At 66.0% G+C, this 57340-nt stretch carries 49 protein-coding genes, 1 tRNA gene, 1 pseudogene and 1 riboswitch (1 of these 52 cut by a window edge); of the genes and pseudogenes, 29 read left to right on the top strand and 22 right to left on the bottom strand.

Annotated features, from left to right (window positions below; all coding sequences use genetic code 11):
- On the bottom strand, positions 1-1131 hold the 5' portion of the coding sequence (locus ACE3T8_RS06480; protein WP_374607802.1) for an efflux RND transporter periplasmic adaptor subunit. The gene continues 159 nt to the left of window position 1, outside the view; only the first 1131 of its 1290 coding nucleotides appear in the window; it begins with the start codon at positions 1129-1131; its stop codon lies off the left edge, out of view.
- A 174-nt stretch (positions 1132-1305) separates the two neighbouring features.
- Between ACE3T8_RS06480 and glmS the strand changes: the two genes are divergently transcribed.
- On the top strand, positions 1306-3138 hold the full coding sequence (gene glmS, locus ACE3T8_RS06475) for a glutamine--fructose-6-phosphate transaminase (isomerizing) (RefSeq protein ID WP_374607800.1): 1833 nt from the start codon (positions 1306-1308) through the stop codon (positions 3136-3138).
- 95 nt (positions 3139-3233) lie between these two features.
- Here glmS and ACE3T8_RS06470 read toward each other — a convergent pair whose 3' ends face one another.
- From ACE3T8_RS06470 to ACE3T8_RS06440, 7 genes are all read right to left on the bottom strand, one after another.
- The gene (locus ACE3T8_RS06470) at positions 3234-4424 is read right to left on the bottom strand and encodes a Wadjet anti-phage system protein JetD domain-containing protein (RefSeq protein ID WP_374607798.1); all 1191 of its coding nucleotides are present in this window, start codon (positions 4422-4424) and stop codon (positions 3234-3236) included.
- The gene (locus tag ACE3T8_RS06465) at positions 4411-7833 is read right to left on the bottom strand and encodes an SbcC/MukB-like Walker B domain-containing protein (RefSeq protein WP_374607796.1); all 3423 of its coding nucleotides are present in this window, start codon (positions 7831-7833) and stop codon (positions 4411-4413) included. Before ACE3T8_RS06465 ends, ACE3T8_RS06470 begins: the two co-directional genes overlap by 14 nt.
- Complete coding sequence (locus ACE3T8_RS06460; protein WP_374607794.1) at positions 7820-8419, bottom strand: DUF4194 domain-containing protein; 600 nt, start codon at positions 8417-8419, stop codon at positions 7820-7822. Before ACE3T8_RS06460 ends, ACE3T8_RS06465 begins: the two co-directional genes overlap by 14 nt.
- Positions 8416-10014 (bottom strand): Wadjet anti-phage system protein JetA family protein, encoded by a 1599-nt coding sequence (locus ACE3T8_RS06455; protein WP_374607997.1) that lies wholly within the window; start codon positions 10012-10014, stop codon positions 8416-8418. Before ACE3T8_RS06455 ends, ACE3T8_RS06460 begins: the two co-directional genes overlap by 4 nt.
- A gap of 154 nt (positions 10015-10168) precedes the next feature.
- The gene (gene btuB, locus ACE3T8_RS06450) at positions 10169-12025 is read right to left on the bottom strand and encodes a TonB-dependent vitamin B12 receptor (protein WP_374607793.1); all 1857 of its coding nucleotides are present in this window, start codon (positions 12023-12025) and stop codon (positions 10169-10171) included.
- 147 nt (positions 12026-12172) lie between these two features.
- A riboswitch (cobalamin riboswitch) is annotated at positions 12173-12424 on the bottom strand.
- 95 nt (positions 12425-12519) lie between these two features.
- Entirely contained in the window at positions 12520-12903 is a 384-nt protein-coding gene (locus ACE3T8_RS06445) for a TfoX/Sxy family protein (protein ID WP_374607791.1), read from the bottom strand.
- Positions 12900-13388: a GAF domain-containing protein gene (locus tag ACE3T8_RS06440; protein ID WP_374607789.1), complete on the bottom strand. Its 489-nt coding sequence runs from the start codon at positions 13386-13388 to the stop codon at positions 12900-12902. Before ACE3T8_RS06440 ends, ACE3T8_RS06445 begins: the two co-directional genes overlap by 4 nt.
- A gap of 66 nt (positions 13389-13454) precedes the next feature.
- On the opposite strand from ACE3T8_RS06440, the gene ACE3T8_RS06435 reads away from it, so the two are divergent.
- A complete protein-coding gene (locus tag ACE3T8_RS06435) occupies positions 13455-14189 on the top strand; it encodes a TMEM175 family protein (RefSeq protein ID WP_374607787.1) in 735 nt (244 codons plus the stop codon).
- Positions 14189-14866, top strand: coding sequence for a dethiobiotin synthase (bioD, locus tag ACE3T8_RS06430; RefSeq protein WP_374607785.1), 678 nt, complete (start codon positions 14189-14191; stop codon positions 14864-14866). Before ACE3T8_RS06435 ends, bioD begins: the two co-directional genes overlap by 1 nt.
- A 165-nt stretch (positions 14867-15031) precedes the next feature.
- Here bioD and ACE3T8_RS06425 read toward each other — a convergent pair whose 3' ends face one another.
- Entirely contained in the window at positions 15032-18205 is a 3174-nt protein-coding gene (locus ACE3T8_RS06425; RefSeq protein ID WP_374607783.1) for an efflux RND transporter permease subunit, read from the bottom strand.
- A gap of 102 nt (positions 18206-18307) precedes the next feature.
- Positions 18308-19498 (bottom strand): efflux RND transporter periplasmic adaptor subunit, encoded by a 1191-nt coding sequence (locus ACE3T8_RS06420; protein ID WP_374607782.1) that lies wholly within the window; start codon positions 19496-19498, stop codon positions 18308-18310.
- 240 nt (positions 19499-19738) lie between these two features.
- Between ACE3T8_RS06420 and ACE3T8_RS06415 the strand changes: the two genes are divergently transcribed.
- A complete protein-coding gene (locus tag ACE3T8_RS06415; protein WP_374607780.1) occupies positions 19739-21949 on the top strand; it encodes a patatin-like phospholipase family protein in 2211 nt (736 codons plus the stop codon).
- A 115-nt stretch (positions 21950-22064) separates the two neighbouring features.
- On the opposite strand, the gene ACE3T8_RS06410 is transcribed toward ACE3T8_RS06415, so the two are convergent.
- Together ACE3T8_RS06410 and ACE3T8_RS06405 are read right to left on the bottom strand one after the other, a co-directional pair.
- Complete coding sequence (locus tag ACE3T8_RS06410; RefSeq protein WP_374607778.1) at positions 22065-22475, bottom strand: phasin family protein; 411 nt, start codon at positions 22473-22475, stop codon at positions 22065-22067.
- A 123-nt stretch (positions 22476-22598) separates the two neighbouring features.
- Positions 22599-23171: an RNA pyrophosphohydrolase gene (locus ACE3T8_RS06405; protein WP_374607776.1), complete on the bottom strand. Its 573-nt coding sequence runs from the start codon at positions 23169-23171 to the stop codon at positions 22599-22601.
- 130 nt (positions 23172-23301) lie between these two features.
- Here ACE3T8_RS06405 and ACE3T8_RS06400 point away from each other — a divergent pair.
- The 4 genes from ACE3T8_RS06400 (at position 23302) to bfr (ending at position 24716) form a co-directional block, all read left to right on the top strand.
- Positions 23302-23378 (top strand) — tRNA-Met (locus ACE3T8_RS06400).
- Between the two features lie 62 nt (positions 23379-23440).
- The gene (queD, locus tag ACE3T8_RS06395) at positions 23441-23800 is read left to right on the top strand and encodes a 6-carboxytetrahydropterin synthase QueD (RefSeq protein ID WP_374607774.1); all 360 of its coding nucleotides are present in this window, start codon (positions 23441-23443) and stop codon (positions 23798-23800) included.
- A 75-nt stretch (positions 23801-23875) separates the two neighbouring features.
- Complete coding sequence (locus ACE3T8_RS06390) at positions 23876-24079, top strand: bacterioferritin-associated ferredoxin (RefSeq protein WP_374607772.1); 204 nt, start codon at positions 23876-23878, stop codon at positions 24077-24079.
- A 163-nt stretch (positions 24080-24242) separates the two neighbouring features.
- Positions 24243-24716 (top strand): bacterioferritin, encoded by a 474-nt coding sequence (gene bfr / locus ACE3T8_RS06385; RefSeq protein WP_374607771.1) that lies wholly within the window; start codon positions 24243-24245, stop codon positions 24714-24716.
- Positions 24717-24728: 12 nt separating this feature from the next.
- Here bfr and ACE3T8_RS06380 read toward each other — a convergent pair whose 3' ends face one another.
- The 3 genes from ACE3T8_RS06380 to ACE3T8_RS06370 all read right to left on the bottom strand — a co-directional run bounded on the left by ACE3T8_RS06380 (position 24729) and on the right by ACE3T8_RS06370 (position 29363).
- Entirely contained in the window at positions 24729-26942 is a 2214-nt protein-coding gene (locus tag ACE3T8_RS06380; protein WP_374607996.1) for an ATP-binding protein, read from the bottom strand.
- 50 nt (positions 26943-26992) lie between these two features.
- Entirely contained in the window at positions 26993-28693 is a 1701-nt protein-coding gene (locus ACE3T8_RS06375) for an EAL domain-containing protein (RefSeq protein ID WP_374607769.1), read from the bottom strand.
- 88 nt (positions 28694-28781) lie between these two features.
- Complete coding sequence (locus ACE3T8_RS06370; RefSeq protein WP_374607995.1) at positions 28782-29363, bottom strand: DUF4126 domain-containing protein; 582 nt, start codon at positions 29361-29363, stop codon at positions 28782-28784.
- Between the two features lie 101 nt (positions 29364-29464).
- Here ACE3T8_RS06370 and ACE3T8_RS06365 point away from each other — a divergent pair, with 101 nt between their 5' ends.
- The 5 genes from ACE3T8_RS06365 (at position 29465) to ACE3T8_RS06345 (ending at position 33284) form a co-directional block, all read left to right on the top strand.
- Positions 29465-30181: a DUF6776 family protein gene (locus tag ACE3T8_RS06365; RefSeq protein ID WP_374607768.1), complete on the top strand. Its 717-nt coding sequence runs from the start codon at positions 29465-29467 to the stop codon at positions 30179-30181.
- Between the two features lie 42 nt (positions 30182-30223).
- Positions 30224-30601: an iron-sulfur cluster insertion protein ErpA gene (erpA, locus tag ACE3T8_RS06360; protein ID WP_374607766.1), complete on the top strand. Its 378-nt coding sequence runs from the start codon at positions 30224-30226 to the stop codon at positions 30599-30601.
- 52 nt (positions 30602-30653) lie between these two features.
- Positions 30654-31568, top strand: a complete 915-nt coding sequence (gene nudC / locus ACE3T8_RS06355) for an NAD(+) diphosphatase (protein WP_374607764.1) — start codon at positions 30654-30656, stop codon at positions 31566-31568.
- A 20-nt stretch (positions 31569-31588) separates the two neighbouring features.
- Entirely contained in the window at positions 31589-32491 is a 903-nt protein-coding gene (locus tag ACE3T8_RS06350; protein WP_374607763.1) for a hypothetical protein, read from the top strand.
- Positions 32492-32723: 232 nt separating this feature from the next.
- Positions 32724-33284, top strand: coding sequence for a transposase (locus ACE3T8_RS06345; RefSeq protein ID WP_374607761.1), 561 nt, complete (start codon positions 32724-32726; stop codon positions 33282-33284).
- A 63-nt stretch (positions 33285-33347) separates the two neighbouring features.
- Here the strand turns inward: ACE3T8_RS06345 and ACE3T8_RS06340 are convergent, their stop codons facing one another.
- Positions 33348-35258: an MFS transporter gene (locus ACE3T8_RS06340; protein ID WP_374607760.1), complete on the bottom strand. Its 1911-nt coding sequence runs from the start codon at positions 35256-35258 to the stop codon at positions 33348-33350.
- 281 nt (positions 35259-35539) lie between these two features.
- On the opposite strand from ACE3T8_RS06340, the gene ACE3T8_RS06335 reads away from it, so the two are divergent.
- The 14 genes and pseudogenes from ACE3T8_RS06335 to ygiD all read left to right on the top strand — a co-directional run bounded on the left by ACE3T8_RS06335 (position 35540) and on the right by ygiD (position 49608).
- Positions 35540-37384 (top strand): N-6 DNA methylase, encoded by a 1845-nt coding sequence (locus tag ACE3T8_RS06335; RefSeq protein WP_374607758.1) that lies wholly within the window; start codon positions 35540-35542, stop codon positions 37382-37384.
- Positions 37381-38646, top strand: coding sequence for a restriction endonuclease subunit S (locus ACE3T8_RS06330; RefSeq protein WP_374607756.1), 1266 nt, complete (start codon positions 37381-37383; stop codon positions 38644-38646). The genes ACE3T8_RS06335 and ACE3T8_RS06330 overlap by 4 nt, the downstream gene beginning before the upstream one ends.
- Positions 38643-39734, top strand: coding sequence for a hypothetical protein (locus ACE3T8_RS06325; RefSeq protein WP_374607755.1), 1092 nt, complete (start codon positions 38643-38645; stop codon positions 39732-39734). Before ACE3T8_RS06330 ends, ACE3T8_RS06325 begins: the two co-directional genes overlap by 4 nt.
- A complete protein-coding gene (locus ACE3T8_RS06320; protein WP_374607753.1) occupies positions 39731-40651 on the top strand; it encodes a DUF5655 domain-containing protein in 921 nt (306 codons plus the stop codon). Before ACE3T8_RS06325 ends, ACE3T8_RS06320 begins: the two co-directional genes overlap by 4 nt.
- A gap of 85 nt (positions 40652-40736) precedes the next feature.
- Entirely contained in the window at positions 40737-41267 is a 531-nt protein-coding gene (locus ACE3T8_RS06315) for a MarR family transcriptional regulator (RefSeq protein ID WP_374607751.1), read from the top strand.
- A complete protein-coding gene (locus ACE3T8_RS06310; RefSeq protein WP_374607749.1) occupies positions 41257-41940 on the top strand; it encodes a hypothetical protein in 684 nt (227 codons plus the stop codon). The genes ACE3T8_RS06315 and ACE3T8_RS06310 overlap by 11 nt, the downstream gene beginning before the upstream one ends.
- Positions 41937-45047 (top strand): type I restriction endonuclease subunit R, encoded by a 3111-nt coding sequence (locus tag ACE3T8_RS06305; protein WP_374607748.1) that lies wholly within the window; start codon positions 41937-41939, stop codon positions 45045-45047. Before ACE3T8_RS06310 ends, ACE3T8_RS06305 begins: the two co-directional genes overlap by 4 nt.
- A 9-nt stretch (positions 45048-45056) precedes the next feature.
- Positions 45057-45971: a restriction endonuclease gene (locus tag ACE3T8_RS06300; protein WP_374607746.1), complete on the top strand. Its 915-nt coding sequence runs from the start codon at positions 45057-45059 to the stop codon at positions 45969-45971.
- A gap of 94 nt (positions 45972-46065) precedes the next feature.
- Positions 46066-46164 (top strand): annotated as a pseudogene (locus ACE3T8_RS06295) (DUF6053 domain-containing protein); the annotation flags it as partial.
- Positions 46165-46189: 25 nt separating this feature from the next.
- A complete protein-coding gene (locus ACE3T8_RS06290) occupies positions 46190-47029 on the top strand; it encodes an NYN domain-containing protein (RefSeq protein WP_374607744.1) in 840 nt (279 codons plus the stop codon).
- Positions 47030-47109: 80 nt separating this feature from the next.
- Positions 47110-47460 (top strand): DUF2200 domain-containing protein, encoded by a 351-nt coding sequence (locus ACE3T8_RS06285; RefSeq protein WP_374607742.1) that lies wholly within the window; start codon positions 47110-47112, stop codon positions 47458-47460.
- Between the two features lie 116 nt (positions 47461-47576).
- Positions 47577-48020 (top strand): response regulator transcription factor, encoded by a 444-nt coding sequence (locus tag ACE3T8_RS06280; protein WP_374607740.1) that lies wholly within the window; start codon positions 47577-47579, stop codon positions 48018-48020.
- Positions 48021-48125: 105 nt separating this feature from the next.
- Positions 48126-48662, top strand: coding sequence for a DUF4199 domain-containing protein (locus tag ACE3T8_RS06275; protein ID WP_374607738.1), 537 nt, complete (start codon positions 48126-48128; stop codon positions 48660-48662).
- Between the two features lie 82 nt (positions 48663-48744).
- Positions 48745-49608, top strand: coding sequence for a 4,5-DOPA dioxygenase extradiol (gene ygiD / locus ACE3T8_RS06270; RefSeq protein ID WP_374607736.1), 864 nt, complete (start codon positions 48745-48747; stop codon positions 49606-49608).
- A gap of 10 nt (positions 49609-49618) precedes the next feature.
- Here ygiD and ACE3T8_RS06265 read toward each other — a convergent pair whose 3' ends face one another.
- The 4 genes from ACE3T8_RS06265 to ACE3T8_RS06250 form a co-directional block, all read right to left on the bottom strand.
- Positions 49619-50044 (bottom strand): type II toxin-antitoxin system death-on-curing family toxin, encoded by a 426-nt coding sequence (locus tag ACE3T8_RS06265; RefSeq protein ID WP_374607735.1) that lies wholly within the window; start codon positions 50042-50044, stop codon positions 49619-49621.
- A gap of 6 nt (positions 50045-50050) precedes the next feature.
- Positions 50051-50272 carry an AbrB/MazE/SpoVT family DNA-binding domain-containing protein gene (locus ACE3T8_RS06260; RefSeq protein ID WP_374607734.1) on the bottom strand — a complete coding sequence of 74 codons (222 nt, stop codon included), beginning with the start codon at positions 50270-50272 and terminating at the stop codon, positions 50051-50053.
- A 76-nt stretch (positions 50273-50348) separates the two neighbouring features.
- On the bottom strand, positions 50349-52841 hold the full coding sequence (locus ACE3T8_RS06255) for an ABC transporter permease (RefSeq protein WP_374607732.1): 2493 nt from the start codon (positions 52839-52841) through the stop codon (positions 50349-50351).
- Positions 52838-53590: an ABC transporter ATP-binding protein gene (locus ACE3T8_RS06250; protein WP_374607731.1), complete on the bottom strand. Its 753-nt coding sequence runs from the start codon at positions 53588-53590 to the stop codon at positions 52838-52840. The genes ACE3T8_RS06255 and ACE3T8_RS06250 overlap by 4 nt, the downstream gene beginning before the upstream one ends.
- Here ACE3T8_RS06250 and ACE3T8_RS06245 point away from each other — a divergent pair.
- Both ACE3T8_RS06245 and ACE3T8_RS06240 read left to right on the top strand, forming a co-directional pair.
- The gene (locus ACE3T8_RS06245; RefSeq protein ID WP_374607729.1) at positions 53589-54170 is read left to right on the top strand and encodes an arylesterase; all 582 of its coding nucleotides are present in this window, start codon (positions 53589-53591) and stop codon (positions 54168-54170) included. The genes ACE3T8_RS06250 and ACE3T8_RS06245 overlap by 2 nt on opposite strands.
- 220 nt (positions 54171-54390) lie before the next feature.
- A complete protein-coding gene (locus tag ACE3T8_RS06240) occupies positions 54391-55509 on the top strand; it encodes an NADH:flavin oxidoreductase/NADH oxidase (RefSeq protein ID WP_374607727.1) in 1119 nt (372 codons plus the stop codon).
- A 3-nt stretch (positions 55510-55512) separates the two neighbouring features.
- Here the strand turns inward: ACE3T8_RS06240 and ACE3T8_RS06235 are convergent, their stop codons facing one another.
- Both ACE3T8_RS06235 and ACE3T8_RS06230 read right to left on the bottom strand, forming a co-directional pair.
- Complete coding sequence (locus ACE3T8_RS06235; protein ID WP_374607725.1) at positions 55513-56652, bottom strand: pyridoxal phosphate-dependent aminotransferase; 1140 nt, start codon at positions 56650-56652, stop codon at positions 55513-55515.
- A 4-nt stretch (positions 56653-56656) separates the two neighbouring features.
- A partial coding sequence (locus ACE3T8_RS06230; RefSeq protein WP_374607723.1) for a phosphoribosylamine--glycine ligase occupies positions 56657-57340 on the bottom strand: 684 nt, incomplete at its 5' end.

The raw sequence follows: 57340 nt of genomic DNA, 5'->3' as shown, positions 1-57340 counted from the left end.
CACGTACGCGGTGCTGCCGCCTTCCTGTTCCAGGAAGGGACCGCGCTCGACCATCAGCACGTCGCGACGGGTGTCCATCACGATGCGCACCGACAGCCGCTGGTTCTGCCGCAGGCCCGGCGGCTGCTTGCCTTCGGCGAAGCGCACGCGCGCGGTCACTTCGCCATTCACCACTTCCGGCGAGACTGCGGCGATCTCGCCCGCGAACGCCGTGCCGTTGCTGGTGATCTGCGCCGGCATGCCGATCGCCAGGTCGCGGGCGAAGCTTTCCGGCACCTTCATTTCCACCTCGAATCGGCTCAGGTCGACCACGCTCAGCACCGGGCCGTTGGCGATCACGTTGGTACCCTGCGGCACCTGCACCTGGCCGACCTGGCCATCGAACGGCGCGCGCAGGGTCAATGCGTCGACCTGCCGACGCTGTTCGACCACCACTGCGCGCTGGCGCTCGACCAGCAATTGCTTGTTACGCGCATCCAGGCCGGCACCGGCGCTCTGCAATTCGAAATCCTTGCCTGCTGCGGCCAGTCCGATCTCGGCCTTCTTCATGTCGTCCTGCGCGCGCGCCAGGTCGTTCTGCGGCACCGCGCCGCCATCAAAGGCGCGCTGGTAGCGCTCGAGGTCGCGCATCGCCGCGGTGCGTTCCACCGTGGCCTGGTCCAGCGCCTTGCGCGCGTTGGCGCGCATGATCTGCGCATCAAGCAGGGCGCGGCTGGCCTCGGCTTCCATGCCGGCCAGGGTGGATTCCTCCTGCACCAGCTTGCTGCGCAGCTCCGGGCTGTCGATCACCGCCAGCGCCTGGCCCTTGGCGACCTTGTCGCCGGCGACGACCTGCAGGGTCACGGTGCCGGCGGCGATCGCGTACAGCGTGGGGCTGTTGGCGGCGATGACGCGACCGTCGGCGCTGAGGTCGCGAACCAGGTCGCCGCGCTTCACTTCGGCGATACGCAGGCGTGCGGCATCGAACGAACGACCGCCACCCAGCCAGCCCGACGCCACCCAGCCCACCAGTGCAAGCAGGGCGACGCCGGCGATGCTGCCGATCAGCCATTGGCGGCGCTTCGGATTGGCGGGCGTGGCGCGGACCTGGTCCTGGCCGGCGGTATCGCGGATGCGGTTGCGGGTGTCCATGCGGTCGTTCGGCTGTTGGCTGTCCATGCCGTGTACAGCGCAACAAGCGTGCCAACCGCAACTCATTGATTTCAAACGAGTGCGCGCATGTTCACGGTGTCCGTCCGGACGCCGGCCGCGTCCGCGCGGACACCGGCCGCGTTACACTTCCGCATCGAAACGGGAGTTGCCTGCATGTGCGGAATCGTCGGTGCCATCGCCAATCGTGACGTGGTCCCGCTGCTGGTCGATGGGCTCAAGCGGCTGGAATACCGCGGCTACGATTCCGCCGGCATCGCGGTGGTCGATGGCGAATCCGTCCGCCGCGTGCGCCGCACCGGCCGCGTCGCCGAGATGGAAGCCGCGGCAGTCGCCGAAGGCTTCGATGCCACGCTGGGCATCGGCCACACGCGCTGGGCCACCCACGGCGGCGTCACCGAACTCAACGCACACCCGCACATCAGCCACGGCGACCTGGCGCTGGTGCACAACGGCATCATCGAGAACCACGAAGCCCAGCGCGAGCGCCTGCGCGCGCTGGGTTACGAGTTCACCTCGCAGACCGACACCGAAGTCGTCGCCCACCTGATCCACCACTACCGTGCGCAGGGCGACAGCCTGCTCGCCGCGTTGCAGAAGGCGGTCAAGGAACTGGAAGGCGCGTATGCGCTGGCGGTGATCGACCGCCGCGATCCGTCGACGATGGTGGCCGCGCGCATGGGTTGCCCGCTGCTGGTGGGCCTGGGCGAGGGCGAGAACTTCATCGCCTCCGACGTCTCCGCGATCCTCTCCGCCACCCGCCGGGTGATCTTCCTCGAGGAAGGCGACACCGCCGAGCTGACCCGCGCGGGCGTGCGCGTGTTCGATGCGAATGACGCGCTCATCGAGCGCGACGTGCATGTGTCCGACGTATCGCTGGCCTCGTTGGAGCTGGGCCCGTACCGCCACTTCATGCAGAAGGAAATCCACGAGCAGCCGCGCGCGATCGGCGACACCCTGGAGGGCATCGTCGATGCCGGCGGCTTCGACCCGGCCCTGTTCGGCGCGAACGCGGCCGAGGTGCTGGCCGACGTGGACGCCGTGCAGATCCTCGCCTGCGGCACCAGCTATTACGCGGGCCTCACCGCGCGGTACTGGCTGGAGGACATCGCCGGCATCCCGTGCGCGGTCGACATCGCCAGCGAGTATCGCTATCGCAAGGTGGTGGCCAATCCGAAGCAGCTGATCGTCACCATCTCGCAGTCCGGCGAAACCCTGGACACGATGGAAGCGCTGAAATACGCGAAGTCGCTGGGCCAGGAACGCACGCTGTCGATCTGCAACGTGCCGGAAAGCGCGATCCCGCGCGCCAGCAAGCTGGTGTTCTACACCCGCGCCGGCGCCGAGATCGGCGTGGCCTCGACCAAGGCGTTCACCACCCAGCTGGTGGCGCTGTTCGCGCTGACCGGCGTGCTGGCGAAGCTGCGCGGACGCATCGACGAGGCGCAGGAAGCCGCGTTCCTCGACGAACTGCGCCACCTGCCGGGCAGCGTTCAGCACGCGCTGAACCTGGAGCCGCAGGTGGCCATCTGGGCCGAGAAGTTCGCGCCGAAGCAGCATGCGCTGTTCCTCGGCCGCGGCATGCATTACCCGATCGCGCTGGAAGGCGCGCTCAAGCTCAAGGAAATCTCCTACATCCACGCCGAGGCCTACCCGGCCGGCGAACTCAAGCACGGGCCCCTGGCGCTGGTGGACGAAGACATGCCGGTGGGGGTGATCGCGCCCAACGACGCGCTGCTGGAGAAGGTGAAATCCAACATCCAGGAAGTGCGCGCGCGCGGGGGCGAGATGTTCGTGTTCGCCGATGCCGACAGCCACTTCGGCGAATCCGAGCAGGTGCACGTGATCCGCACCCCGCGCCACGTCGGCGTGCTGTCGCCGATCGTGCACACCATCCCGGTGCAACTGCTGGCGTATCACACCGCCTTGGCGCGCGGCACCGACGTCGACAAGCCGCGCAACCTGGCGAAGTCGGTCACGGTGGAATGATCTTCAACGGGGCTTGCCAATGACCTCCGCTCGAAAGTTATCCTCTCGGTCGAATAACGCACTGGTGTCCCTGCAGATGTAGCCTCTCGCCGACGTTACGGATGAGGGGGTGGGATTCCCGCAGCAGGCAAGGACACGATGAATCCTTCCTGCTCCGCCGTGCGTGACCGCATGCGGCTGGATAGTGCCTCCCAGCCAGCGTCGTATGCGTGCCGTGCCATTTTGCCCCGAACGGATTCCGTGGTTTCGGCGAATATGGCGCCGTCCAATTCTTCAGCATCCATCAGCCAGGGATGGAAAGTGTGCCGGGCGATGCATTTCCTGCGGATGTGTGCCGCGATCCGGAAGCCGCCCTGATCGATGTCGCCCCAGTGATAGATGCGCGTTTGCTGCGGAATCGCCTTGAGGATGCTCGTATAGGCGCGGCACCAACTGGGAGAAGGCATGCCGCCCGTGTAGAGGATCAGGCCGGTGCCCGCATCCGGATGGCGGCTGGCCTGGTGGAAGGTGGTCAGGTTCTCGATACTCAACACCCAGGCCGGCGCTCCCGAATACCCGATGACATGGCGGTTGGAGACGCCCACGAAGGGCTTGGCAATGGGGCAGCCCAGCGACGCCTCCAGCATCAGGTGGCCACTGCCGGCGACCAGGAAAGGCTGGGGTTCCTTGACTAGCCCCAATGAGCCGAAGACTTCTTCCTGCGGCCGGGCTGGGGATCGAAGCTGCTCGGCGGTGAGCAAGTCGATATGGCGCGCCAGTGCTTCAATCCGTTTCGAATCACGGAACAGATGGCGGCTGAAGACGCGGACGATCTGGTCCTCGCCCAGTTCATGTCGCAATGCGTCCAGAACTCGCAAAGCATCCGCAAAATCGGACGCGCTTTCCGTGCCGAGTCCTCGCGGCGATCTCAGGTGCTCCCAAGCATCCAGCAGTTCGCTGATGCGGGGGTTTGTCAGCCAGGCATCCAAGACGATGCGCGCCTGCCACACGGTTTCTGACCGCATGGCCATGCCGAGAAACGCCGCAAGTTTGTCGGCATCCAGCAGTCGGACACGCTCCAGTGGGCGGTCGTCACCGCCTTGTCCGGCCCAACGTAGCTGTACGGCGCCGGCGCGCTCGGCTGCGGCGAAGCGGGCATGCGCATGCTGCCGCTGCTCGTAATCCTGCCGCCAATAAGGTGAATCGGCATCGATGAAGAGGGTCTGGATAGCGCGATCGGAACCGCGCAGCCGGGCGCGTTCGCCTCGCTGCAGCAGATCGGCCAGCACTTCGTCAGCCAGCGGCATGCTCGGTTTCCGCGATCTTGCCCATCGCCTGATCCAGCAGCAATGGATTCAGCAGGTAGTTGTCGCTTTCCAAGAGTTTGCGGGCTTCGTCCAGCACGGTGTTCTTGGTCAGCTGCACGGTACGCGAACCATAACGGGCCATGTCGTAATAGATGTCGAGGAACGACGACATCTTGGCCTGATCCGCTTCCGGCCCGGCCATGACCAGTTGCAGTCCGAGCTTGTTGAGGTAGTCGGCGGTGGCGCGTACGTTCTGGGCGTCCATTTTCTCGAAGGCTTCGTCCAGCAGCATGACCCCGCCGCTGGTTAGCGCATTGCGCGACTTGCCATAGGCCGCCGCCAGTGCGGCACCGAAGATCACGTACAACGGTGTGCGGTGTTCGCCGCCGGAACCCGGCCCCAGGCGTTTGCTCAACAGGCCGATGGGTCCATCGCTGCCGAGGATCTCCACGTCGTAGCTGAAGAAGCGGCGATGGTCGTTGAGCGGGCTGGTCTCGTGCAGCAGGTCGGAATCGGCGTTGCCTTCCACCAGGGCCTTGAATTCCTCGGGCACCTTGCCCGCGCCGCCGAAGATGTCTTCCTCGGCATCGCCATACTCGCGCACGCGCTTGAGGAAGTCGTACAAAGCGCGATGCTGTTCGATGGGCGTGGACTTGAAGCGGTAACGCTCGCCGTTGCTAAACTCCGGCGCGTGCTTCAACACATCGTTCAAGCCCTTGATCTGCTCTTCGATGGCTTCGAAGCCTTCCAGCAGGGTTTGCGCCACGTCTGTGCGGAACACCTTGACCGCCGCTTCATAGGCTTCCTGCGACTTGGCTTCCTGGTCGGCCAGTTCCAGGTCTTCCAGCCGCTGCTTGTCGTCGAGGATGAATTTGTAGGCGCGTTCCCACTGATTGCTGGCGATGTCGATGTTCTGCAACTGGAAATCGCGGAGGTAGAGGGTGAACCTGCCCCAGGCATCGCTGTCGTGGGTGTTCGCGGCCTTTTCGGTGTTGTGGATGGCGATGCGCAAGGCCTCCAGCAATTCGTTCCAGAGCTCGCCATGACGCTGGTCGTAACGCTCGCGGTGGCGCTGCACTTCGTTTGCGTTGTACAGCGGGTGCTGTCGCGTCCTGGCTTCGCCCAGCGCGGCGGCGCCTTGCCGCTCGACAAGCCGGTCGATGCGGGCCATGGCATTGTTCGATTCGTTGGTCAGCGTGGACTTGAGTTCGATCAGCCGCCTTTCGTCGGCATCCGCGTCGGTCAGGCGCTTGCTGGCCGATTCGAAGTTGGCATTCAGGCCGGCCAGTCGATCCGACTGCGTGGCGACCAAGGCGTCTTGCAAGTCCTGCAATTCGCGGTTGCCTTCCGATGCCGCAGTGAACAGGGCTTCCAGTTTTGGATAGGTGGAATCGATGTCCGCGAACAGGGAGAGGCGTTGTTCGACGGGCGCGATGCTCTTGACCTGCGCATTGGCTTTTTCCAGTGCGGCTTGTGCATTGTCGTGGGCGGCTTGAGCGGCCTGGCGCTGCGCGTCGCTGTTGCCGCGTCCGATCAGCAGTTCGTTGGGGGCGGACAGGCGCATGCGCTCCACGCCGCCACCGGAGCTGACCATGCCATCGCTGGACAACGCCTTGGTGCCGGCCTGCAGTTGTTCGGCGCCGTTGGCCAGCGACAACTGTCCCAATTCACCTTGCAGGTAACGCACGGCGGCTTTGTCGTCGCCTTCGATCAACTGCGCGCCGAACCGGCCGCCGCCGCGTGCGACCCAGGCGCGACCGCGCGATGGCAGGGCCAGCTTGACCCGGAAAATGCCGCGCGCGTCCTTGTGTTCCTTGTAAAGCCGGATGGCATCCAGCTCGCGTGCCTCCGGCACCAGCAATGCATCGATGTGGATGCCCAGATAAGCTTCCAGCGCCGGCTGCCATTGCGGGTCTGCGATCTTCACCAGATCGCAGATCGGTTGCGCATCGATCCCGGCATCGGCCAGCAGGCGTTGAAGCGCGATCACTGGCTGGCGCAGTTGGGCCAGCCCGCGCTGGCTGCGCTCCCGATCGCTGCGCGCGTCGCGCAATGCATCGCGGGCCTTTTCCGCTTCGCGTTCGGCGGCGGACAAGGCTTTGTTGACCAGGCCGCGGATGTGGGCCATCGCCTGCATGGCTGACTGCAGGGCGATGGGTTCCGGGACGCGGAGTGCATCGGCATTGCGTTGCAGGTCGAGCAGTTGGCTCACGGCATCCTCGAAATCGCCTTGCTGGTCGCCCATCGCCGGCAATTTTCCGGCGGCGATGGCCGTTTCCAGCGCCAGTTTCAGCAGATTGGCGAGTTCCTTGCGGGTGGCCGCGTGCTGGCTTTCCTTGTCCTTCAGGCGTCCGGACTCGCCGGCCTGCTGCTGGTATTCCGAATCGCGGCTGCGCAGTTCGAACGCGCGATCGCGCGCCTTTTGCGCCTGTTCCTTCTCGGTGCTCGCGCGCGCCAGATCCAGCACGGCCTTTTCCAGTTGCCGATCCAGTTCCTCGGCCTTTTCTCGCTGGTCCCCCAGTTCCTCGCCGACACGTTCCGTTTCGTACAGTGCGCGCAATGCCTCCAGATTGGCATGGGTGGTGCGCTCGCGCTTGACTTGCGCGTACTTGTCGGCCACCTCGCCCGCGCGGTCGATGCGATCCTTCAGGCGACGGATCATCTCGCGCACGTCGCGGAATTGCTCAAGCCGGGTGCGGAACGCCTTCACATTGGTCAGGCGCTGCTCGATCAGGTGGTGGCGCAGGGTCTCGTCGAGATCGTCCACATCCTTGTTGAGCTTGAGCGAACGCGCGAACGCCGAACGGATGGCGCGGGTATTCGGGCGCTCGCCGGGGGACGCCAAGTGCCCGATGAAAAGCTGACGCAGGAAGTCTTCGCGGTTCTGGGTGAAGACGGGCGTGGTACCGGCCAGCGTGCAGGCATCCTTGGCCACGTGCTGGAACTTCCGCCAGGGCAGGATGGTTTCCCGCTCGGCATCTGGGTCCACATGGTCGCGGGTGGTCAACGCCACGCCGGGCAGGATGTAGAGGCTGTTGAACGTGTGATCCGGGTCTTCGGTGCTGGCAGAAAGCGACACGCCTGCAGTAACCGGCACCTCGGTGTCCGCATCGCGAAACACCAGGTTGATGTAGGTATTGGCCGTGGTCCGGCAGCGTTCCGATTCGCTCTGGCCGTAGACGCCCAGGCAGTATTCACGCAGGGTGCGGGCGCGCTTCTTGCCCTCGCCGGAGGCGTTGAAGTGGGTTCTGTTGCTGTCGGCGGCCAGCAGCACGATCTGGAAGGCATCCAGCAAGGCGGTCTTGCCGGTGCCGTTCGGGCCGAGGAAGGCGGTATTGCCGCCCAGTTGCAGATCTTCCCGCTCGTAGAGGAAGTACTGCACCATCCCCAGCGCTTCAAGCTGCTTCATCGGATTCTTCCCCTTCCAGCGCGTTGGCATGCGCCGCCAGTTGCAACAGCGCGGTTTCGCCCAACACATCGACGATGCCGGGACGGATCACTACCTGCTGGCGTTGCTCGTCGTTCGTGTCTTCCAGCCGGGCGATGCCGTAGCGTTTCATCGCCTGCAATTGCTCGTTGAGCGCGGCGGTGACCGGCAGTTCGCGGTTGAGCAGGTCCTTGTAGGCGCGCTCCAGTTCGATCATGTCGATGAAAGCTTCGCCGGCGACGATCTCGGTGGCGTGCATCTTGTCGTCGTACAGGCGACGCAGCACCAGCGCCAGACGCGTTTCCGACAGGCGCATCTTGTCGGCGACGTACTGGTTTGGCGTGGCGACCACGTAACCCATGTGCGGGTTGTGGATGACGGTCATGCCGAGCTGGGCGAGCAGGACGTCATACTCCTTGCGGTGCTTGACGATCAGCTCGTAGGCGATGCGGCTGCGCGGGTCGCCGGCGTACAGCACCTGCTCCATGGCCAGCCGGTAGCCGGCTTTCTGGTAATCGCTTTCGGCATGCGTCTGGCTTAGCGCGGCCAGTCGTTCCCAGTGGCTCATCGGCTGGGCTCCAGCAGGATGTGGAATCGGGGATGTTCGAAGTAGGCGTTGCGGGTCATGGCGTCGGGCAGGAAGCCGATGCGCACGCCCCGAAGCATCTGCAGTTGCGGGTCGGAGCGGCGTTGCGATGGCGGACAGGCGCCGTGCGCGGCGATCAGCAGCAGGCGCTGGTAGCAGCACAAGTCGTTGATCGAATCGATCGTCAGTTCATCGGAGTTGATGGCGGTTCGCGTCGTACCAAGGTGACGCACGACGTAGTTGGCCAGTTTCACCTTGTCCACCAGGCGGTTGTCGGCCATGCGCTTGCGCAGCAGTTCCATCGCCAGTTCCTGCAAGGTCGGCGGACGCTTGTCCACCGCCGTGGCGGCGATGGGCTTGGTCGTCATGCGCGGTTTGGCGAGGAGTTCCCGGCCCGCATGACGGAAACCGGACGCGGCGGGCAGCGCCGCATGTCCTTCCTCCAGCCGGTCTGTGGCCTGCAATGCGCGGGCGAGCAATTTGTCCAACCGCTTGGGCGCGCGCATCTTGTATTCGATGAAGGCGATGGCGCGCTGATTGGCGTCGCGGATCTCCTCGTCCAGTCGCTGCAACTGCTCGTCCACGTCCTTCAGGCGCAGCAGCAGGCGGGTGTCGCGTTCGTAGAGAAACTCGGCGCGGATGCGGTCGCCACCGGCTTTCTTTTCCTGGTACCAGCCGACCAGCGCTTCGCGTCGCGATACGTCGTGCTGCAACTGCAAGGTCGTGGCGATGATCTGCGAGCGATGCTGCAGCGGATGATCCCTGGTGCGCAGTTCGCTGTAATCGGCGATGAAGACCTTTTCGACGTATTCCTCGAAGAAGCCGCGCACGAACTCGCGCGCCGAGGTGCGCTTCATCAGCGCATCCATCAGATCCTGGACGCGGCAGCCGGTATTCGCGATGTGCGCCATGCATTGCTTGGCCTGCTTGGCTGCCTCGACGTATTGACCAAGCTCGCCCTCTGCCACGGCGCGCAGGTTGAAGTGGATCGACCGCACCTTGCTGCCGAGAAACTCCGGCTCGTGGCGGGCAAACTCGCAGAGCACGGAGTGGAACTGGGCGATGATCGGGCGCAGCGTGATCATTTCGGCCACGCCGCGGCGTCGCTGGCTCAGCCAGCCGGATTCGACCAAGGTGCGGACGATCTCGTGCGCGCGGTTCGCGACAGGGGTTTCGAGCGCTTCCTCCCACGGATCGTCCGCAGCCAACAGTGTTTCGATCTTGCGCACTACGACCGGCTTGGGCGTTTCCTCGCCCGGGGAGCGCCCGCCATCGCCCCACATCTCGTCGATCAGGCGGCAAAGCAGGTTCCAGTAGCGGCGGCTGTTGGGCGCGGCGAGCGGGCCGAACAGCTCGGGCGACAGCCGGTTGAACAGCGGCGGGATGTCGTCTTCAAAGGGCGTGGATGAACGCACTGCGGACTCTGCGGATGCCTCCTGCCGCATCATATACAGTTCGATCTCGGGAGTTGAGACGGTTGGAGAGTGGTCAGGCGGGTTGCTGCAAGTCCAACACCGGCTCGAAATCGAAGGCGAGCTGCCTTGAGATGCGTTCGTATTGCGCCATGCGCCAAGCACCAAGTCGGGATGGTTCCTGCGGTTGCAGCGCAATGGCAGTTTGATAGGTGGCACGCTGCGCGGCGCATAGGCCGCTATGCGAGGGGTGCAACGAAAAGGCCCGGCATTACCGAGCCTTTCACGTCCCTGCGTTACCGCTCCGAAAGCGTTCGGATTACTGCGGCTGCCAGCGCAGCCCCAGGCTCCATTCGCGGCCCGGCTGATTGTAGTAGGCGGTGGTGTCGTAGCGACGGTCGAACGCGTTCACCAGGCTTGCCTGCAGGCTCCAGTCAGCGGCGAAACGCCACGTCGCGCGCGCATCGACGGTGCCGTAGCCGCCCACCCGCAGCGTGTTGGCCACATCGTCCCAGCGCGCGCCTTCGCCGATGCCGCTGATGCCGAAGCCGAAGTCGCCGAGATCGCGGTCGAGGTCGACCCGCGCGCTACGTTGCGGCCTGCGCGGCAACCGTTTGCCATGGTTGGCGCCGACGCTGAGGTTGCGTGCATCCAGCGTGCCGAGCTGGCCGCGGAGATCCCACTCGCCAAGCTGCGTGCTGGCGGTCAATTCGATGCCGCGGATGCGCGAGGTCTCGATGTTGTTGGCCATGAAGATCGCGGTGTCGTACACGATCAGGTCGTCGATGTCGTTCTGGTAGGCATTGAGCTGGAACTGCCAGCCGTCGTTGTCGTGGCGCAGCGACAGTTCGCTGCTGCGCGCGGCTTCCGGGCGCAGCGCCGGGTTGCCGTAGTAGGGGTAGTACAGCTCGTTGAAGCTCGGTGCCTTGAACGCGGTGGCATGGCTCGCGGTCACGCGCCAGCCTTCGCCGAAGCCCATGCCCCAGGCGATGCCGCCGGTGCCGTGGCCGCCGAACTGGTCGTTGTCGTCGCGGCGCGCGCTGAGTTGCAGCTCATGCGCGCCGAACGTGCCCTGGTACTGCGCGAATACCGCGCGGTTGCCGCGGGATTTCGCGAACGGCGACCACGGATCGACCACGTTCGCACTGTCGCGCAGCCAGTCGAAGCCTGCGGTCAGCACCTGCCCGCTGGCGATGGTGAAGTCGCCCTGCAGGTTCGCGCTGTCGCGGGTGGTGGTGTAGCGATTGGCGAGCATGCTTCCGATGTAGTTGTCGGAGTCGTCGGTGTTGCGGCCGGCGGTGAGCTTGAGCGCGACCGTATCAGATGGCGTCCAGCGCAGGCTGCCGCCGACCACCTGCTGGACGATGTCGGAATTGTCCTGGTAATCGCCGTCGTAGTCGTTGTGGCCCTCGGCGCGGAACGCGCGCGCATCGAGTTGCCAGGCCTCGTTCGGCGCGAAGTCCGCACGCACCGTGGCGCTGTTGTTGCGGTAACCGTCGCGATCCAGATGCGTGCCCGGCACGATGAAGCAGCCGGCGCCTTCCCACGTGTCGGGGTTGTAGTTGCCGAGGCAAGCATTGATGCCATCCGTCGACTGGTGCGCCACGTCCACGCCCACGCCGCCGCGCGCGCTGCGCAGGTCGACGCCGGCCGAGGCCTCACGCAAGCCATTGCTGCCGGCGGCGATGCGTCCGCGCCCGTGCACGCCTTCGCCGCCTGCGCCGCGGCGGGTGAACACCTGGATCACGCCGCCGATCGCGTCCGCGCCGTACAGCGACGAACGCGGCCCGCGCACGATCTCGATGCGCTCGATCTGCGCCAGCGGGATGTCCTGCAGCGAGGTCAGGCCTGACGTGGACGACCCCACGCGGATGCCGTCGACCAGGAACAACGTGTGGTCGGACTCGGTGCCGCGCAGGAACAGCGTGCTGAGCTTGCCCATGCCGCCCTGGTTGACGATGGTGATGCCGGCGCGCCCGCGCAGCAGTTCCGGCAGCGAACGCGCGCTGCTGGCGTCGAGTTGCTCGCGGCCGATCACTTCGACCGCCGCCAATGCGGCATCGGCGGTGATCGCGGTGCGGGTGGCGGTGACCACCAGGTTGTCGAGGTCCTTCGCATCATCGCTCTGCGCAAGGGCGAGCGAGGGCAAGGACAAGGCCAGCGCGAGAGCGCTCAAGCGAAGCGGGGTATTGCGACATTGCATGACGGTTCTCCGGCGCGCACGCCCGCGCGCCCAACAGGAAGGGCGGCTGCGAAACACGCGGGAACAGGGACGGGCGATGCAGGAAACGACATGCGCGACGTCGCGCAATGCCCGCCGCATCGCAACCAACAACTTCAAGGCCGGTCTCCGGGCTGGCGAGCGGAACGACACGCCCAGCGAGGGCCTTCATTCCCGCCTGGCGCCTTCCCATGCGGCATCGAGTCGATGCGTGCACAGTGGCCGATGCCGGGCTTGTCTCGCTTACCGTTGCGGGGGCAGCGCCGGACTGGAGCGCCACGCGCGCTCGTCACCGGCTTCCCGTTTCAATCCTCGGGCGGATGCCGTCGGATCACCTTGAAGCGCGCGCAGTGTACGGGGGAAATGGGGTCAGAGTGAATTTTTTGCCGAACCCGTTCGGACTATCAGAGGACGGGATCGAAAAACTTCACTCTGACCCCATTTGCCTGCTACTCCGACACGTTCGGACCGCCGCGGTCGTCGTCGAACAGGGCGAGCGCGGGCACGCTGGTGTCTTCGTACTGGGTCGTGGTGACCGGGGTGGCCGCGGGCCGCCCGCGAGGCGGCGGCAACAGCGCGATGGCGGCCTCCGCGGCCTGCACCAGTTCGTTGCGGCGTGCTTCGGGGACTTCCTGCCAGTGGCAGTCCTGCAGTGCGCCTTCCAGCGAATACAGCAGGTTGAGGCTGGGCTTGAAGCCGGCGCGGCGCACCTTCATGAAGGCATCCACGGCGCCGATCGCGGCCACGTCCTGCAGCGACCGCAGGCCGACCTGGCGCAGCCACGCGGCGGATTTCGGGCCGATGTTGCGCAGTTTGGGTCCGGCTGTGCTCACTGCAACGACTCCAGGAATGCCTGGGCGATCGCCTCCAGGCCTTGCTGGTCTTCAACGGAAAAACGCGCGTGGAGCGGACTGTCCAGGTCGAACACGCCGATCAATTGGCCATCCGCGCTGACCAACGGCACCACCAGTTCGGAATTGCTCGCCGAATCACAGGCGATGTGGCCCGGGAACGCATGCACGTCCTCGATCCGCTGGGTCTCGCGGCTGCGCGCGGCCGCGCCGCACACGCCCTTGTCCAGCGGGATGCGCACGCAGGCCGGCAGGCCCTGGAACGGACCGACCACCAGTTCCGTGCCGTCGAAGAAATAGAAGCCGACCCAGTTCAGCCCGGGCAGCGCGTGGTAGACCAGCGCGGACAGGTTGGCGGCATTGGCGATGCGGTCGCGTTCGCCGTGCAGCAGGGCGCGCGCCTGTTCGAGCAGTTGCGCGTACTGGTCCGGCTTGCTGCCGGTCAATTCGATGGCGGAGAAGCTCATGGCCGCAGTGTAGCAACGCGCTGGCGAGCGATTACCATCGTCGCCGGGACACTGGGGAATGCATTCATGGACCTGTCGAAGTTGCCGGTGGAAGGGGGCGTGCGGCTGCGTGGCGAACAGGTCACGCGGCTGGAGACCTTCGTGGATGCCGCGTTCGCCTTCGCGATGACCCTGCTGGTGGTCTCGTTCGATGCGATGCCGGACAGCTTCGCCGAACTCTACGATGCACTGCGCCGGTTCCCTGCGTTTCTCGCCGGGTTCGCCATCCTTGCCCTGTTCTGGCACGCCCACCATCGTTTCAGCCGGCGCTATGGCCTCGAAGACGCGACCATCGTGTTCGCCAGCCTGGCGCTGGTCGCCGCCACCCTGTTCTACGTGTATCCGTTGCGGATGGTGATGTCGGCGGCGATGGGCTTTTTCACCGGTGGCTGGGCGCCCAGTGAGTTCAAGGTGGGCAGCTTCCTCGAATTCCGGCTGATCTTCGTGATCTACGGCGTCGGCTTCGCGGTGCTCGCGTCGATCATCGCGTGGATGAACCTGCACGCGCTGCGCAAGGCGGAGTTCCTGCAACTGGATGCGGCGGAACGGCTCGCCGCGGAGTCCGAGGTGGCGTTGAACCTGGTGCTGATCGCCTGCGCGAGCATCTCGGTTGCGGCGGCGTGGCTGATCCCGCCGCACATTGGCTGGTTGCAGGCGTTGCCGGGCATGGTCTATGGCCTGCTCGGGATCGTCATGCCGGTGGTGGGCATCCGCTATGCACGGCGCATCCAGGCACTCGCGGCGCAGCGAGAGGCTGCCTGATGTTCTCGGTCTACGTCACCGGCACCGACACCGGCATCGGCAAGACGCTCGCCAGTTGTACGTTGCTGCATGCCTTGCGCGCGCACGGCTTGCGCGCGGCGGGGATGAAGCCGGTGGCCAGCGGCTGCGAGCGCATCGATGGCGAATGGCGGAATGCCGATGCGCTGGCGTTGCAGGCCGCGGGCGAACCGGGCATCGCCTATGCGGACATCAATCCGTTCGCGCTGGAGCATCCACTCGCGCCTGAACTGGCTGCGCGCGATGCCGGCATCGACGTCGCATTGCCGCCGATCCTCGACGCGCATGCGCGGCTCGCGGCGCGTGCCGATGCCTTGATCGTGGAAGGCGTGGGGGGGTGGGCTGCCCCATTGTCGGCATCACTGATGCAGGCCGACCTGGTGCGTGCGTTGCGCCTGCCGGTGCTGCTGGTGGTCGGTTTGCGGTTGGGTTGTCTCAACCATGCGCTTTTGAGCGCGCGTGCGATCGCTGCGGATGGTGCGCACCTGGCCGGCTGGATTGCGTCGCATGTCGATCCCGCCATGGCACGGGTGGACGACAACATCGCGATGCTGCGCGCGCGCATGCCGGCGCCGTGCTGGGGTGTGTTGCCACATGCGCCCGGCGCCGATCCGGCGGCGATCGCGCGGCATCTGCGGATCCCGATGCTTGCGGAGTAACTCGCCGTGGAAATGGGGTCAGAGTGAAGTTTCCCCTCCAAGAATCAGGGACGAGTGAAGATAGTCGACGGGAAATTCACTCTGACCCCATTTCCATAGCCGGCACCTTCGCCGCAAAAAAACGCCCGGTTTCCCGGGCGTTTTCATTTCCTCTCGGCAATCCGATTAACCGTGTTGCGGCTCCGGCGGCGGCAGGCCGTCCACCGCCTCCGCGTCCACCTTGCGGTCGTGTGCATGGTCGCGGGCCAGGTACAGGTAGAACGCCGGCAGCACGAACAGGGTGAACAGCGTGCCGATGGTCATGCCGGACACGATCACCACGCCCATCGAGAAGCGCGAGGCCGCGCCGGGGCCCTTGGCGATCAGCAGCGGCACCATCGCGAACACCAGCGCTGCGGTTGTCATCAGCACCGGGCGCAGGCGGATGCCGGTGGCTTCCTCGATCGCCTCGCGCTTGGACATGCCCTGTTCCTGCAGCTTGTTGGCGAACTCCACGATCAGGATGCCGTGCTTGGAGATCACGCCCACCAGCGTCACCAGGCCGACCTGGGTGTAGATGTTGATGCTCATCCCCGGGAAGGCCTCGATGCCGCTGAAGCTCAGCACGTTGGCAACCAGTGCCAGCACGTTGAGCGCCAGCAGCGCGCCGCAGATCGCCATCGGCACGGTGAGCAGCATGATCAGCGCGTCGCGGAAGCTTTCGAACTGCGCGGAGAGCACCAGGAAGATCACGATCAATGCAAGCGCGAGGGTCAGCAGCATCGCCTGGCCTTCCTGCTTGAACTGGCGCGACTCGCCGGCGTAGTCCACCGAATAGCCCTGTGGGAGCACTTCCTTCGCGGCCTGGTCGAGGATCGCCAGCGCCTCGCCCTTGCTCACGCCGGGGCGCGGGGCGAAGGTGAGCGACACCGCATTGAGCTGCTGGAAGCGCTTCAGCGATTGCGGCTGGGTGCTTTCGGTGAGGGTGACGATGGTGGACAGCGGGATCAGCTCGCCATCGCGGGTGCGCGTGTAGTAGTTGTCCAGCGCGCTGGCGTTGAGGCGATCGCTGCGCTGCACCTGCGGGATCACCAGGTAGGAGCGATTCTGCATCGCGAAGCGGTTGGAGTAGCCGCCCGACAGCATCGCCGCCATGTCCGCGGCCAGCGTGCGCATGTCGATGCCGAGCGTCGCCGCCTTGTCGCGATCCACGTTGACCTGGATCTGCGGCTTGTCGATCTTCAGGTCCTTGTCCAGGAAGATGAAGCGCTTGCTTTCCATCGCCTTCATCAGGATCTGGTCCGCCAGTTCCGCCAGCTGGCTCAGGTCGCCGACGCCGCCGATGATGAACTCGCCGCCGCCGGCACCACCGCCCGCGCTGGGCAGCGAAGGCGGCACCAGGGCGAACACGTTGAGGCCGGTGACCTGCGACATCTTCGGTTGCAGGTCCTGCTGCAGCACCTGGTTGGTCGAACGCGTGCGCTCGCTCCACGGCTTCAGCACGAAGCCGGCCATCGCGCTGGGGCTGGCGCCACCGCCGCTGCCGCCGAAGCCGCCGTTGAACAGGAAGTAGTCCTGCAGCTCGGGGACGGTATTCACTATCTTGGCGATTTCTTCGGTGTAGCGCTCCACGTAATCCAGCGTCGCGGTGGGATCGGCGCTGGCCACCGAGAAGATGAAGCCCTCGTCTTCCAGCGGCGCCTGTTCCTTGGGCGCGCCCATGTAAAGGAACGCGCAACTCACCAGAACGATCAGGCCGAACACCGCGACCACGGACTTGGTGTCCATCGCGCCATGCAGCTTGCGCTGGTAACCCAGGCGCAGCTTCTCGAATTTCTCGTCCAGCCACAGCTCCAGCTTGCCCTTCGGATGATCCGGATCGTGGGCGATCAGGATCCGCGAGCTCATCATCGGCGTCAGGGTCAGCGCGATCACGCCGGACAGCAGCACCGCGCCGGCCAGGGTGAACGCGAACTCGGTGAACAGCACGCCGGTGAGGCCGCCCTGGAAGCCGATCGGCAGGTACACCGCGATCAGCGTCGTCGTCATCGCCACCACCGGCCACGCCAGTTCGCGCGCGCCGCGGATCGCGGCGTCGAACGGCGTCATGCCTTCTTCGATATGCCGGTGGATGTTCTCCAGCACGATGATCGCGTCGTCCACCACGATGCCGATCGCCAGCACCATCGCCAGCAGGGTCAGCAGGTTGATGGTGAAGCCCATCAGCAGCATCAGGAACAGCGCGCCGATCAGCGACAGCGGGATCGTCACCGCCGGGATCAGCACGCTGCGGAACGACCCGAGGAACAGGAAGATCACCACGATCACGATGATCATCGCCTCGATGATCGTGCTGATGACCTCGTTGATCGCGTCCTGGATCGCCTCGGTGCTGTCGTACGGGATGGTCGCCTTCACGCCCTGCGGCAACTGCGGGACGATTTCGCCGTCCCACACCTTGCGCACGTCCTTGATGACGTCCAGCGAGTTGGCATCGGGGGCGACGAAGATGCCCATGAAGGTTGCGGATTCGCCGTTGATGCGCACCGAGGTGCCGTAGCTCTCCGAACCCAGCACCACGTCGGCGATGTCGCCCAGCCGCACGATGGCACCGCCTTCCTCGCGCACCACCAGCTTGCGGAATTCCTCGGCGTTGCGCAGGTCGGTGCGCGCAGTCATGTCGATCGCGACCATCTGGCCCTTGGTCGAGCCCACCGCGGCCAGCACGTTGTTCGAGGACAGCGCGTTGGACACGTCGCTGGCGGTGACCTTGTAGGCGGTCATCCGGTCCGGCTTCAGCCAGATGCGCATGGCGAAGGTGCCGGCGCCGAGGATGTCCGCGCGCTGCACGCCGTCGATGGTGACCAGCTTCGGCTGGATGACGCGGGTGATGTAGTCGGTGATCTGATTGTTGTCCAGGGTCTCGCTGGCCAGCGACACGTACATCGCCGCGATCTGCTGGCCTTGCTGCAGGTCGATCACCGGCGCTTCGGACTCGGCCGGCAACTGGCCGCGCATCTTGTTGACCTTGGCCGAGATCTGGGTGAGCGCCTCGTTCGGGTCGCGGTCCAGCTGGATGTAGGCCTGGATCGAGCTGATGCCGGCGGCACTGGTCGACGTCAGGTAGTCGATGCCCTCGGCGCTGGCGATCTCGCGTTCCAGCGGGGTGGTGATGAAGCCCTGGATCAGGTCGGCGTCGGCACCGAAGTAGGTGGTGCTGATGTTGACGACCGCGTTGCGCATTTCCGGGTACTGGCGCACGTTCAATTCGCTGAAGGCGCGCAGGCCGAACAGCAGGATGAACAGGCTGACGACCAGCGCCAGCACCGGTTTCCGGATGAAGAGATCGGTGAATTTCATGGTTTTGTTCTCCCGCTCGGCCACGTACGGCGAGGGTCGGTGGGACGCCCGGCGATCCACCGGGCGTTCGACGATTCAGGCGGTGCGATCAGCGCGGGCGCATCAACGGTTTTCCGGCGTCGGGCTGGCGTCGGCCGACGGCTGGATGGCGTCGTTGATGGTGACCTCGGCATCGTTGCGCAGCTTGAGCAGGCCGCTGGTCACGATCTGCTCGCCGGCCTTGAGGCCGTCGGTGACCACGATCAGGTCGCCCTGGGTCGCGCCGGTCTTGATGAAGCGCTGGGTGACGATGAGCTTGTCGCCGGTGAGATCCTTGCCCTGCATGTCCTTCTCGCCCGGCTTGCGCGGGGTCTTGCTGATCACGAACACCGCGTTGCCGTACGGGTTGAAGCTCACCGCGGTCTGCGGGATGACCAGCACGTCGCGCTCGCCGCCCAGGGCGAAGCTGACCTTGGCGAAACTGCCGGGACGCAGGGCGCCATCCGGGTTCGCGAACGTCGCCTGTGCCTTGAAGTTGCGCGTGCTCGCATCGACCAGAGGCTCCACCGCGGTGACCCGGCCGTCGAAGGTCTGGCCCGGCAGCGCATCCACGCTGGCGCGCACCGCGGTGCCTTCGATCATCTTGCCGATCTGCTGCTCCGGCAGGCTGAAGTCCAGGTAGATCGGATCCAGCTGCTGCAGGCTGACCATCGCCGCGCCCGGCGCGACGTACTGGCCCAGGTTCACCTTGCGCAGGCCGAGCACGCCGGAAAACGGCGCGCGGATGGTCTTCTGCGCGATCAGCGCGCGCTGCGCCTCGACCTGCGCGCGGGCGCTCGCCGCGGCGGCGACGCGCTGTTGCACGTCGTCCAGCGAGACCAGCTTGTCCTTGCCCAGCTTCTGCCAGCGCTCCGCCTGCACGTTGGCCAGCTTGGCCGAGGTTTCCAGCGCGGCGAGCGTGGCTTCCTCGTTGGCGGCGTTGAGGCGGAACAGCACGGTGCCGGCGGAGACGCGCTGGCCCGGCTGGAACTCGATCGCGCGAACCACGCCTCCGGCCTCGGTGGTGATGTCGGTGCCGTTGATCGCCACGAACGTGCCCACCGCCTCGCCGTTGTCGGTCCAGCGCTGGGTCTTGGCGACATAGGAACTCACCGCGACGGCCGGCTGCGGCATGTTGTCGAAGAAGTTGTTGGTCTGCTTGGCGAAGAACGCCTTGATCGCGAACACGCCACCGAACACCACGGCGACCCCGACCAGCATCAGGACCCAGCGAAGGGTGGCGTTGGGTTTGCGCTTGGCGGGGGATTTGGACATGGGGAGGCCTCGGATCTTGGCTATATTGAACTGTTCAGTGCAATATTGTGCCCGTGAATGCGATCAGGACGCAATCGTGACTGACGACAGGGTGGCGCTTGCATGTGTACGAATGACGCGCGACGGCCGTTCTTTTCGACAGCGATCCGCCGATTAAAGTACGGACACACGCGGAGCAGGAGCGGCACGATGGGGACACAGCGGCGTCGCACATGGCGAGACGCGGGCAATCGGTGGGCGATGATCATCGCGCTGGGCGGCATGCTCGCGATTCCGTGCGCCGCCAGCGCGGCTCCGCCGGCACAGCCGGATCCGGACTGCGTGGGCGTGGTGCTGGGCGGCGGCGGTGCGCGCGGCATCGCCCACATCGGCGTGCTGAAAGTGCTGGAGCGCGAGCGCATCCCGGTCTGCGCGGTCAGCGGCACCAGCATGGGCGCGATCGTCGGCGGGCTGTACGCCACCGGCTACGACGCGGCGGAACTCGAAAAGATCGTCGGCGCGATCGACTGGGCCGGGATGTTCGTCGACGACCCGCCGCGCCCGGACTTGCCGATGGAGCGCAAGGACGAGGATTTCCGCCACCTGCTCGATCTCGAGATCGGCTACAAGGATGGACGGCTGGGCTTCCCGGTCGGCCTGGTGCGCGGGCAGAAGCTCATGCTGCTGCTGCGCCGGCTCACCCTCTCGACGTGGCGCGCCGAGGATTTCGATGCGCTGCCGATCCCGTTCCGCGCGGTGTCCGCGGACATCGTGACCGGCAGGAAAGTGGTGTTCGCCGATGGCGACCTGGCCCTGGCGATCCGCGCCAGCATGTCGGTGCCGGGCGCGTTCGCGCCGGTCAAGGTCGGCGACCAACTGCTGGTCGATGGCGGCATGGCCGAGAACGTGCCGATCGACGAGATGCGCGCGATGGGCGTGCCGCGGATGGTGGTGGTCGATGTCGGCTCGAAGCTGCTGGGGGCGGAGGGCCTGACCAATCCCGCAGTCATCCTCGACCAGATGATCACCGCGCTGATGACCGAGAAGACCGAGCGCAGCCTGGCCACGCTCGATGTCGGCGACGTGCTGATCCGCCCCGAGCTGGGCGACATCACCTCCGGCCAGTTCAATCGCACCGCTGAAGCGGTCGCGGTCGGCGAGCGCGCCGCCGAGGCGATGCTGCCGCAACTCCGGCGCTATGCGGTGTCGGCAGAACGCTATGCGGCGTTGCGCGCAGGCCAGCATCGGCGCGATTTCGACCCGGGCCTGGTCGCGTTCCTCGACGTGGAGCCCGGGCATACGCCGTCGGCGACGCGCCACGTGGCCTGGGCCACCGAAGGCCTGGTCGGCAAGCCGTTCGATGTGGACAAGGTGGAGCACGCCGTTGGCCGCGCCTACGGCGATGGTCGCTTCGAGCAGATCGGCTATCGCCTGGTCGAGCGCGACGGCCAGGCCGGGCTGGAGGTGATCCCCACGCAGAAGCCGTGGACCGCGTTCGGCCGCATCGGCCTGCAACTGGACGACAATTTCAACGGTCGCAACAACTACCTGCTGTCCGCGGAGCTGACCTTCAACGATGCGAACCGCATCGGCGGCAAGTGGCGCAACCTGCTGCAACTCGGGCGTGTCACCGGGCTGCGTTCCGAATTCGTGCAGCCATTCGGCGAGGCCGGTGCCTTCTACATCAAGCCGTCGCTGGAGATCCGCGGCGATTCCTTGCCACTGTCGGTGGATGGCCAGCAGGTGGCCGAATACCGATTGGTGCGCCGGCAACTGGACATCGAGGCGGGGTATTCGCCGTCGCCGCACTGGCGGATCGGGCTGGCTGCGATCGGCGGCCGCGACCGCGCGCGGCGGATCGTGGGCGATCCAGGCCAGTTCGTGGGAGGCGCCGAATCCTTCGCCGGCCTGCGCGTGAATGCGACCTGGGACACCCTGGACAGCGTCAGCTTCCCGACCACGGGCCTGCGCGCCACCGCCGAACTGGTCTCGCTGCATCCGTGGGGCGGCACTACCCTGGACGGAGAGGTCATGCGGATGTCGCTGGACTGGGCCTATTCCAGGGATCGCTACCACCTGCTGCTGGGCACGCGGTTGGCCAGCGCGCTGCAGGAAGACGGCTTCTTCCAGGCGCAGACCTTCCTCGGCGGCTTCCTCAACCTGTCCGGCTTCGGCGAGCGCTCGCTGGTCGGCAACCAGGCCGCACTGGCGCGCGCGGTGCTGTACCGGCGGGTCGGCGACACCACCCGCATCTTCGCCATGCCGATGTTCGTCGGCGGCAGCCTGGAGGCAGGCAACGTGTGGGATCGTCGCGACGACGTGGATTTCGGTTCGCTGGTGGTCGGCGGCAGCCTGTTCACCGGCTTCGACACCCCGCTCGGTCCGATCTTCCTGGGCTATGGCCGCAACCAGACCGGTGCCGATTCCTGGTATCTCAGCTTCGGCTCGCTGCTGCGGCAGGAACCGAAGTAATCCCCCGCCGAGGCCATTCGCCGAGGCAATAAAAACCCGGCAGACGAGCTGCCGGGTGGGGGGTCGCAGGGCCCGAGGGAGGGGGCGTGCCCTGCGATGTAACGCGGTGCCGCGATTACTTCTTCGAAGCGGCCTTGGTGACCTTCTCGACTTCGGCGGTCGCCTGCGCGGTCGCCTTCTCGAACTGGCCCTTGGCCAGTGCGCCGATGGCTTCGTTGGTCTTGACGGTGTTGGCGAACACTTCCTGCGCGGTGCCGAAGCTGCGCTCGGTGGCGGTGCGGGCGATCTGCACGCCCTTCGGCATCACGCTCTTGAAGCCCTCGACGTCACGCACGTCGATCAGCTCGTTCCAGAACGCGAATGCGGCGGTGGTGTTCTCTTCGAACGTGGCCAGCTGCAGGCCGAACGCCTTCTGGGCGTTGTCGATGGCGAGGCGGTTGGCGTTGGCGGCAACGTCGGCGAACTGGCTGGTCGCCTTAGTGAACTGGTCGTTGAACTGGTACATGGCGGAATCCTGCTTGGTCACGCCGGCAGGGATTGCCGGTTTGTGCGATGCAACATAACCCGGGAAATGTTGCGATGCAACATCGAGCCGACGAACGGTTCCCTGCAGTTCATCTTCGTGGCAACCAAGATCCGCGCGCGCGGCCTAGCCGGTGCCGCCACGCCTGTTGCCCAGCAACGCCGGTCGACCGGTCATGACCGGCGCAAGCTCCGAGTCCGGATGCGGCACCGCATCGACCCCCGCCACCGCGCGTGCATAGGGCGCAAGGTGGTTGAGTGCCCGCGCGTACACGCTGCGCTTGAAGGTCACCACATGCGCCATCGGGTACCAGAAATCGACCCAGCGCCAGCTGTCGAACTCGGGTTTGTCGGTCAGGTCGAGCCGCAGGTCGGCGTCGCCTCCGCGAAACCGCAGCAGGAACCACACCTGCTTCTGGCCGATGCAGACCAGTCGATCCTGGCGGCGCACCGCCCGGGCCGGCAATCGATAGCGCAGCCAGCCCGGCGTCACCCCGAGCACGTCGACATGTTGCGGAAGCAGGCCGGTTTCCTCGCGCAGTTCGCGATACATCGCCTCGAGCGGGGTCTCGTCGGTGTTCATCCCGCCCTGCGGGAACTGCCAACCGTCCCGGTGCACGCGCCGCGCCCAGAACAGCCGTCCATCCTCGTGCATCAGCACGATGCCCACGTTGGGGCGAAAGCCGTCCGGATCGATCACGATCGGACTCCCGAGATGCCGGGGCAATGCCCTGATGCTTCGACTCTGCCAGCGCGGCAGGCGGTGGGCAAGCGATGCGGGGCGGATTGACGCGCCCCCGCCGGACATGAATAATTCCGGGTTCTGCGCCGGCTATGTAGCTCAGCCGGTTAGAGCACAGCACTCATAATGCTGGGGTCGGTGGTTCGAGTCCACCCATAGCCACCACGGCGCAGCGCGCAACCCCGCCATCGGCGGGGTTTTTCGTTTCTTTCCCGCGGGATGCCGGCATGGACATCTTCAAGGTCTTCACCATCGAGGCCGCGCACCGGCTGCCCAACGTGCCCGAAGGCCACAAGTGCGCGCGCGTGCACGGGCATTCGTTCCGCATCGAACTGCATGTCTCCGGCGAGCCGGATCCGCATTTCGGCTGGATCATGGATTTTTCCGAATTGAAGGCCGCGTTCCAGCCGCTGTACGACCAGCTTGACCATCATTACCTCAACGACATCGACGGCCTGGCCAACCCGACCAGCGAACGCCTGGCCACGTGGATCTGGGACCGGCTGAAGCCGGTGGTGCCGATGCTGTCGGAAGTCGTGGTGCACGAGACCTGCACGTCCGGCTGTCGCTATCGAGGCCCGGCCTGAGCGCCGAACTGCTCAACGATTGACAATCATTCGCGTTTGAGATCAAATCGCGTCATTGATCTTGCGAGTGGTGCGATGTACGTCTGCATCTGCAATGGCGTCACCGAACAGCAGGTCCGCGATGCCGCTGAGGCCGGCTGCGCCTCGGTGGCCGAACTGACCATGCGTACGGGTGCCGGGGCCAACTGCGGTTCCTGCATCGGCCTGGCCTCCGAGTTGCTGGATGAGCACCACGCGCGGCGAGCCTTGCCGCTGCCGATGCTGGCACAGGCCGCCTGATCGTATCTCCCGCCGCGCGTTCCGCGCCGGCAATCGATCCGCGACGGTCTCCACCAGGACGGAATCCGCAACAACGCGAGGCATGATGCGGACGATTCGCGTTCCGTCATCGATCGTCCGCAGGCGCTAGATTGCCCGCACTCCACGCACACGGATTGCAGCCATGAAGGGCGACGCCAAGGTCATCGAATTCCTCAACAAGGCGCTCTACAACGAGCTGACCGCGATCAACCAGTACTTCCTGCACGCCAAGATGCTGAAGAACTGGGGCCTGAAGGAACTGGCCGAACACGAGTACCACGAGTCGATCGACGAAATGAAGCACGCGGACACCCTGTCCGAGCGCATCCTGTTCCTCGACGGCCTGCCCAATTTCCAGGCGTTGGGCCGCCTGCGCATCGGCGAGAACCCGCTGGAAGTCCTGCGTGCCGACCTGGCCCTGGAACTCGAGGCCATCCCGTTGCTGCGCGAGGCGATCGCGCATTGCGAAACGGTCAACGACTACGGCAGCCGCAAGCTGTTCGCCGACATCCTGGTGTCCGAGGAAGAGCACGTCGACTGGATCGAAACCCAGTTGTCGCTGATCGAACGGATCGGCGAGCCCAATTACCTGGCGCAGCAACTCGACAAGGGCTGACCGCGCGGAACCTCAGGTCTTGTCGAGCTGCGCCTGCAGCGCGGCACGGACCTGGGCGAATTCGCCGACGATGCGCGCCACCGCGGTGGCCGGTTGGGTCAGGGTGCCGTCGCGTGCGCCGTGTTCGAGGTCGCGCGCGGCATCGGCGAGGGTCGTCGCCCCCACGTTCGCGCTGGACGACTTGAGGGTGTGTGCCGCCACCCGCAATGCGATCGGGTCGTTGCCGACCGCGGCACGCTCCAGTTGGGCGATCAGCCGCGGCGCGTCTTCCAGGTAGACCGCGATGATCTTGTCGACTTCGCCGCCGAGTACCTCGCGCAACTCGTCGAGGACCGACGCATTGATCACCACCGGCGATCGTGCGGCGATCTGTTCGATCGGCGGCAGGGTAGCCGGCACCGCCAGGCTGACCCCGCGCCAGCGTTCGATGCAGCGCTCCAGGTCGTTGCGGGTCACCGGCTTGGCCAGGTAGTCGTCCATGCCGGCGTCCAGGCACTTCTGGCGATCGCCGGCCATGGCATTGGCGGTCATCGCCACGATCGGCACCCGGTGCTCGGCGTTGCGCTGCTGTTCCAGCTCGCGCCAGCGGCGGGTCGCGCTGTAGCCATCCAGCACCGGCATCTGGCAGTCCATCAGCACCAGGTCGAAGCCGCCGGTTTCCAGTTTCTCCAGCGCCACCTGGCCGTTGCCGGCGGTGTCGCATTCCGCGCCCAGGACCTGCAGCAGGCGCTGCGCGACCATCAGGTTCACCGGATTGTCCTCGACCAGCAGGATTCGCGCCTTGCGCTCCGGGTCGGGCGCGGGTGCCTTGGCTGCCGGTGCCGGATGCTGGTCGTGGCGCGCCCAGGACACGCCGGAGGCCGACAGCACCGAACGCAGGTCGGCATCTTCCGCATTGCGCGGGATCACGATCGCCGAGACCGGCAGGTCGAGCGAGGTGGCATCCTCGCCGCGCAGGTAGACCAGGCGCGCATCGCCGTACTGGTTCTTGCGCTCCATGTTGCGCGACAGCGAGACGGCGGTACTGCGGATGCTGCCCAGGTCGGCCAGGACCACCGAGTACGACCAGGGCTCGCCCTGCGACGAGGCCTGGCGCAGGCGTTCCAGCGCGTCGTGGGTGTTTTCCACCGCGGTGACCCGCAGCCCCCAGTTGGGCAACAGCAGGGTCAGGCGCATGCGCAGGCGCTGGTCGGTGGTGATCAGCAGCACGCGGCCGCCGTGCAGTTCTTCCGGCTGCGAAGGCATGTCGCCCTGGACCTTGAGCAACGGGATCTCGAACCAGAAGGTGGAGCCGTGGCCGACTTCGGATTCCACGCCGATGCGGCCACCCATCAGGGTCACGATGCGCCGGCAGATCGCCAGGCCCAGGCCGGTGCCGCCGTACAGCCGGGTCGTGGACGCATCCGCCTGGGTGAAGGCGCGAAACAGCTTTTCCTGCGCGGCGGGTTCGATGCCGATGCCGTTGTCCTGCACCTCGAAGCGCAGCTGGTGCTGGGCGGCGGTCTCGCGCAGGCGCTTGACGTGCAGGGTGATGCTGCCGCGCTCGGTGAACTTGACCGCGTTGCTGATCAGGTTGCTCAGGATCTGCCGCAACCGCACCGGGTCGCCGCGCACCGGCAGGCGCACCGACGGATCGATGTTGAGCACCAGGCGCAGGCCCTTGGCCTCGGCGGTGCGCTCCATCAGGGTCAGCACGCTCTGCATCAGTTCGCGCAGATTGAAGCCGGTGGTTTCCAGGTCCAGACGGTCGGCTTCCAGCTTGGAGTAGTCGAGGATGTCGTCGACGATGCGCAGCAGTTGCTGGGCGGATGCGGTGGCGGTGCGCAGCAGTTCCTGCTGGTCCGGGGCCAGCCGGGAATGCGAGAGCAGGTCGAGCATCGGCACGATGCCGTTGAGCGGCGTGCGGATCTCGTGGCTCATGGTGGCCAGGAACTCGCCCTTGGCCATCACCGCCGACTCCGCCGCCTGCTTGGCCTTGGTCAGTTCGTCCTCGAGCTGGGTGTGGCGGTTGATTTCCTGCTGGAGCGCGCTGATCTCGGCCGCGCCGCGGCGGTTGAGGTCGGTCTGGTCGTGCAGCTCGCGCTCGCGCCGATGTTCCGCGAAGGCCATCGCGGTGCTGCCGAACAGGGCCAGGAAGGCGAGCACCAGGGCGGTGCCCTGCCAAGGGCCCTGCACGCCGAGCTGGGCGGCGAGCAGCGACAAGGTCGCACCCCCTGCCGCGCCCAGCGCCAGCCAGCGGGCGGTGAGGAGGTTGAAACCGCGTTCGTCGCCGGAAGTCACAAGGTTGCGTGCTGGAAGTCGAAGTCGAGGGCCTGCTCGGCGCGTTGTACCAGATTGCCCTGGATGAAATCGATGCCGCCCATCCACAGCGCGGCTGCCGCCTGCGGATCTTCCACCGCCTGGCCGATCACCTGCAGGCCCAGGCGGTGCGCGCGGTCGATGACTTCGCGCATCTCGTCGCGCAGTTCCGGCGGCAACGGCTGGCGGGCGAAATCCGCGGCCAGGCGCAGGTAGCCCAACGGCAGTTGCTGCAGGAGCATGTCGGCATCGGTACCGTGGCGGTACTGGCTCAGGCAGAACTGCACCCCGGCCGGGACCATGCGTTCGCAGAACTGGCGCAGCAGCATCGAATGCACCAGCGCGTCATCCAGGCGGATGTCGACCACCAGCGAGGTACCTTCGACACTGGATTGCTCCAGCGCGTGTACCAGCCAGCCGGAGTAAGCGTCCTGCGCCAGCGTGCGCGGCGACTGCGAGACGAACAGGCGCATCGGCTTGCTCTCGGCGCGGCGCTTCTGCAGCAGCACCAGTGCGCGCTCCATCACCCAGCGATCCAGCGCGGGCAGCAGCCCGGACGCTTCGGCCACCGGCAGGAAATCGCGGGCCATCTGCTCCACGCCCTGGGCGTCGCGCATCCGCACCAACACCTGGAACTGCGCGTCCTCGCCGCCGGCGACCGCGACCACCGGCTGGAAGGCCAGGTGGACCAGGTCGGCTTCGCCGGACAGCGACGCGCGCAGCGCATCGGCGATCCCGCCGGTGGGCGGGGCGAGTTCCGGTGGCGGTACGTAGGCGGCGATGCCGATCACCTGCTCGCGCGCGTTGCGCACCGCGTCCTCGGCGGCGGCCAGGACCGCGCCAGCATCGGCGAACCCGTGCGAGAGGGCCGTGTAGCCGATCGCGCAACGCAGCCGCAGCGGTTCCTTGTCGACGTGGAAGTCGTGGTAACCGATGCCGTCGCGCAGGGTGCGCGCATACGCATCGAGCTGGCTGGCCGGCAGGTCGGGGGCCAGCACCAGGAAGGCGTTGTCGCTCAGCCGCGCTGCGGCCTGGCCCTTGGCGATGGTGCCCAGCAGGCGGCCGGCATCGTTCATCAGCGACTCGAAACCGGCGTAACCGTAGCGGTTGCGCAGGGCGATGGCGTTGCCCATTTCGACCAGCAAGGCGCCGCCGGTGGTCGACGGGATGCTGGCACCGAGCTTCTGCATCAGCACCGGGCGGGTGAACAGGCCGGTGACCGGATGGTGCTCGGGTTCGGACACGACCTGGCGGGTCTGCGCGGCGCGCGCGCGGCGCACCCGGCTCTGCACCGCGGCGATCAGGTGGCGCGGCCGCACCGGCTTGAGGATGAAGTCGTCGGCACCGTGCTCGAGCACTTCCAGCTGGCGTTCCGGATCCTGGTCGCCGGTCAGGAACACCACCGGGATCTGCTCGAAGCGCGGGTGCTCGCGGATCTGCACCGTCAGGGTGGTGCCGCTGGTGCCCGGCATGTGCAGGTCCATCAGCACCAGGTCGGGCGCGAACTGTTCCATCGTGGCCATCAGCCGCTCGGGGGCTGACACGACCTCCGCCAGCATCCCGGCGCCACGCAGGATCGCTTCCGCGAACAACGCCTGGCTGCGGTCATCCTCGACGATCACGACCCGGTAGGGATCGGTCTTGTCGGTGTCGGTCGCCGGTTCGGCGGACATGGTCATGGTTTCCCCCTGCAAATGCCGTCGCAAGCGGCATCCGTTGCACGATTCTGACGTGAAAAACAGCGTTTGGCGGCCATTCCGGGCATGCTCAACCGGCCTGCAGCCGCGGTCCGCGGCGGAACAGCTTGCGCCACAGCCACCAGACCGACGCCGCGAACAGCAGGCTGATCGCGACCACGATCAACAAGGCTAACCACGGATGGGTGAAGGCCAGGGCGAGGCCGCCGACGACCGCCGCGTCCTCGGTTGCCGAGGCGGTCCAGTTGCTGACCGGTTCCGGCGAGGTGTTGAGCAGGGCGCGCGATCCGGCCTTGATGACATGGCTGGTCAACGCCACGCCGGCACCGGTGGCGAGCATGCCGGCACCCAGTTCGCCGTCCGGCGACATCGCCGCAGCGGCCAGGAAGGCGCCAACCGGCACCCGCAGCACGGTATGCAGCAAGTCCCAGATCGAGTCCACGCCGGGAATCTTGTCGGCGAAGAATTCCGCCGCGGCCAGTGCACCGGAGGTGCCCAGCACCCACATCGACTGGGTGGCCTGCAGCGCATCGGGCAACTGCAGCCAGCCCAGCGCGCCGGCCAGGCCCACGCCGAACACGGTCAGGTACACGCGCACGCCCGCCAGCCAGGCCAGCAACACGCCGATGGCGAACAGATGCGATTGTTCCAGCTCCATCGCGCGGTCCATGCGACGCCCGCTGGCGTCTTCCTCCGCAGTCTATACGGCGCTGCGGCTTGACGCAGGCTCCGCGGCGGTGCGATACCGGGTGGATGTCGACCCCGCACGCCCCGCACCACCAGCGCGACACCGGCCATCCGCGCATGGCCCTGCTGTTGCTGGTCGTGGCGGCGGTGGCGTTCGGCGGCTGGGGGGCGTGGCGCAGCTTCGGCCCGCAACCCGCCAACGCGGGCGAGCGCCTGCGCGACCAGGGCGACCGGATCGAGTCGCTGGAACAGCAGGTGGCCACGCTGACCCGCTCCGACCAGATCAGTCGGCAGGCCAATGCCGACCTGCAGGGCACGCTGGCCGAGCGCGACGAGGAGATCGCCAGCCTGCGCGCGGACGTGGCCTTCTACGAGCGTTTCGTCGGCGCCACCGCGCAGCGGCATGGCCTGAGCCTGCACGAACTGGTGCTGGAGCCGCAGCGGGATCCGCAGCTCTGGCATTTCGTCGCCACCCTCACCCAGAACCTGAACCGCGGTGCGGTCAACACCGGCCGCCTGCAGTTGTCGGTGGAGGCCAGCGAAGACGGGCGCATGCGCAAGCTGCCCTGGAGCGAACTGCGCCAGCAGCAGGACGCACCGGGCGTGGCGTATTCGTTCAAGTACTTCCAGCAGGTCGAAGGCGACATCGTGTTGCCGCCCGGGGTCAAGCCGGTACGGCTGATCGTGCGGCTGGTGCCGGCCTCGGGTCCGCCGGTGGAACAGAGCCTGACCTGGAGCGATGCGACTGCGCCGGCAGGTGCGACCCCGCCCGCCACGCGCTGACCCACGGTTGAATCGCGCGCCATCGCGCCCCATCCTGAGCGGATGGAACAGACCCACGCCCTGCCGACCATCGCCGACCTCGCGCCACCGGCCGCGCCCTTGCAGTTCACCGCCGCGGCCGCCGCCAAGGTGCGCGAATTGATCGCCGAGGAAGGCAATGCCGCGCTCAAGCTGCGCGTCTACATCCAGGGTGGCGGTTGCAGCGGCTTCCAGTACGGCTTCGAGTTCGACGAGGGCCAGAACGAGGACGACCTGCCGATCGTCACCGATGGCGTGACCCTGCTGGTCGACCCGCTCAGCCTGCAGTACCTGATGGATGCCACCGTCGATTACACCGAGTCGCTGACCGGCGCGCAGTTCGTCATCCGCAACCCGAACGCGAAGACCACCTGCGGCTGCGGCTCGTCGTTCACGGTGTGAGCAAAAAAATGGTGTCAGGGACATTTTTCTGGCATCAGGTCCCAACCGAAATATGTCCCTGACACCATTTTCCTTTGTCGATGGCGCGCTCGATCGCGCCGACCATCTGCGTGGCGATGCCGAGGCACTGCTCGGCCTGTGGCCGCAGGCGCAGGTCATCGTCCTGGATGCCGACGGCCGCGCCTTCGCCGATGGCGGCCGCACATGCCTGGCCTTCGATGCCGCGGTGCTCGGCAATGGCCCCGGCACGATGACCTTCCTCGGCCTGCGCGATGGCCAGGCCTGGTTCTTCGCCGATGCCACGACAGTTGATGTCGTCGCGCCGGAGCGCGTCGACCTGCGCCGTGCCGCCGCGCACTGGCCGGGCTGGCAGGCCACCCTGTTCGCGCAGGCGCGCGCCCTGCAGCACTGGCACCAGCGGCATCGCCATTGCAGCGCCTGCGGCGGCAGCTTGCGCTTCGTCCGCGCGGGTTGGCTGGGACAATGCCAGGCCTGCAACAGCGAGCACTACCCGCGCACCGACCAGGCGGTGATCGTCGCGGTCACCGATGGCGAGCGGCTGCTGCTGGGTCGCCAGGCGAGCTGGCCACCACGGCGCTGGTCGGTCGTGGCCGGCTTCGTCGAACCCGGCGAAACACTCGAACAGACCGTGGTCCGCGAGGTGCGCGAGGAAACCGGCGTGCGCGTGCATGCGCACACCGCGCGCTACGTCGCTTCGCAACCGTGGCCGTTCCCGGGTTCGCTGATGCTGGGCTTCATCGCCGATGCGGAACCCGATGCGCCCGTTGCCGAGGAAGAACTCGAAGCCGCGCGCTGGTTCAGCGCCGAAGACGTGCGTGCCGGCCTGGCCAACGATTGGGCGAGCGCGGAGGCGGAAGGCGAAGGCATCGTGCTGTCGTCGCCGATCTCGATCGCCCGCCACGTGATCCGCGCGTGGCTGGCGGAGCACGACGCTCGCGCGCAGTGAGCACGACGTAGAATCCGGCGATGTCCGCCACATTGCTCGCCGTCATCATCGCGCTGGCCATCGGCCATCTCGCGCCGGGCGTCGCCAACGGCCTGCGCCAGTTCGGCTGGTATCGCAGCTGGCTGCAGTGGCTCAACGCGCAATTCCCCGAAGGCAGCCTCTGGCGCGGGCCGTGGGGCATCGCGCTGGCACTGGTCGTGCCGTTGCTGGTTGCGGGTCTGCTGCAGGTCGCGCTGGACCAGCCGCTGTGGGGCTTCGTCGGCCTGCTGTTAGACATCGTCGTGTTGTTCTGGTGCTGGGGACCGCGCGATCTGGATCTCGATGTCGCTGCGGTGCTCGACGCGCCCGATGCTGCATCGCGCCGTCTCGCCGCGGCACGCCTGTATCCGCCCGGTGTCGATGCGCCACTCGATGGCGCGTCGCTGGTCGAGGCCGTGTTCCGCAACGCGCTGCGTCGCTGGTTCGGCGTGCTGTTCTGGTTCTGCGTGCTGGGCCCGTTCGGTGCGCTGCTGTATCGCCTCAGCGCGCTTGCCGCCGAACAGGACGCCGACGCCCTGCCGCACGAGACGCTGCAAGGCGCGCGGCTGTGGTTGTCGGTGCTGGAATGGCCGGTGACCCAGCTGATCGCGCTGGCGCTCGCCTTGGTCGGCAATTTCGACAGCGTGCTGTCGGCATGGCGCGAGGACAACGCATTCGGCCTCGACAGCCGCCTGCTGGCGAATGCCGCCCGCGCCAGCGTGCGCAGTGAGATCGCCGAGGAAGTGGCCGACTACACGGAGTCCGGCATTCCGGCATCGACCGCACTCGCCGAAGTGTTCGGTGAACTGCCGGAACTGCGCGATGCGATGAACCTGGCCTGGCGCGTGCTGGTGCTGTGGCTGGCGGTGATCGCGCTGTTCGTGGTGGCGGGCTGGGTGGGGTGATTTTCCGGTTCCAGTTCTTTTGAGCCTGGCTCTTGTGGAATGGGCTCCAGCCCCGATGCGCCGGTGCCTTTGGACCAAGCGGTCCCACTCCACATGTTTCAGCGCTCTTGTGGGAGGGGCTTCAGCCCCGATGCTCTAGCCAAAGTCCTACAGCCTCTTGCTCCAATCTCCCACCCGAGTTCGAGCAGATGGCTACTCCCTGATCAGCACCCCACGCAGCACGATGTGCAGCATGACGCCTGGCTATGCCGCATTACGCAAAGGCCGCCGCTCGATGCCTGGCCACGCCTATCTGGTGACCTTCGCCACCCGGCAGCGGCGCCCTCATTTTGCGAATCAGGTCGTTGCGTTCGACGCCTGCCGTTGGCTTGCAGCGGATGCCGCGTGGCGCGATGCCAAGCTCCTGGCGTGGATACTCATGCCTGACCACTGGCATGGAATCCTGCAGCTCGAAGCATCGGCTGATCTCGCGGAGAGCATCGGCGCAGCGAAAGGGAGGGTTGCGCGCGGTATTCGCGCGAAGTACCCGCATCTGGGTGGCGTGTGGCAGGACGGATTCCACGATCAGATCATTCGCGGAGAGCGCCACCTGCGACAGGCCGCGCGGTACATCGTCATGAATCCCGTGCGGGCGGGCCTCGTCAAGCGGGTCGGCGACTATCCCTACTGGGATGCGATGTGGTTGTCAGCGCCTATTGGGAACGAGGTCGGAATCAGGAGCATCGGGGCTGAAGCCCCTCCCACAAGAGCAGCGCAAGGCTCCCTCCCAGGCTCGCTGGAGCATCGGGGCTGAAGCCCCTGCTACGAGAGCACTACAAGGCTTCGCTTTTGTGGGAGGGGCTTCAGCCCCGATGCCCTAAGCCGCCTCCCCGCGCAATTCGCGCACCTTCGCTTCCAGCAATTCCGCCGTCGCCGTCGCGCCCTCCACCGGCTCGCCAGCCACCACGTCCACATGCGCACGCAGGCGTCGCGGCACGCGCATGCGGTCGAACGCGCTGCCTTCCTTCGCATTGGCGCGCCGGCTCCACATGCTGCCCCACATGTTTTTCAGCGCCATCGGCACTACTGTTACGGCGCGACGTTCCAGTATCTTCTCCACGCCGGACTTGAAGGGCGCGATGTTGCCGTCCTTGGTCAACGCGCCTTCGGGGAAGATGCAGACCAGTTCGCCCTCGGCCAGCACCGCATCGACCTCGTCGAACGCGCGCTGCATCAGTTCCGGGTTCTCGCGCGCGCCGGCGATGGGGATCGCCTTCGCGGTCTTGAAGATCCAGCGCATCACCGGGATGTTGAAGATCCTGTAATACATGACGAAGCGCACCGGCCGCGGGATCGATGCCGCCAGGATCAACGCGTCCATGTAACTCACGTGATTGCAGACCAGCAGGGCCGCGCCTTCGTCCGGTACGTTCTTCTCGATGCCGTGCAGTTTCAGCCGGTAGAGCGTGCGCACCAGCAGCCAGCTCAGGAAGCGCATCAGGAACTCGGGGACGAGGCTGAAGATCCACGCGGCGACCACGATGCTGGCGATGCCCAGCGCCAGGAACACCTGCGGGATGCTCCAGCCCAGGAGCTGTTGCAGGGCCACGCCACCCAATGCCGCGGCGACGATGAAGATCGCGTTCTGGATGTTCATGCCGGCGATCACGCGCGAGAGTTCGTCGCGCGGCGTGCGGCTCTGGATCAACGCAAACAGCGGCACCACGAAGAATCCGGAAAACAGGCCGATGCCCGCCAGGTCCAGCACCACCCGCCACGCGCCCGCCTGTTGCAGGAACCCCGCGACATCCAGCCCCTTCGCCGCGATGGCCGGCGCGAAACCAAGATGCACGATGCACGCGCTCATGCCGATCGCGCCCAGCGGCACCAGGCCGATTTCGACCGTGCGCGCGGACAGTTTTTCGCACAGCAGCGAGCCCACGCCCACGCCGATCGAGAACACCGCCAGCGCGAACACATACAACGTCGGCGTGCCGCCCAGGTGGGTCTCGGCGTACACCGGCAGGTTGCCGGTCAGCACGGTCCCGGTGAACCAGAACCAGCTCACCCCCAGGATCGAATTGCGCACCGCCACTTGCTTGCGCGCGAGCTTGAGGATGGCGATGGACTCCGGGATCGGGTTCCACTGCACCTTCAAGTCCGGCGCGGACGCCGGCACCGCCGGGATCATCCGGCTCAACACGTTGCCGGCGATCGCCAGCAGGATCACCGCGACCGCCGCGGCCTGCGTGCCGTGCTCGCCGGCCACGGTGAAGATCAGCCCGCCGAACAGCATGCCCAGCAACACCGCGATGCTGGTGCCCATCTCCACCAGGCCATTGCCGCCGGTCAGTTCCTCCGGCTTCAGCACGCTCGGCAGGATCGAATACTTCACCGGCCCGAACAGCGTGCTCTGCACGCCGGTGGCGAACAGCGCGACCAGAAGCACGCGCATGTCCTGCAGCAGGAAGCCCACTGCCGCCAGCGACATGATCGCGATCTCCATCGCGGTGGTGATGCGGATCAGCTTCGACTTCTCGGTGCGCTCGGCGAACTGCCCGGCGATCGAGGAAAACAGGAAGTACGGCAGGATGAACACCGCCGGCGCCAGCTGCGTGTAAGTGCCGCGCGTGGACTCGTCCAGCAGCCCCGCCGCCGCCATCACTCCCAGCAGGCCGATGATCGCCTGTCGGAACACGTTGTCGTTGAACGCGCCCAGTGCCTGCACCGTGAAGTACGGGAGGAAGCGGCGCTGCTTGAGCAGGTCGAACTGGCTGTGGCCGGACATGCGGGGCTCCGTTGGATGGGCGGAGGATAGCTCCTCTTCCCCTCTCCCCTTGTGGGAGAGGGTGCCCAAAGGGCGGGAGAGGGGTGCTCTTCCATCCATCCAGAAGCGCGCACCCTACGGGCGAGAGAGTGGCTGCTTTGTGGGAGGGGCTTCAGCCCCGATGCGCCTGCCGTCGTGGGAGAGAGTGGCGCGAAGCGCCGGGAGAGGGGTTGCTCGTCCCCAACCAGTCCATCTCACTATGATGAAGCAGCCCGACCTGGGCGCCTCAGAACCCCGGATCCATGAACCAAGCGTCCCTCTCCAGCTTCATCTGGTCAGTCGCCGACCTGCTGCGCGGCAACTTCAAGCAATCCGACTACGGCAAGGTGATTCTGCCGTTCACCGTGCTGCGTCGCATGGATTGCGTGCTGGCACCGACCAAGCAAAAGGTCCTGGCCGAAGTCGGCAAGCAGCAGGCGGCTGGCGTCAATCCCGCACCATTCCTGCTGCGCATCTCGAAGGTGGGCTTCTACAACACCTGTCCGATGGACTTGCGCGCCGTGCTGGGCGACCAGGATCACGTGAAGCAGAACCTGTACGCCTACCTCGACGGCTTTTCACCGGAGGCGCGCGACATCTTCGACCGCTTCGACTTCCACACCCAGGTGGAGCGGCTGGCCAAGGACGGTCTGCTGTACCTGGTCGCGGAGAAATTCGCCAACATCGACCTGCACCCGGATCGCGTGGACAACGCGCAGATGGGTCACGTGTTCGAGGAACTGATCCGCAAGTTCGCCGAACTCTCCAATGAAACCGCCGGCGAGCACTTCACCCCGCGTGAAGTGATCCGTCTGATGGTCAACCTGATCTTCATCGAGGACGATGACGTACTGACCCCCGGCAACGCCGTGGTCCGCACCGTGTACGACCCCACGGCCGGCACCGGCGGCATGCTGTCCGTCGCCGCCGAGCATTTGCTGGCGCACAACCCCGCCGCGCGCCTGACCCTGTCCGGCCAGGAACTCAACGACGAGTCCTACGCCATCTGCAAGGCGGACATGCTGATTCGCGGCCAGCCGGTGGAGAACATGGTGGCCGGCAACACCCTGAGCGAGGATGGCCACGCCCATCGCAAGTTCGACTACATGCTGTCCAACCCGCCGTTCGGGGTGGAGTGGAAGAAGGTCGAGAAGCAGGTGCGTGCCGAGCACGAACAGAAGGGCTTCGATGGTCGCTTCGGGCCCGGCCTGCCGCGTGTGTCTGACGGTTCGATGCTGTTCCTGCTGCACCTGGTGGCGAAGATGGCGCCGGTAGTGAATGGCCAGGGCGGCAGCCGCTTCGGCATCGTGCTCAATGGCTCGCCGCTGTTCACCGGCGGCGCGGGCAGCGGCGAAAGCGAGATCCGCCGCTACCTGCTGGAGAACGACCTAGTGGAGGCCATCATCGGCCTGCCCACCGACATGTTCTACAACACCGGCATCAGCACCTATGTCTGGATCGTCTCCAACAAGAAGCCGGACGATCGCCGTGGCTGGGTGCAGCTGATCGATGCCAGCAGCTTCTGGCAGAAGATGCGCAAGTCGCTGGGCAGCAAGCGCAAGGAACTGGGCGACGCGCACATCGCCACCATCACCCGCCTCTTCGGCGACTTCGTGGAGGCTGAGCGCATCAGCGTGCTGGATGCAGACGGCAAGGAACTGGAGCAGCGCATCGTCACCTCCACCGAAGACGCGCCGGACGCGCCAAAGGATGGACGACTCAAGCGCGTGCCGATCTCGCGGATCTTCCGCAATGAGGACTTCGGTTACACCACCATCACAGTGGAGCGCCCGCTGCGGGACGAAGCGGGCAACATCGTGCTGGGACAGAAGGGCAGGCAGAAAGGACTGCCGCAAGCGGACAGCAGCCTGCGCGATACCGAGAATGTGCCGCTGGAGCAGGACATCCGCGCTTACTTCAAGCGAGAGGTGCTGCCACATGCGCCGGATGCGTGGATCGACGAGACAAAGTCGAAGGTGGGCTACGAGATTCCGTTCAACCGACACTTCTACGTGTTTGAGCCGCCGCGGCCGCTGGAGGTGATTGATGCCGAGCTGAAGGAGGTGTCCGCGCGGATCATGCGGATGCTGGGGGAGTTGGCGGAATGAGTCTGCCGAGGTATTCGGAGTACAAGGACAGCGGAGTGCCGTGGCTCGGTGAGGTGCCTAAGCATTGGGACGTTGCGCCCTTCAAGCGTCTCGTCGAGTTCCAAAACGGGTCCGATCACAAGCCTATTGAAGTTGAAGATGGTTATCCGGTTTACGGCTCTGGTGGAGTTTTCGCCTATGCCAGTGAATACATGCACGACGGCGAGTCGGTATTGCTAGGCCGTAAAGGCACCATTGATCGACCCCTCTATGTCACCGGCAAGTTCTGGGCCGTTGACACGATGTATTGGACGCACATTGCGACGGATGCTTGCGGGAAATTTTGCTACTACGCGGCGCTTTCGATTCCGTTCTCGTATTACTCGACGAACACTGCGCTGCCAAGCATGACGCAGGGCGCTCTCGGTGCGCATTTGATGGCGTTCCCAGACAAAGAAGAGCAAGTCGAAGTTGCAGCGTTTCTCGACCGCGAAACCGCCAAGATCGACGCCCTGATCGCAGAGCAGGAAACGCTGCTGGCGCTGCTGGCCGAAAAGCGCCAGGCCACCATCTCCCATGCCGTCACCCGCGGCCTTGATCCTGATGTGCCGATGAAGGACTCTGGCATTGCGTGGCTCGGGGAGGTGCCGGCGCATTGGGAGGTTGTTAAATGCGGGCGCTTTCTGTCGGTTCTTTCAGGATTCGCGTTCCCTTCCGTTGGTTTTGATCACAGCGGCAGCGGCACGCGTTTATTGCGCGGAGCGAACGTCGGAGTGGGCGCTCTCCGTTGGGACGATGTGGCTTACTGGGAACGAACTCCAGGTGATGGTCTTGACGAATATGAGCTCAAGGTTGGTGATCTCGTTCTCGGGATGGATCGACCATTGATCTCTGCGGGAATGCGCGTGGCGCGAGTCCGTGAATCCGATCTTCCTTGCCTCTTGCTTCAGCGCGTAGCATCGCTCCGAACGAGCGCTGGTCTACTTGCTCCATTCTTGATGCATTACTTGTCGACACCTATGTTCGTGGCGCACTTCTCTCCGGAGACAACAGGTGTCAGCGTGCCGCATATCAGTCCCGACCAGATCACTTCATTCGTGATCGCCATTCCACCGGTGACTGAGCAAACCTGCATTGTCGAACACCTGCGGCATGAGCTAGAGAGGATGGATTTTTTGCATGAAAACGCTAGGCGTGCGATTGACTTGCTGACGGAGCGCCGCAGTGCCCTGATCGCCGCCGCCGTCACCGGCAAGATCGACGTGCGGGGTCTGGCCGCATGAAACTCGAAGGGTGCAACGTCTGGCAACACGCCGCCGGCGACGACGACCGTAATTACGTCGACCTGTGCCTGAAGTGGGGTGTGATTCTCAACGGACCTGGACATCTGGGTCGTTGGCCGGATTGCAGCCGGCTCCTGCACGACGAGGGCTGGTCAGCAAAGAAGCTCAGTGATCTGCGTCGCTTCAGTCAGGACATGCAGGACGGCGATATCGTGGTGCTGCGCCTTGGCACGAAGGTTGTTGCTGCCGTCGGTGTTTTGATTGGTGGTTATGAATGGTGCGATGCCTTCGGCGATGTCGATGGTTGGGTCTTGCAGCACGTCCGCCGTGTGCGCTGGTACTGGGTCGGCCCGCAAACGTTCGAGACCTACGCCCTGAAACTCGGCGACACGACACAACTGCTGGGCGAGGGCGCGGTTCGCGCGTGGCTGGATTCGCTGCAGCCGAACTGTCCGGTCGATGCGGTCCTGCCTGCATTGCCGTATCTGGCAGGTGGACAGGAGATCGACTATTCCCGGATCTCCGAGTTCCTTTTTGATCACGGCGTGGCCAGTGCGTCGATCACCCGCTTGATGGATGAAATCGGTGAGCTGACGCGCATTGCACGCTGGTATGGAAGGGCGCAGGGCAAGAAGCCCTCAGAGCACGAAACAGTCGCCTATCTCGTCGTCCCTTTGCTCCGCGCACTTGGCTGGACGCCGCAGCGCATGGCGATCGAATGGAACTATCTGGACGTGGGGCTGTTCGACAGCCTGCCGCGGAGCGACGAAACCCTGCAGGCCGTCGTCGAAGCCAAGAAGATGGACAACGCATGCTTGTCTGCGAAAGCGCAGGCCGCAGGCTACGCAGAGAAACGGCCCGCGTGTCGCCGGGTGATTGTCACGGACGGCATCCGCTACGGCGTGTACGTGAAAACGGAGGGCGGTGCGTTCGATCTCTATGCGTACCTCAATCTTTCACGCCTGCGTGATGAATATCCAATCTATCCGTGTCACGGTGCGGAGGAAGCGCTGCTCGCAATGTCACCCGACTGGAGGCCCGGCGTCGGAATGAAAGTGCTGGCACAAACGCCAAAGGACAACCTGTGAGCGACCTCCAACTATTTCGCCTCACCGCCGGTAAGGCCACCGAACTTCCCGGCCGCGCAGCCGCCATCGAAAAGCAACTGCAATCTCTGATCGAAGCGCAGATGCCCGCCTTCCTCGGCGTGCGTTTTCTCGCCAGCGAATACGCCACCGGCAAGACCCACAAGGGCCGTATCGATTCATTGGGCATCGACGAAAACAACTGCCCGGTCATCGTCGAATACAAGCGCCACAGCAACGAGAATGTCATCAACCAGGGCCTGTTCTACCTGGACTGGCTGCTTGACCATCAGGCCGAGTTCCGTTGGCTGGTGATGGAGACATTCGGCAAGGAGACCGCGGAGGCCATCGATTGGGCAGGCACGCGATTGCTCTGCATCGCCGCCGACTTCACACGCTACGACCAACACGCCGTGCAGCAGATCCCGCGCAACATCGAACTGCTGCGTTACAAACTGTTTGACGATGACCTGTTACTGCTGGAATTGGTCAATGCGGTCAGCGTGGCCGATGTCACTGCGGCGAAGCCGGGTACGGAACAGTCGGCCCAGTCCAAGTCGGGCGGCAAGGACAAGAGCTTCGACGAGCAGTACGCGGGCGCGCTGCCAGCGACACGCGCGGTTTACGACGCGCTGGCATCTCATGTGATGGCGCTGGGGGATGACGTGGTCGAACGACGCCTGAAGTTGTATATCGCCTTCCGTCGGCTGAAGAACTTCGCCAGCGTGGTCATGTATCCCAACAAGATACTGGTGATGCTGAAGCTCGATCCCGATACCGTGGTACTGGAGGATGGTTTCAGTCGCGACGTGCGCGAGATCGGCCACTGGGGTACGGGCGATCTGGAACTGACCGTGCGCACGCTGGCCGACCTGGTGAAGGCCAAGCCGCTGCTGGAGCGCAGCTACCGCGAAGGTTGAGGAAGTAACGGGGGTTCCCGTCCTGGCGCTTGCCTTCTGCGAGAAACCCCGTGATATTCGCAATTCGCGAATACCGAATACGGCCATGGAACTCCGACCACAGGATCTACTGGTGCTGTTCAAGGTTGCGGCCCACAGCCAGCAGCGCTGGACTTACGCTGGCCTCGGTGAAGCGCTGTCCATGAGCGCGTCGGAGGTGCATGCAAGCGTGAAGCGCACGGTAGCCGCCGGGCTGGCGGTCATGCGCGGAAGGGGCGACTGGTCCCCAGTGCGGCCGGCCCTGCTGGAGTTCGCCGTGCATGGTGTGCGCTATGTCTGGCCTGCGGTAGCAGGGCCGGTCAAACGCGGCGTCCCCACGGCATTCGGCAGCGAACCATTGGCGGGACGCCTCATGGCTGCCTCAGGCGAGGCGCCGGTATGGGCGCATCCTCAAGGCAGTGCCAGGGGCCCGAGCCTTTCGCCGATTTATCGCACTGCGCCTCAGGCGGCGCTGGCGGATCCGGCGCTGCATCGGTTACTCGCCCTGCAGGATTCCTTGCGCATGGGTCGGGCACGGGAGCGGACGTTGGCAGCCGAACTGCTCGAGAAGGAACTCGGGGCCGGTAATGCGGCGTGACGACCCAAACCTGCCGAATCTTCGCCTCATTGCCAATGCCCTGGGAGTTCTGCGCGAGCAGGTGGTGTTCGTGGGTGGCGCAGTTGCTGGCTTGCTGCTCACGGATCCACTCGCGGAAGGCGTCCGCGCCACATACGACGTGGATGGTGTGATCGAGGCCGGTTTGGCTCGGTTCCACGAGGTTGAGCGCGAGGTGGCCGCACGTGGCTTCAGGCGGGATGTCGAAAGCGGGGTGATCTGCCGATGGGTGCATCGTGAGTCCGATGTGCTGTTCGACCTGATGCCGGTGCAGCCAGATGTCCTGGGGTTTTCCAATCGCTGGTATCCCTATGCGGTGGAGACCGCGTTGCCCATCGACCTGGGCGATGGCATCACCATCCGGGTTGTGAGTGCGGTCGGCTTCGTGGCCACGAAGCTGGAGGCGTTCAAGTCGCGTGGTGCGGGCGACATCCTGGGGAGTCATGACCTTGAGGATGTCCTGAACATCGTGGATGGGCGCGAAGAGTTGCCTCTCGAGTTGGCCACGGCACCGCCAGCGCTGCGGCAAGCCATTGGTGACGCGTTCGCCGCACTCCTGGTCCATCCGGATTTCAGCAATGCGCTACCCGGGTTGATTGCTGAGGCGGACCGGGCCGGTATCGTCGAAGCGCGGCTACGGGAGATGGCGGCGTGAATCTGCATCGCGAACACCACTTCGAGCGCGAGATCTGCGAACACCTCGCCGCCAACGGCTGGTTGCACGCAGAGGGCGACGCCGCGCTTTACGACCGCGAGCACGCGTTGTTCCTGCCTGACCTGCTGGCATGGATCGAGCAGACCCAGCCGGCGAGTTGGCAGGCGCTGACCAAGACGCATGGTCCGCAGGTGGGTGAGCGCGTGGCCGCACGCTTGCGCAAGAGTCTGGATGAGCGCGGCACGCTGGATGTACTGCGTCGTGGCGTGGAAATGGTGGGGCTGAAAGCGCCACTGTCGGTGGTGCAGTTCAAGCCGGCCCTGGCGATGAACCCGGTGATCCAGCAGCACTACACGGCTAACCGCCTGCGCGTGGTGCGGCAGATCCGGCATTCGCTGAACAATCCGCAGGATTGCGTGGACCTGGTGCTGTTCGTCAACGGCATTGCGGTGGCCACGGCGGAACTCAAGTCCGACTTCACCCAGTCCGTGGGCGATGCGGTGGACCAGTACCGATTCGACCGTCACCCGCAGCCGAAGGGCGGGCGTGCGGAGCCATTGCTGGGGTTCCCGGGCGGTGCACTGGTGCACTTCGCGGTGAGCCAGGGCGAAGTGATGATGACCACGCGCCTGCAAGGCGCCGCGACCCGCTTCCTGCCATTCAACCGTGGCAACGAAGGTGGCGCAGGGAATGCGCCCAATCCGCAGGGCTTTGCGACCAGCTACCTGTGGGAGCAGGTTTGGGCGCGCGATAGTTGGCTGGAGATACTGGGGCGCTACCTGATCGGCAAGCGCGATGAGCGCAAGCAGCTGTCCAGCGTGATCTTCCCGCGCTACCACCAACTGGATGTCACCCGGAAACTGGTCGCCGATGTGCTGGCCAATGGCGTGGGCCAGCGCTACCTGATCCAGCATTCCGCCGGCTCCGGCAAGACGAACTCCATCGCCTGGAGCGCGCACCTCCTGGCCGATCTGCACGATGCCGAAAATCGCAAGCTGTTCGACAGCGTGCTGGTGGTCTCCGACCGGAACGTGTTGGATGCCCAGTTGCAGGAGGCCATTTTCGACTTCGAGCGCACGACCGGTGTGGTGGCCACCATCACGGGCGGTTCCGCCAGCAAGAGCGCGGAGTTGGGCCAGGCATTGAAGGACGGCAAGAAGATCATCGTCTGCACGATCCAGACGTTCCCGTTCGCATTGCAGGCCGTGCAGGAACTTGCGGCGACCGAGGGCAAACGCTTCGCCGTGATTGCCGACGAGGCGCACAGCTCGCAAACCGGCGAGTCGGCGGCCAAGCTCAAGCAGCTGTTGAGTGCGCAGGAGTGGGCGGATCTGCAGGACGGTGGCGAAGTCGACACCGAGCTGCTGCTTGCGGCGGGCATGGGTGCTCGCGCAGGAGCGAACGAGGGTCTGACCTATCTCGCGTTCACCGCCACGCCCAAGACCAAGACGCTGGAACTGTTCGGCCGGTCTGGTGACGACGGCCAGCCGCAGCCGTTCCATGTGTATTCCATGCGCCAGGCGATCGAAGAGGGCTTCATCCTCGACGTGCTGCGCAACTACACGCCTTACGACCTGGCGTTCCGGCTGGCGCACGAGGGCCAGGAGCTGGATCAGACCGCAGTGGAGCGCTCCACTGCGATGAAAGGGCTCATGCAATGGGTGCGCCTGCACGATTACAACATCGCGGCCAAGGTGCAAATCGTGGTGGAGCACTATCGCGAGAATGTGCAGCCGTTGCTCGATGGACGCGCCAAGGCGATGGTGGTGGTGGGGTCACGGAAGGAGGCGGTGCGCTGGCAGAAAGCGATCCGCGGCTACATCGAACGCCAGAACTATCCGCTCGGGGTGCTGGTCGCGTTCTCGGGTGAGGTCAACGATCCGGAGAGCTATCCGGACCCTGTCACCGAAACCAGCAAGCTGCTCAATCCCGGCCTGAGAGGCGACATTCGCGAAGCCTTCTCCAAACCCGAGTTCCACCTGTTGCTGGTGGCCAACAAGTTCCAGACGGGGTTCGACCAGCCGCTGCTGTGCGGCATGTACGTGGACAAGTTGCTGGGCGGCATCCAGGCGGTGCAGACCTTGTCGAGGCTCAATCGTGCGCATCCAGGCAAGGACACCACTTACATCCTCGATTTCGTCAACGAGCCCGGTGAGATCCTGAAGGCGTTCCAGACGTACTACGAAACTGCATCGCTGGAAGCGACCACCGACCCGAACCTCGTCTACGATTTGCGCGCCAAGCTCGATGCGAGCGGCCACTACGACAGCTTCGAGGTGGATCGCGTCGCGAAGGTCGATACCGACCCGAAGGGAACGCAGGCCCAGCTCAGTGCAGCCATCGCGCCAGTGGCTGACCGTCTGCTCAAGCGCTATCGTGCCGCGCAACAGGCAAGGGTCGCTGCGGAGGCGGGAGGAGACGGCGCGGCGGCCAAGGCTTCCAAAGAGGCGCTGGACGCGCTGACGCTGTTCAAAAGCGATCTCGGGGCGTATGTCCGGTTGTACGCCTTCCTGTCGCAGATGTTCGATTACGGCAACACCGACATCGAGAAGCGCTTCATCTTCTACAAGCGCCTGCTGCCGCTGCTCGAGTTCGGGCGTGAGCGGGAGACGGTGGACTTGTCGAAAGTCGTCCTGACCCACCACACGTTGCGCCGCGGCAGCTCCGCTCCGCTTTACCTTGCTGCCGGTGAAGAGCTGAAATTGCCGCCTATCGACGCCACAGGCTCGGGGCGCGTGCAGGACAAGGACGTGGTGTTGCTTCAGGAGATCATCGAGAAGGTCAATGGCCTGTTCGAAGGGAAACTCAGCGAGGACGATCAACTGGTCTACGTCAATGGCGTACTGAAGGGGAAACTGCTGGAGAACGCCACGCTGGTCGAGCAGGCGGGCAGCAACAGCAAGGAGCAGTTCGCCAATTCACCCGATCTGAAAGATGCGCTGCTGCACGCGATCATGGATGCGCTTGACGCGCACACTACGATGAGCAGCCAGGCGTTGGGTTCGGAACGTGTACGCGACGGGCTGAAGGACATCCTGCTCGGTCCTGGTCAACTCTACGAAGGGTTGCGGAACCGCGCCGGCGCAAATCGTCCTGTGGTCTATTGAGGCAAGGTCGTGCAAGGGCTCAAGAATGTCCGCCACCGCCGCACCGACGCTCTGACCCAAGTGCGATGGGACCAACTCGAGTCCCTGCTGGCCGGTTACTACCGCGAGCAGGGTTACACGGTCGATCATTGCGGCACCGGCGCCACCAGCTCCCGCTTCGACGGCGGCATAGACCTCAAGCTCCGCAAGGACGACGCCTACATCCTGGTCCAGTGCAAGCACTGGAACGCCAAGCAGGTACCGCACAACGCGGTGCATGAATTGATGGGTCTGATGGTGAACGAGGGCGCGACCGGCGTGATCCTGGTCACCAGCGGCGAGTTCACCCGCGCGGCCATCGAAGCCGCGACCAGGCAGGGACATGTGCAGCTGGTTGATGGCGACGACTTGCGCGGGATGCTGGGGCCGTTGCCGGACGCGTCACGCGTGTGCACTGAAGCGGGCGATGCGCGATGGGACAACATTGGCGAGCATTTGCTCAACGCTACAGCGGACAGGATTCGATATGGGGCCCGCGCACCTGGTCGTGGTCGTCGTGGCGCTTTCGCCAACGCGATGGGTGCCGGGTTGTGGATCGTGGTACTCAAATTGCTGGTGGCCCTCGTCGCGATCTTGGTATTTACCAAGACGCTTGAATCCGTGATCGGCTCGCTGCCGGGTGCAACTCGTGCTGCCAGCGTGCCCGCCGCGGGTCAGGTGTTGCCGGTCCCTCAGGACGTTGCGGCAGGAGGCGTGCTGCAACAGGTGGGCGCGGTGCCGGGGCGGCAGCCCGAACTGATCGCTCACTACACGGGTACGACGATCGAGGATCGTCCGGCTGGAATGCCGAATGATCGGCAGCCAACGGCGGAGGAGATTCGTGAGAGTCGGCGGCGTGCGGATGAGGCGGCGCGGATCATTGAGGTTAGTACGCCGGAGATGTAGTCGAGTTGGGCAGCACCCCCTCTCCCGCCCTTCGGGCACCCTCTCCCACAAGGGGAGAGGGGAGGCGAGAGCTCGCGGCTGAGGTTGCTCCCACGCAAGTGCAGATCAATCAATCGGGGCTGAAGCCCCTCCCACAAGAGCGAAGTCAAAGCGTTGCGGTGTTTCGTGCAGACCGTGCTTCAATCAGCCCTGACACCGCCACAGCCTCGGACCCCGCCATGACCACCCGCCCCAGACCAGCCCACGACGACGGCCAGCGCCGCCTGGCGGTGCTCATCGATGCGGACAACGCGCAGGCCTCTGTGATCGAGGGCCTGCTGGCGGAGGTGGCCAAGTACGGGCTGGCCAGCGTGAAGCGCATCTATGGCGACTTCACCTCGCAGCAGCTGGGGCAGTGGAAGAAGGTGCTGCTCAAGCACTCGATCAGCCCGGTGCAGCAGTTCGCCTACACGGTGGGCAAGAACGCCACAGACAGTTCGCTGATCATCGATGCGATGGACCTGATGTACACCGGGCGCTTCGATGGCATGTGCCTGGTCACCAGCGACAGCGATTTCACCCGCCTGGCGCAGCGGCTGCGCGAGGAAGGCCTGACCGTCTACGGCTTCGGCGAGCGCAAGACGCCGGATGCGTTCGTGCAGGCCTGCGACAAGTTCGTCTACACCGAGGTGCTGCGCGCGGAGCAAACGGCATCGGCACCATCCAGGCCTGCGCAGAAAGCCGCGAAGAAGGTGGCCGCCAAGACCACGCAGGCCCAGGGCAAGCCCGCCGTTGCTCCCGCGTCTCCCGCGCCGGCGCCGAAGCCCGCGGGGCCGTTGCCGTTGCCGCTGGAGTTGATCCGCCAGGCCATCGAGGAAGCCTCCGACGACGAGGGCTGGGCGCACCTGGGCACGATGGGCAGTTACCTCAACAAGGTCAGGCCCGACTTCGACCCGCGCCTGTACGGGCAGAAGAAACTCAGCGACCTGCTGCGCCAGCATCCGCACCACTTCAGGGTGGAGGAGCGCGGGACCGCGGCGACCGGTGGCAAGGCGCTGTACGTGCGCGCGCTGGATTGAGGCGTCGGCTATCCGGACAAGATGCCGGTCGGGGCTGAAGCCCCTCCCACAAGAGCGACGCACGCAATGAGGCGGATCCCTTGAAGCTCGAGAAAGTCTTCGCCATGAAATGGGCCGGCCTGTACCCGATGTACGTGAAGAAGGCTGTGGCCAAAGGTCGCACCGCGGATGAAGTGGACCAGGTCATCCGCTGGCTGACGGGTTACACGCCGGCCGGGCTACGCAAGCAGAACGAGGGCGATGCCGACCTGGAGACCTTCTTCGCCAAGGCGCCGAAATACAACCCGAACGCGCATCTCGTCACCGGGGTGGTCTGCGGCGTGCGCGTGGAGGACGTGGAGCATCCGCTGATGAAGCAGATCCGGCAGTTGGACAAGCTGGTGGACGAGTTGGCCAAGGGCAAGTCGATGGAGAAGATCCTGCGGGGGTGAGCGCTGAAATGGGGTCAGAGTGGAGTTTTTCGGTGTAGCGTCCGGATGTGCCGAGGTCCATCGGCGAAAAATCCACTCCGACCCCATTTCCTTCGACCCCATTTCCTTCCCCGCGCATGCGTTCACGCCCCGCCATTCCCTGGATCCACATCGCGCTGTACGCCGCGTTGCTGGCGGGCGGCACCGTGGCCCTGCAATGGCTGGACTACCAGCGGCTGGTGCGCAGTTACCCCTCGGCGATCTATGACGGCCTGCTGGCCACCGGCTTCCTCGTCTTGGGTTTGTGGCTGGGGATGCGGCTGCTGGGGCGTCGCGCGCCGGCGGCTGCCTCCGGCATCGAGGGCAATCCGCAGGCGCAGGCGGCACTGGGGATCAGCCCGCGCGAGCTGGAAGTCCTGCATGAGATTGCTGCCGGCCACTCCAACAAGGAGATCGCGTTGCGCCTGCACGTGTCGGAGAACACCGTGAAGACGCATGTCGCACGGTTGCTGGAGAAGCTGGAGGCGCGGCGTCGCACCGATGCCCTGCGCAAGGCGCGCGAGCTGGGATTGGTGCCTTGAACCTCGTTTCGGCGGGTGATTCCGGCGAAATCACCCTTCCGGGCGATGGACGAACGCTGCGCGCTGGCCTGCAATCGGCGCCTGTGCAATCAACGGAGGTGGGGCATGTGGCGTGACATCGTGAAGTACGGGGTGATCGCGGGGCTGGTGGTCGGGCTGTCGATGATCGTGAGTTTCGGGGCCAGCGGCGGCGAGATGCCGCACGGCTGGCTGGGCATGGCGATCGGCTACGCCACCATGCTGGTCGCGTTCAGCGCGGTGTTCATGGGGATCAAGCACCAGCGCGATGTCGGCGGCGGCGGGGTGATCAAGTTCTGGCCGGCGTTCGGGATGGGCCTGGCGATCTCGTTCATCGCGGCGCTGTTCTATGTCGTCGCGTGGGAGTTGGTGCAGGCCACCATCGTGAAGGACTTTGCCGGCAGCTACGGCGCGTCGGTGATCGCGGCGGAGAAGGCCAAGGGGATCGATCCTGCAGCGCTGGCCAAACTCACCGCGGACATGGAGGCCTTCAAGGTCCAGTACGCGAACCCGATGTTTCGCCTGCCGATGACCTTCGCCGAGATCTTCCCGGTCGGCGTGCTGGTCTCGCTGGTGTCGGCACTGGTGCTGCGTAATCCGCGGGTGCTTCCGGCGCGCGGCTGAGGGATCGATGCGTTCCATTCGCCGCGGTCGAATCCCGGCCACGGCGTGCCTACAGTGAGGTCACGTCCACGAGGATCCCGCCATGTCCGCCACGCCCCTCATGCCCGCCGCCTTCCTGGGTCACGGCAGCCCGATGAACGCGCTGGAGCGCAACCGCTTCACCGAGGCATGGCGCGCGTTCGGTGCATCGGTGCCAAAGCCGCGGGCGATCCTGGCGGTCTCGGCGCACTGGCATGTCAACGGCCTGGCGGTCACGGCGATGCCGAACCCGCGCACGATCCACGATTTCTACGGGTTCCCGCAGGCACTGTTCGATGTGCAGTACCCGGCGCCCGGACTGCCCGAACTTGCGCAGGAAGTGGCCGACGTGGTGTCGCCGGATCGGGTCGGCTTCGACCTGGATGGCTGGGGCATCGACCACGGGACGTGGGGCGTGCTGGTGCATGCGTTCCCCGAGGCCGACATCCCGGTGGTGCAACTGTCGATCGATGCGCGCAAGCCGCTTGCGTGGCACCTGGCGCTCGGCGCGAAGCTGGCGGCGCTGCGCGAGCGCGGCGTGCTCATCGTCGGCAGCGGCAACGTGGTCCACAACCTGCGCGCGATCGACTGGAAGAACCCGAATGGCGCCTTCGACTGGGCCGAGCGGTTCGACAACGACGCCCGGCAACTGATGCTGGAGCGCCCGCACGACATCGCCTCGCTGGCTTCGCATCGGGATTACAAACTGGCGGTGCCCACCGACGAACATTTCCTGCCGCTGCTCTACATCGCGGGATTGGCGTCGGCGCAAGCTGCATCGGCCAAGGTCCTGGTGGATGGCTACACGTACGGTTCGCTGTCGATGACGGCGTACACGCTGGATGCGCGCTGCCCGGAATCCACCGACGACGCGGGCGGTGCCGCGCCACTGGCGACCACGCTGCCGCCGGAAGACGCGAACATCTGATCGGCAGGGTCTAGCGGTAGCGTTTCGTCGGCTCGTGCACCTCGTTCGGTGCCTTCGAGCGCAGGCGCGGACGCAACCACGCGGCGAAATCGGCTTCGCCCAATGAGCCGTCGGCAAGCGAAAGCATCTGCAGGTACTTGTCCTGACTGCTGGCGTCGAGTTCGACGTCGTTGATGGCGAGGAAAGCGCGATAGCAGACGTGCGCCGTTCGCTTGTTGCCGTCGACGAATGGGTGGTTGCGCGCCAATCCGTACGCAAGGCTGGCGGCGAGATCCGCCAAGTCGGGCGGTGGATCGCCATAGACGTGCAGTTGCTGCGGCCGCGCGAGCGCGGACTCGAGCAGGGCTTCATCGCGAATGCCGGTTCCGCCGCCATGCTCGGCCATTTGCCGCTCGTGAATGGCGAGCGCCAGCGGCTGAGTGATCCAGACGATCATCGCAGCTTACTCTGCAAGCCTGCGCAACAGATCGCGGTCCTCGCGCATGATCTTCTCCGCAACTTCCATCTGCGCCGCAAAGACGGGGTCGTAGGACGTCAGGCGGATGCCGTCTACGGTTTCCACCGCGTACAACTCGTCGCCCTTGTCCAGGCGCAACTTGGCCAGGAGTTCCTTGGGCAGGATGACGCCAGCGGAATTGCCGATGGCGGTGATCTTGAGCTTCATGGCGGTGATTCGCAGGGTGTTCTAACAGATGTTATATTGCGATACCGGCGGCTGCAATGCCGGCGATCGCCCTCCCTCAGCCGCTGGTAGCCCCCAGAGTGTCGCGCACGGTGGCATGCAGTTGCCGGCGCATGCTCAGCCAGCCGGCCAGCATCGCCGCCACGGTGCCGACGATGGCACCGGTGGCGAGCGTGGTCGGGCTCCACGTCGGCGGCAGGTCCAGCACGCGTTGGGCGAACAGGCTGCCGATCCCGGCCGCCGCCAGCGCGGCGATGCTGCCGGCGATGCCGCCGATCGCGCCGAATTCCACCAGTTGCGAGCGCCGCAGTTGCGCGGTACTCGCGCCCAGCGTGCGCAGCACGCCGAGTTCGGTGATGCGCTCGTCGCGGGTGGCCGCGACCGCCGCCACGAACACCAGGCAACCGGACAGGAACGCGAACCAGAACACCACCTGGATCACCATCGCCGCCTGGTCGCCGATGCGCGCGATCTCGCCGGTGACCGCATCGATGTCGATGACGTTGGCGTTTGGAATCTCACGGGTCAACGCCGTGGCCAGCGTCGCATCGCCGCGCGGCACGCGCACCGCGGTGATGTAGGTCGCCGGCAGGCCGGGTGCCAGGTCGGGCGACACCAGCACGAAGAAGTTCGGCGTGAAGCTTTCCCAGCGCACGTCGCGCAGGCTGGTGATCCTGCCTTCGATGCGCTGCCCGGCGATGTCGAACACCAGCGTATCGCCCAGTCGCCATTGCAACTGTTCGGCGAACTTGCTTTCCACCGAGAACTGGTTGCGTGCGGTCCTTGCATCCCAGAACGTGCCGGCTTTCAACGTATTGCCTTCGGGCAAGCTATCGGCCGTCGACAGGTTGAATTCGCGCTCCATCACGCGTTCGCCGCGCCCCTGCGGCTGCGGGCGTCCACGTTGCTGCGCGGTCAAGCCGACGTAGCGGCCGCGGATCATCGGCGACAGGCCGGCAGAGCTGAAGCCGAGACGCTGCAACGTGGCATCGAAGGTCGCGCGCTGCTCGGGCTGCACGTTGATGACGAAGCGATTGGGCGCGTCGCCGCGCACCGTGGCCTGCCACTGGTCCCACACATCGGTGCGCACCAGCAACAGCAACAGCAGCGCCATCAGGCTGGTGCCCAGCGCAACGACCTGGGCGATGGTCAGCCGACGGCGGCGCGACAGGTTCAACAAGGCGTAGCGGGTGATGCCGCTGCCGCCGCGACCGAGCCGCGCCACGGTCGCGGCGAGCAAGCCACCGGCCACCGCGAGGATGGCGGTCGTCGCCAGCAGGCCGCCGAGCAGGATCGCGGCGGCCTGCGCATTGCCGGCGGCCTGCCAGAACATCGCCAGCATGCCGGCCAGGGCGAGCAGGAACAGCACCAGCGCCGGCGGCGAGGGCGTGCGCAGGTCGCTGCGCAACACCGCCAGCGCGCTGACCCGGCGCAGCGCCAGCAGCGGCGGCAACGCGAAGGTGAGCAGGATCCAGCCGCCGACGAATGCGCCCTGCAGCAACGGCCACGCACGCGGCGTGGGCAGCGCGGTGCCGAGTTCGCGGGCGATCCACAGGCCGGCGATGTATTGCAGCGCGGTCGCCGCGATCAGCGCGGCGACGATCGCAATGCTGCCCAGCAGCGCCAGCGTGCCGACGTACAGGCCGGCGATGTCGCGCTGGCGTGCGCCCAGCGCGCGGAAGGTGGCAGCGATGCGGCGATGCCGCTCCGCATGCTGGCGCGAGGCCATGGCGATGGCGACCGCGGCCAATGCCGCGGTCAATACCAGCGAGACCGACAGGAACCGCTGCGCGCGATCCAGCGCGTTGCGCAACTGCGGGCTGATGTCGTCGCCGGTTTCCACGCGTGCGCCGGGCGAGCGATCGGCTTCGCGCGCCTTGACCCATTCGGCGATGGCCGCGGGTGCGCCGGCCACCGAGATCCGCCACGACGCGCGCGCGCCGGGGCCGAGCAGGCCGCCGGTCTCGACTTCGACCAGGGGCAGGATCACCCGTGGCCCGAGCTCGACGCCATTGAGCGGACGGTCGGGTTCCTCGACCACGATGCCGCTCATCGTCAGCGCGCGTCCACCGACGGTGATGGTGTCGCCAATCGCGGCGCGCATGCGCTCCGCGCCGCTGCGGCTCAGCCACGCTTCGCCCGCGTTCGGTCGCGGCAACGACTGCTCGCCGCTTGCGGTACGCACCCGATAGTTGCCGAGCAGCGGCGCATCGCCGGCCAGCGCCTTGAGCGTGCCGAGCTGCGGCGTGGCGGCCTTCGCGCCGACCATGCTCGACAGCTCCACGCTGCGGTACACCGCCAGGCCCAGCCGCTTCGCATCGCGTTCCGCGGCATCCACGTTGCCGCCATCGCTGCTGAAGGCGGCATCGCCACCCACCAGGCGGCGGCTTTGTTCCGCCAACGCATCGGTGGTGCGCTGGGCGATGCTGCCCACGCCGGCCAGCGCCAGCACGGCGACGAACAGCGCGGCCAGCAGCACGTTGAATTCGCCGGCACGCCAGCCTTGCCACGCCTGTCGTGCGGCCATCCGCAACACCGCGAGTGCATTCACGCCTGCAGCCGCCCGGCTTCCAGCCGCAACTGGCGGTCGCAACGCGCGGCCAGGCGTTCGTCATGGGTGACGATGACCACGGTGGTGCGGCGCGCGGTGTCGATGTCGAACAGCAGGTCTTCGATCGCCAGGCCGGTACGACGGTCGAGGTTGCCGGTGGGCTCGTCGGCGAACAGGATCCGCGGTTGCGCCACGAAGGCCCGCGCGATCGCCACGCGTTGCTGCTCGCCGCCGGACAGTTGCCGCGGCAGGTGATGCAGGCGTTCGCCCAGGCCGACCTGCTGCAGCAACGCCCGCGCCGCGTCGTTGCCCGGCTTGCCCTGCAATTCCAGCGGCAGCGCCACGTTGTCCAGCGCGCTCATCGCCGGCATCAACTGGAAGTTCTGGAACACGAAGCCGACCGCGGCAGCGCGCACCGCGGCGCGTGCGTCCTCGCTGGCGGCCTGGATCGGCACGCCGTCCAGCCAGACCTCGCCGCGGCTGGGCAGGTCCAGCCCGGCCAGCAGCGACAACAGGGTGGTCTTGCCCGAGCCGGAACTGCCGACGATGGCGACGCGCTCGCCGGGCGCGATGTCCAGGTCGATGCCGTCGAGGATCGTCAGCGCGTTCTCCGGCAACGGCACGGTCTTGCCCACGCCGCGGGTTCGCAGGCTGCCGCGGGCGGCCGTGCTAGCGTCTGCGGCGACTGGGCCAGGAGTGGAATCGATGTCGAGGGCGATGCGGGCGTGGGTGCTGGGGGTCTGTTCCATGCTGTCGATGCTAGCGGCACCGGCGGCCCTCGCGCGTGAGCTGAAGGTACTGGTGATGGGCGATTCATTGTCGGCCGCTTATGGCCTGCGGCCCGAGCAGGGCTGGGTGGCGCTGGCCGATGCAAAATCCGCGACCTACCGCTTCCACAACGCCAGCGTGTCCGGCGAGACCACGGCCGGCGGCCGCAGCCGCTTCGCCGCGGAGCTGCAGCGGGCGAAGCCCGACATCGTGATCATCGAACTTGGCGCCAACGATGGCCTGCGCGGGCTTCCGCTCAAGCAGATGGGTGCGAACCTGGGCTGGATGATCGGCGCATCGAAGGCGGCAGGCGCGCGCGTGCTGCTGGTCGGCCTGCAACTGCCGCCGAACTTCGGCACCTACGCGAGCGATTTCCAGCGCAGCTACGTGCTGATCAGCCAGCGCCTTGGCACCGGCCTGATCCCGCATTTCCTCGCGCCGCTCGGCGTCGAGCGTAAGTGGTTCCAGGGCGACAACCTGCATCCGGTCGCGGGGGCGCAGCCGATGCTGGCCAAGCAGGTGATCAAGGCATTGGATGCGTTGCCGGCGGCGGCGCGCTAGAGCACGGCCTGAGCGAGGCTGTCATCCCTGCGAAGGCAGGGATCCAGTGACTCTGAGTAGTTGAAAGCAAAGACGCTGGGTTCCTGCCTTCGCAGGAACGACGGGCAAAGGCCGAGCTACGCACATTCCCGTGGACCGACCTGCACGTCAGCGTTCCGCGCATGGCGTTGTCGCTGCGATGCCGGCACCGGATAGTGGCGGCCCGCATCGGAGCAATCGCATGAGCCAACTCTTTTCGCCGCTCGCCATCGGTCCGCTGTCGCTGCCCAACCGCATCGTGGTGGCGCCGATGTGCCAGTACTCCTCGATCGACGGCGAAGCCACCGACTGGCACACACAGCACTGGACCAACCTCGCGCTGTCCGGTGCGGGCCTCGTCATCATCGAGGCCACTGCGGTCGAGCCGCGCGGGCGCATCAGCTGGGCCGACCTCGGCCTGTACGACGACGCCACCGAAGCCGCATTCGCGAGCGCACTGGCCACGGCACGGCGCTGGTCGCCGGCGAAGATCGGCGTGCAGCTGGCCCATGCCGGCCGCAAGGCCTCCACGCTCAAGCCCTGGGAAGCCGGCGGCGGTCCCATTCCCGCGGGTGATGCACGCGGCTGGACCACGCGGGCACCGTCCTCGATCCCGTATGCCGAGACCGATCCGCTGCCCGAAGCGCTGGACGATGCCGGCATCGAGGCGATCATCCGTGCCTTCGTCGACAGCGCGACGCGCGCCTTGCGGCTGGGCGTGGACCTGATCGAACTCCATGCCGCGCACGGTTACCTGCTGCACGAATTCCTGTCGCCCTTGAGCAACCAGCGCACCGATGCCTACGGCGGCACGCTCGAAAATCGCATGCGCCTGGTGCTGCAGGTCTTCGATGCGATCAAGGTCGTGGTGCCTGATTCGATCGCGTTCGGCATCCGCATCTCCGCCAGCGATTGGGTGGAAGGCGGTTGGGATATCGAACAGAGCATCGTGCTGGCGAAGGCGCTGGAGGCGCGCGGCTGCCACTTCATCCATGTCTCCAGCGGCGGCCTGCATCCCGCGCAGAAGATCGCGATCGGCCCCGGCTACCAGCTGCCGTTCGCCGAGGCGATCAAGCGCGCGGTGGCGATGCCGGTCATCGCCGTGGGCATGATCACCGAGCCGCAGCAGGCCGAGGATGTGCTGGTCGATGGCAAGGCAGACGCCGTCGCATTGGCCCGCGCGATGCTCTACGACCCGCGCTGGCCCTGGCATGCCGCCGCCGCGCTGGGCGCGCAGGTCGCGGCACCGCCGCAGTATTTGCGCAGCGCCCCGCATGGCCAGTCGAAACTGTTCATGCAGGCGACCGGCAGCGCCGGCTGAGGCTCAGTCGATCCGCACTTGCGCGGCGAACCACGGCCGCAAGCGACGCAACGCTTCTTCGATGCGCGCACTGTCCGGCGCGAAGCTGAAGCGGATGAAGCGATGGCCATCGACCGCGTCGAAATCCACGCCCGGCGCCAGCGCCACGCCGGTCTCCTGCAGCAGGCGCGTGCAGAACGCCATGCTGTCGTCGGTCAGGTGGCCGACGTCGGCCCAGACATAGAACGCGCCATCGGGCGGCGCGATCCGCGCCAGCCCCATCGTCGGCAAGGCGTCTAGCAGCAACGCGCGATTGCGCGCGTACATCGCGCGATGCCCTTCCAGCGTGTCATCGCAGTCCATCGCCACCAGCGCGGCCTGCTGGCTGGGCGAGGGCGGGGTCAGGAACAGGTTGCCGATCAGCGCGCGCGCGGCATCGATATGGGTTTCCGGCACCAGCAGCCAGCCCAGCCGCCAGTCGACCATGCTCCAGTACTTGGAGAAGCTGTTGACGATGAACGCATCCGCGGCGAACTCCAGCATCGAATGCGCGGGCTCGGCGTAGTGCAGGCCGTGGTAGATCTCGTCGGAAATGATGGCGATGCCGCGTTGCCGGCACACGTCGGCGATGGCGCGTAGTGCGTCGGGTTGCAGGATCGTGCCGGTGGGATTGGCCGGGCTGGCGAGGATGATGCCGGCCGGTGCGGGCTCCAGCGCGGCGATCGCATCGGCGGTGAGCTGGTAGCGGACCTCGGGCCCGCAGCCGATCGCGACCGGCCGCATGTGCGCGGCCAGCGTGGTGTTGCGATACGCGGTGTAGCCCGGCCGCGCGAAGGCGATGCGGTCGCCGACCTCGAAGCGCGCCAGCAAGGCCAGCAGCAGGGCCGGCGACGCGCCGCAGGTGAGCAGGATGCGCGCGGGATCCACCTCGATGCCGTGCCGCTCGAGATACAGCCGCGCGATGCGCTGGCGCAGCGGCAGGCTTTCCCAGTAACCGGGTGGATCGCGATCCAGCGCGTCGCGCACCGCGGCCAATGCGGCTGCCGGCGCGCCGGTGGAGGGTTGGCCGAACTCCATGTGGATGATCGAACGGCCTTCCGCTTCCAGCGCGCGGGCGAGCTGGCCGATGGCCATCGCGCGGAACGGTTCGACGCGCTCGCGCACGGCGTCAGTCGCCGTGTCCGGCCTGCTCGCGCGCGATCGCGCGCCAGCCGATGTCGGTGCGATGAAATTCATTCGCCCATGAGACCGCATCGACCCCCGCATACGCATTGCGCTGTGCGTCGGAAACCGACGCGCCCAGCGCGGCGACGCACAGCACGCGGCCACCGGCGCTCACCACGTTCCCGCTCGCGTCCAATGCGGTGCCGGCGTGGAAGACCTTCGCATTCGTGGGCACGGCGTCCAGCCCCGAGATCACATCGCCGGTGATCGGCGTTTCGGGATACGGTGTCGCCGCCATCACCACGCCCAGCGATGGACGCGGATCCCAACGCGCGTCGGTGGCATGCAGTTGGCCGTCGATCGCGGCGTCGAGCAGGTCGACCAGGTCGGACTGCAGGCGCAGCATGACCGGCTGGGTTTCCGGATCGCCGAAACGGACGTTGAACTCGATCACCTTGGGCGCGCCGTCGGCGTCGATCATCAGCCCGGCGTAGAGGAAGCCGGTGAACGGAATGCCGTCCTTGATCATCCCCTGCACGGTGGGATTGACCACCTCGCGCGTCACCCGCGCATGCACCTCCGGCGTGACCACCGGTGCCGGCGAGTAGGCGCCCATGCCGCCGGTGTTCGGGCCGGTGTCGCCGTCGCCCACCCGCTTGTGGTCTTGCGAGGTCGCCATCGGCAGTGC

It is taken from the genome of Thermomonas sp., from assembly GCF_041919455.1.
In the GTDB taxonomy this organism is placed as follows: Bacteria; Pseudomonadota; Gammaproteobacteria; order Xanthomonadales; family Xanthomonadaceae; genus Thermomonas.
The sequence above is the reverse complement of the archived record's forward strand: the minus strand, read 5'-3'. Positions and strand labels throughout refer to the sequence as shown.

Coding starts and splice junctions, on each gene's coding strand:
- glmS (WP_374607800.1), top strand. CDS start 1,306: ATGTGCGGAATCGTCGGTGCCATCGCCAATCGTGACGTGGTCCCGCTG.
- ACE3T8_RS06470 (WP_374607798.1), bottom strand. CDS start 4,424: ATGCCGCTGGCTGACGAAGTGCTGGCCGATCTGCTGCAGCGAGGCGAA.
- ACE3T8_RS06465 (WP_374607796.1), bottom strand. CDS start 7,833: ATGAAGCAGCTTGAAGCGCTGGGGATGGTGCAGTACTTCCTCTACGAG.
- ACE3T8_RS06460 (WP_374607794.1), bottom strand. CDS start 8,419: ATGAGCCACTGGGAACGACTGGCCGCGCTAAGCCAGACGCATGCCGAA.
- ACE3T8_RS06440 (WP_374607789.1), bottom strand. CDS start 13,388: ATGAGCTTCTCCGCCATCGAATTGACCGGCAGCAAGCCGGACCAGTAC.
- ACE3T8_RS06435 (WP_374607787.1), top strand. CDS start 13,455: ATGGACCTGTCGAAGTTGCCGGTGGAAGGGGGCGTGCGGCTGCGTGGC.
- bioD (WP_374607785.1), top strand. CDS start 14,189: ATGTTCTCGGTCTACGTCACCGGCACCGACACCGGCATCGGCAAGACG.
- ACE3T8_RS06425 (WP_374607783.1), bottom strand. CDS start 18,205: ATGAAATTCACCGATCTCTTCATCCGGAAACCGGTGCTGGCGCTGGTC.
- ACE3T8_RS06420 (WP_374607782.1), bottom strand. CDS start 19,498: ATGTCCAAATCCCCCGCCAAGCGCAAACCCAACGCCACCCTTCGCTGG.
- ACE3T8_RS06415 (WP_374607780.1), top strand. CDS start 19,739: ATGATCATCGCGCTGGGCGGCATGCTCGCGATTCCGTGCGCCGCCAGC.
- queD (WP_374607774.1), top strand. CDS start 23,441: ATGGACATCTTCAAGGTCTTCACCATCGAGGCCGCGCACCGGCTGCCC.
- ACE3T8_RS06390 (WP_374607772.1), top strand. CDS start 23,876: ATGTACGTCTGCATCTGCAATGGCGTCACCGAACAGCAGGTCCGCGAT.
- bfr (WP_374607771.1), top strand. CDS start 24,243: ATGAAGGGCGACGCCAAGGTCATCGAATTCCTCAACAAGGCGCTCTAC.
- ACE3T8_RS06375 (WP_374607769.1), bottom strand. CDS start 28,693: ATGACCATGTCCGCCGAACCGGCGACCGACACCGACAAGACCGATCCC.
- ACE3T8_RS06365 (WP_374607768.1), top strand. CDS start 29,465: ATGTCGACCCCGCACGCCCCGCACCACCAGCGCGACACCGGCCATCCG.
- erpA (WP_374607766.1), top strand. CDS start 30,224: ATGGAACAGACCCACGCCCTGCCGACCATCGCCGACCTCGCGCCACCG.
- nudC (WP_374607764.1), top strand. CDS start 30,654: ATGTCCCTGACACCATTTTCCTTTGTCGATGGCGCGCTCGATCGCGCC.
- ACE3T8_RS06350 (WP_374607763.1), top strand. CDS start 31,589: ATGTCCGCCACATTGCTCGCCGTCATCATCGCGCTGGCCATCGGCCAT.
- ACE3T8_RS06345 (WP_374607761.1), top strand. CDS start 32,724: ATGACGCCTGGCTATGCCGCATTACGCAAAGGCCGCCGCTCGATGCCT.
- ACE3T8_RS06340 (WP_374607760.1), bottom strand. CDS start 35,258: ATGTCCGGCCACAGCCAGTTCGACCTGCTCAAGCAGCGCCGCTTCCTC.
- ACE3T8_RS06335 (WP_374607758.1), top strand. CDS start 35,540: ATGAACCAAGCGTCCCTCTCCAGCTTCATCTGGTCAGTCGCCGACCTG.
- ACE3T8_RS06330 (WP_374607756.1), top strand. CDS start 37,381: ATGAGTCTGCCGAGGTATTCGGAGTACAAGGACAGCGGAGTGCCGTGG.
- ACE3T8_RS06325 (WP_374607755.1), top strand. CDS start 38,643: ATGAAACTCGAAGGGTGCAACGTCTGGCAACACGCCGCCGGCGACGAC.
- ACE3T8_RS06315 (WP_374607751.1), top strand. CDS start 40,737: ATGGAACTCCGACCACAGGATCTACTGGTGCTGTTCAAGGTTGCGGCC.
- ACE3T8_RS06310 (WP_374607749.1), top strand. CDS start 41,257: ATGCGGCGTGACGACCCAAACCTGCCGAATCTTCGCCTCATTGCCAAT.
- ACE3T8_RS06290 (WP_374607744.1), top strand. CDS start 46,190: ATGACCACCCGCCCCAGACCAGCCCACGACGACGGCCAGCGCCGCCTG.
- ACE3T8_RS06280 (WP_374607740.1), top strand. CDS start 47,577: ATGCGTTCACGCCCCGCCATTCCCTGGATCCACATCGCGCTGTACGCC.
- ACE3T8_RS06275 (WP_374607738.1), top strand. CDS start 48,126: ATGTGGCGTGACATCGTGAAGTACGGGGTGATCGCGGGGCTGGTGGTC.
- ygiD (WP_374607736.1), top strand. CDS start 48,745: ATGTCCGCCACGCCCCTCATGCCCGCCGCCTTCCTGGGTCACGGCAGC.
- ACE3T8_RS06265 (WP_374607735.1), bottom strand. CDS start 50,044: ATGATCGTCTGGATCACTCAGCCGCTGGCGCTCGCCATTCACGAGCGG.
- ACE3T8_RS06260 (WP_374607734.1), bottom strand. CDS start 50,272: ATGAAGCTCAAGATCACCGCCATCGGCAATTCCGCTGGCGTCATCCTG.
- ACE3T8_RS06245 (WP_374607729.1), top strand. CDS start 53,589: ATGCTGTCGATGCTAGCGGCACCGGCGGCCCTCGCGCGTGAGCTGAAG.
- ACE3T8_RS06250 (WP_374607731.1), bottom strand. CDS start 53,590: ATGGAACAGACCCCCAGCACCCACGCCCGCATCGCCCTCGACATCGAT.
- ACE3T8_RS06240 (WP_374607727.1), top strand. CDS start 54,391: ATGAGCCAACTCTTTTCGCCGCTCGCCATCGGTCCGCTGTCGCTGCCC.